This is a genomic window from Cryptosporangium phraense (genome assembly GCF_006912135.1).
GTDB classification, from domain to species: domain Bacteria; phylum Actinomycetota; class Actinomycetes; order Mycobacteriales; family Cryptosporangiaceae; genus Cryptosporangium; species Cryptosporangium phraense.
In genome coordinates this window covers 57672-111157 of record NZ_VIRS01000023.1, presented here as the reverse complement: position 1 = coordinate 111157, position 53486 = coordinate 57672, and the positions used below count along the sequence as shown (strand labels likewise).

The 53486-nt window shown below is 71.1% G+C and carries 43 protein-coding genes and 3 pseudogenes (1 of these 46 only partly in view); 32 read left to right on the top strand and 14 right to left on the bottom strand.

Features of this window, described 5'->3' with window-relative positions; all coding sequences use genetic code 11:
* Positions 1-396 precede the first annotated feature (396 nt).
* Both FL583_RS42550 and FL583_RS28395 read left to right on the top strand, forming a co-directional pair.
* The gene (locus FL583_RS42550) at positions 397-1533 is read left to right on the top strand and encodes a tyrosine-type recombinase/integrase (RefSeq protein WP_142707902.1); all 1137 of its coding nucleotides are present in this window, start codon (positions 397-399) and stop codon (positions 1531-1533) included.
* Positions 1534-1912: 379 nt separating this feature from the next.
* Positions 1913-2581, top strand: coding sequence for a M15 family metallopeptidase (locus tag FL583_RS28395; protein WP_205752531.1), 669 nt, complete (start codon positions 1913-1915; stop codon positions 2579-2581).
* Here FL583_RS28395 and FL583_RS28390 read toward each other — a convergent pair.
* Both FL583_RS28390 and FL583_RS28385 read right to left on the bottom strand, forming a co-directional pair.
* Positions 2563-3159 carry a peptidoglycan DD-metalloendopeptidase family protein gene (locus FL583_RS28390; RefSeq protein ID WP_142707901.1) on the bottom strand — a complete coding sequence of 199 codons (597 nt, stop codon included), beginning with the start codon at positions 3157-3159 and terminating at the stop codon, positions 2563-2565. The two genes, FL583_RS28395 and FL583_RS28390, sit on opposite strands and share 19 nt — an antisense overlap.
* A 66-nt stretch (positions 3160-3225) precedes the next feature.
* Positions 3226-4497 carry a pyridoxal phosphate-dependent aminotransferase gene (locus FL583_RS28385; RefSeq protein WP_142707900.1) on the bottom strand — a complete coding sequence of 424 codons (1272 nt, stop codon included), beginning with the start codon at positions 4495-4497 and terminating at the stop codon, positions 3226-3228.
* Between the two features lie 264 nt (positions 4498-4761).
* On the opposite strand from FL583_RS28385, the gene FL583_RS28380 reads away from it, so the two are divergent.
* The 8 genes from FL583_RS28380 to FL583_RS28345 all read left to right on the top strand — a co-directional run bounded on the left by FL583_RS28380 (position 4762) and on the right by FL583_RS28345 (position 13786).
* Positions 4762-6447 (top strand): hypothetical protein, encoded by a 1686-nt coding sequence (locus FL583_RS28380; RefSeq protein WP_142707899.1) that lies wholly within the window; start codon positions 4762-4764, stop codon positions 6445-6447.
* Between the two features lie 274 nt (positions 6448-6721).
* Complete coding sequence (rpsB, locus tag FL583_RS28375) at positions 6722-7627, top strand: 30S ribosomal protein S2 (RefSeq protein WP_142707898.1); 906 nt, start codon at positions 6722-6724, stop codon at positions 7625-7627.
* A gap of 65 nt (positions 7628-7692) precedes the next feature.
* Positions 7693-8514: a translation elongation factor Ts gene (tsf, locus tag FL583_RS28370; RefSeq protein WP_142707897.1), complete on the top strand. Its 822-nt coding sequence runs from the start codon at positions 7693-7695 to the stop codon at positions 8512-8514.
* 101 nt (positions 8515-8615) lie between these two features.
* Positions 8616-9398: a UMP kinase gene (gene pyrH, locus FL583_RS28365; protein WP_142707896.1), complete on the top strand. Its 783-nt coding sequence runs from the start codon at positions 8616-8618 to the stop codon at positions 9396-9398.
* Between the two features lie 47 nt (positions 9399-9445).
* Positions 9446-10003 carry a ribosome recycling factor gene (gene frr / locus FL583_RS28360; RefSeq protein WP_142707895.1) on the top strand — a complete coding sequence of 186 codons (558 nt, stop codon included), beginning with the start codon at positions 9446-9448 and terminating at the stop codon, positions 10001-10003.
* A gap of 30 nt (positions 10004-10033) precedes the next feature.
* Complete coding sequence (locus FL583_RS28355; RefSeq protein ID WP_205752530.1) at positions 10034-10882, top strand: phosphatidate cytidylyltransferase; 849 nt, start codon at positions 10034-10036, stop codon at positions 10880-10882.
* A gap of 172 nt (positions 10883-11054) precedes the next feature.
* Positions 11055-12143, top strand: a complete 1089-nt coding sequence (gene rlmN, locus FL583_RS28350) for a dual-specificity RNA methyltransferase RlmN (RefSeq protein WP_142707894.1) — start codon at positions 11055-11057, stop codon at positions 12141-12143.
* 5 nt (positions 12144-12148) lie between these two features.
* Positions 12149-13786, top strand: a complete 1638-nt coding sequence (locus FL583_RS28345; RefSeq protein WP_142707893.1) for a DivIVA domain-containing protein — start codon at positions 12149-12151, stop codon at positions 13784-13786.
* Between the two features lie 53 nt (positions 13787-13839).
* On the opposite strand, the gene FL583_RS28340 is transcribed toward FL583_RS28345, so the two are convergent.
* Entirely contained in the window at positions 13840-14061 is a 222-nt protein-coding gene (locus FL583_RS28340) for a DUF2631 domain-containing protein (RefSeq protein ID WP_142707892.1), read from the bottom strand.
* A gap of 208 nt (positions 14062-14269) precedes the next feature.
* On the opposite strand from FL583_RS28340, the pseudogene FL583_RS28335 reads away from it, so the two are divergent.
* Together FL583_RS28335 and FL583_RS43125 are read left to right on the top strand one after the other, a co-directional pair.
* Positions 14270-14635, top strand: a pseudogene (locus FL583_RS28335) (IS110 family transposase); the annotation flags it as partial.
* Positions 14618-14853: pseudogene (locus tag FL583_RS43125) on the top strand (hypothetical protein); the annotation flags it as partial. The pseudogenes FL583_RS28335 and FL583_RS43125, both read left to right, overlap by 18 nt.
* Before the next feature lie 876 nt (positions 14854-15729).
* Here FL583_RS43125 and FL583_RS28330 read toward each other — a convergent pair.
* Both FL583_RS28330 and FL583_RS28325 read right to left on the bottom strand, forming a co-directional pair.
* Complete coding sequence (locus FL583_RS28330; protein ID WP_142707891.1) at positions 15730-17127, bottom strand: aspartate aminotransferase family protein; 1398 nt, start codon at positions 17125-17127, stop codon at positions 15730-15732.
* Positions 17124-17660 carry an Lrp/AsnC family transcriptional regulator gene (locus tag FL583_RS28325; RefSeq protein WP_142707890.1) on the bottom strand — a complete coding sequence of 179 codons (537 nt, stop codon included), beginning with the start codon at positions 17658-17660 and terminating at the stop codon, positions 17124-17126. The genes FL583_RS28330 and FL583_RS28325 overlap by 4 nt, the downstream gene beginning before the upstream one ends.
* Before the next feature lie 124 nt (positions 17661-17784).
* Here FL583_RS28325 and FL583_RS28320 point away from each other — a divergent pair, with 124 nt between their 5' ends.
* The gene (locus tag FL583_RS28320; protein WP_142707889.1) at positions 17785-19209 is read left to right on the top strand and encodes a gamma-aminobutyraldehyde dehydrogenase; all 1425 of its coding nucleotides are present in this window, start codon (positions 17785-17787) and stop codon (positions 19207-19209) included.
* Here the strand turns inward: FL583_RS28320 and FL583_RS28315 are convergent.
* Positions 19206-20585 (bottom strand): NAD(P)/FAD-dependent oxidoreductase, encoded by a 1380-nt coding sequence (locus FL583_RS28315; protein WP_142707888.1) that lies wholly within the window; start codon positions 20583-20585, stop codon positions 19206-19208. The genes FL583_RS28320 and FL583_RS28315 overlap by 4 nt on opposite strands.
* 332 nt (positions 20586-20917) lie before the next feature.
* On the opposite strand from FL583_RS28315, the gene FL583_RS28310 reads away from it, so the two are divergent.
* The 5 genes from FL583_RS28310 (at position 20918) to FL583_RS28290 (ending at position 26627) form a co-directional block, all read left to right on the top strand.
* A complete protein-coding gene (locus tag FL583_RS28310) occupies positions 20918-22432 on the top strand; it encodes a gamma-aminobutyraldehyde dehydrogenase (RefSeq protein ID WP_142707887.1) in 1515 nt (504 codons plus the stop codon).
* 112 nt (positions 22433-22544) lie between these two features.
* Positions 22545-23762: a polyamine ABC transporter substrate-binding protein gene (locus FL583_RS28305; protein WP_205752529.1), complete on the top strand. Its 1218-nt coding sequence runs from the start codon at positions 22545-22547 to the stop codon at positions 23760-23762.
* On the top strand, positions 23759-24910 hold the full coding sequence (locus FL583_RS28300; RefSeq protein ID WP_205752528.1) for an ABC transporter ATP-binding protein: 1152 nt from the start codon (positions 23759-23761) through the stop codon (positions 24908-24910). The genes FL583_RS28305 and FL583_RS28300 overlap by 4 nt, the downstream gene beginning before the upstream one ends.
* Complete coding sequence (locus FL583_RS28295; protein ID WP_142707886.1) at positions 24907-25752, top strand: ABC transporter permease; 846 nt, start codon at positions 24907-24909, stop codon at positions 25750-25752. The genes FL583_RS28300 and FL583_RS28295 overlap by 4 nt, the downstream gene beginning before the upstream one ends.
* Positions 25752-26627: an ABC transporter permease gene (locus FL583_RS28290; protein ID WP_142707885.1), complete on the top strand. Its 876-nt coding sequence runs from the start codon at positions 25752-25754 to the stop codon at positions 26625-26627. The genes FL583_RS28295 and FL583_RS28290 overlap by 1 nt, the downstream gene beginning before the upstream one ends.
* A 1438-nt stretch (positions 26628-28065) precedes the next feature.
* Here FL583_RS28290 and FL583_RS28285 read toward each other — a convergent pair.
* Entirely contained in the window at positions 28066-28275 is a 210-nt protein-coding gene (locus FL583_RS28285; protein ID WP_142707884.1) for a hypothetical protein, read from the bottom strand.
* A gap of 104 nt (positions 28276-28379) precedes the next feature.
* On the opposite strand from FL583_RS28285, the gene FL583_RS28280 reads away from it, so the two are divergent.
* From FL583_RS28280 to FL583_RS28260, 5 genes are all read left to right on the top strand, one after another.
* On the top strand, positions 28380-29132 hold the full coding sequence (locus FL583_RS28280) for a GntR family transcriptional regulator (protein ID WP_170323908.1): 753 nt from the start codon (positions 28380-28382) through the stop codon (positions 29130-29132).
* 35 nt (positions 29133-29167) lie between these two features.
* The gene (locus tag FL583_RS28275) at positions 29168-29698 is read left to right on the top strand and encodes a DUF6328 family protein (protein WP_205752527.1); all 531 of its coding nucleotides are present in this window, start codon (positions 29168-29170) and stop codon (positions 29696-29698) included.
* Positions 29699-29890: 192 nt separating this feature from the next.
* Positions 29891-32305, top strand: coding sequence for an endopeptidase La (gene lon, locus FL583_RS28270; protein WP_142707882.1), 2415 nt, complete (start codon positions 29891-29893; stop codon positions 32303-32305).
* 89 nt (positions 32306-32394) lie between these two features.
* Positions 32395-34689, top strand: coding sequence for a putative bifunctional diguanylate cyclase/phosphodiesterase (locus FL583_RS28265; protein ID WP_142707881.1), 2295 nt, complete (start codon positions 32395-32397; stop codon positions 34687-34689).
* Positions 34690-34731: 42 nt separating this feature from the next.
* Positions 34732-37188: a putative bifunctional diguanylate cyclase/phosphodiesterase gene (locus tag FL583_RS28260; RefSeq protein WP_142707880.1), complete on the top strand. Its 2457-nt coding sequence runs from the start codon at positions 34732-34734 to the stop codon at positions 37186-37188.
* Positions 37189-37237: 49 nt separating this feature from the next.
* Here the strand turns inward: FL583_RS28260 and FL583_RS28255 are convergent.
* From FL583_RS28255 to FL583_RS28240, 4 genes and pseudogenes are all read right to left on the bottom strand, one after another.
* A pseudogene (locus FL583_RS28255) lies at positions 37238-38854 on the bottom strand (glycoside hydrolase family 9 protein); the annotation flags it as partial.
* The gene (locus tag FL583_RS28250; RefSeq protein WP_205752526.1) at positions 38851-39417 is read right to left on the bottom strand and encodes a TrmH family RNA methyltransferase; all 567 of its coding nucleotides are present in this window, start codon (positions 39415-39417) and stop codon (positions 38851-38853) included. The pseudogene FL583_RS28255 and the gene FL583_RS28250, both read right to left, overlap by 4 nt.
* Positions 39414-40013 (bottom strand): class I SAM-dependent methyltransferase, encoded by a 600-nt coding sequence (locus FL583_RS28245; protein WP_142707878.1) that lies wholly within the window; start codon positions 40011-40013, stop codon positions 39414-39416. The genes FL583_RS28250 and FL583_RS28245 overlap by 4 nt, the downstream gene beginning before the upstream one ends.
* A 12-nt stretch (positions 40014-40025) precedes the next feature.
* Entirely contained in the window at positions 40026-40988 is a 963-nt protein-coding gene (locus FL583_RS28240) for a cation diffusion facilitator family transporter (RefSeq protein WP_205752525.1), read from the bottom strand.
* A gap of 144 nt (positions 40989-41132) precedes the next feature.
* On the opposite strand from FL583_RS28240, the gene FL583_RS28235 reads away from it, so the two are divergent.
* From FL583_RS28235 to FL583_RS28225, 3 genes are read left to right on the top strand one after another with little or no spacing between them, the layout of a single operon-like run.
* Entirely contained in the window at positions 41133-42710 is a 1578-nt protein-coding gene (locus tag FL583_RS28235) for a Rieske 2Fe-2S domain-containing protein (protein WP_142707877.1), read from the top strand.
* A gap of 9 nt (positions 42711-42719) precedes the next feature.
* Positions 42720-43046 (top strand): hypothetical protein, encoded by a 327-nt coding sequence (locus FL583_RS28230; protein WP_142707876.1) that lies wholly within the window; start codon positions 42720-42722, stop codon positions 43044-43046.
* 18 nt (positions 43047-43064) lie between these two features.
* Positions 43065-44279: a saccharopine dehydrogenase family protein gene (locus FL583_RS28225; protein ID WP_142707875.1), complete on the top strand. Its 1215-nt coding sequence runs from the start codon at positions 43065-43067 to the stop codon at positions 44277-44279.
* Here the strand turns inward: FL583_RS28225 and FL583_RS42545 are convergent.
* A complete protein-coding gene (locus FL583_RS42545; protein WP_170323907.1) occupies positions 44236-45612 on the bottom strand; it encodes an EAL domain-containing protein in 1377 nt (458 codons plus the stop codon). The two genes, FL583_RS28225 and FL583_RS42545, sit on opposite strands and share 44 nt — an antisense overlap.
* A gap of 8 nt (positions 45613-45620) precedes the next feature.
* A complete protein-coding gene (locus tag FL583_RS28215) occupies positions 45621-46430 on the bottom strand; it encodes a TetR/AcrR family transcriptional regulator (protein WP_142707910.1) in 810 nt (269 codons plus the stop codon).
* A 297-nt stretch (positions 46431-46727) separates the two neighbouring features.
* Here FL583_RS28215 and dxr point away from each other — a divergent pair, with 297 nt between their 5' ends.
* The 4 genes from dxr to FL583_RS28195 are packed head-to-tail and all read left to right on the top strand — an operon-like array spanning position 46728 to position 51296.
* Positions 46728-47966 carry a 1-deoxy-D-xylulose-5-phosphate reductoisomerase gene (gene dxr, locus FL583_RS28210; RefSeq protein WP_420843205.1) on the top strand — a complete coding sequence of 413 codons (1239 nt, stop codon included), beginning with the start codon at positions 46728-46730 and terminating at the stop codon, positions 47964-47966.
* A gap of 6 nt (positions 47967-47972) precedes the next feature.
* Positions 47973-49220, top strand: coding sequence for a M50 family metallopeptidase (locus FL583_RS28205; RefSeq protein ID WP_142707872.1), 1248 nt, complete (start codon positions 47973-47975; stop codon positions 49218-49220).
* Between the two features lie 10 nt (positions 49221-49230).
* The gene (ispG, locus tag FL583_RS28200; RefSeq protein ID WP_142707871.1) at positions 49231-50397 is read left to right on the top strand and encodes a flavodoxin-dependent (E)-4-hydroxy-3-methylbut-2-enyl-diphosphate synthase; all 1167 of its coding nucleotides are present in this window, start codon (positions 49231-49233) and stop codon (positions 50395-50397) included.
* Between the two features lie 56 nt (positions 50398-50453).
* Complete coding sequence (locus FL583_RS28195; RefSeq protein ID WP_205752523.1) at positions 50454-51296, top strand: GNAT family N-acetyltransferase; 843 nt, start codon at positions 50454-50456, stop codon at positions 51294-51296.
* Here FL583_RS28195 and FL583_RS28190 read toward each other — a convergent pair.
* Positions 51279-52625 carry a transaminase gene (locus tag FL583_RS28190; protein ID WP_205752522.1) on the bottom strand — a complete coding sequence of 449 codons (1347 nt, stop codon included), beginning with the start codon at positions 52623-52625 and terminating at the stop codon, positions 51279-51281. The genes FL583_RS28195 and FL583_RS28190 overlap by 18 nt on opposite strands.
* 288 nt (positions 52626-52913) lie before the next feature.
* Between FL583_RS28190 and FL583_RS28185 the strand changes: the two genes are divergently transcribed.
* Together FL583_RS28185 and FL583_RS28180 are read left to right on the top strand one after the other, a co-directional pair.
* On the top strand, positions 52914-53315 hold the full coding sequence (locus tag FL583_RS28185; RefSeq protein WP_142707870.1) for a DUF6504 family protein: 402 nt from the start codon (positions 52914-52916) through the stop codon (positions 53313-53315).
* A gap of 20 nt (positions 53316-53335) precedes the next feature.
* Positions 53336-53486 carry the start of an SAV_6107 family HEPN domain-containing protein gene (locus FL583_RS28180; RefSeq protein ID WP_420843204.1) on the top strand. The gene runs 335 nt beyond the window's last position, so 151 of the gene's 486 nt are visible here — the first part of the coding sequence; its start codon is at positions 53336-53338; its stop codon lies beyond the right edge, outside the window.

Here is a 53486-nt window from a genome sequence, read left to right as displayed (position 1 = left end):
CGCCGCGCTCTGCTGCGCCGCGCTCTGCTGCGCTGCGCTGCGCCGCGCCGCGCCGCGCCGCGCTGCGCCGCAGCAGGGCGCAGCGCGGCACGGGCGGCTCAGCGGGCCAGCGGGCTGACGGGTCGGCCCGGCCCTCGGGCCATAGCTGACCTCCGCGCTCATGCCCGGTGTGTAGGGGGCGCCGCAGCAGTCGGAGGTCAAGCCTGGCGCTGGCGGGGTTGAATCGGCAGGTCGGAGGGCTGGCAGGCCGGGCCACCCGGGCCTCGTTCGATTTCCGTGCCCTGCCCGCTCTGCGGCTAGGGGCGGCACAGCAGTCGGCGGCCGAGCTGGGCGCCGGCGGGATGGAGTCGGCGGGTCGGCTTGCTGGCAGGCGGGTCGGACGGGCACGGTCGGGGAATGGCTCGGCATCGACCGCGCGTGGCGGACCTGCGCGCCGCCCTCCCGCCCGCGCTCGCGGAAACCGTGGACGCATTCGAGGCGTACCTCGAACACGAGCGGAGCCACCCGCCGACAACCCTCCGGGCCTACGTAGCGGACGCCGTCCTCCTGCTCGACCACCTGTCCCGCACCGGCGCCGACCAGCTCGAAGCACTCGACCTCGCGTTACTCCGAAGCTGGCTGGCCCGCCAACGCAGCACCGGCGCCGCGCCCCGCACCCTCGCCCGCCGGGCCGCCGCCGCCCGGGCCCTGACCGCCTGGGCCCAACGCACCGGCCGCCGCACCGACGACCCAGGCCGGAACCTCGCCAGCCCCAAACTCCCGGCCCACCTCCCCAGAGTCCTCGACGAAGCCCAAGCCGCCGCCGTCCTAGACGGCCCACGCCCCACCAGGCGCCTCCCACGAGGTGACACCGCCCCGCCCGGCGAGACCGACCCGCGCGGCGAGGGCGCCTCTGGCAGGACCGGCCAGCGTGACAAGGGTGCCCAGCGCGGTGAGGGCGGCCAGTCCGCCGATCGCGGACAGCGGGGCCCGACCAACCCGCGCGCTGAAACCGGTGCCTCCGCCGAGGACGATCCGCACGCCGAAGCGGCGTCCCTCCGGAACTCGCTCGTGCTGGAGCTGCTCTACGCAACCGGCGTACGGGTCAGCGAACTCTGCGGACTCGACATCGACGACGTCGATCGGGAGCGCCGACTGCTCCGAGTCCTCGGCAAGGGCGCCCGCGAGCGGAGCGTCCCGTACGGAGTGCCGGCCGAGCGCGTGCTAGCTGCCTGGCTCGACCGCGGACGCCCGCTCCTCGCGACCCCCCGCAGCGGCCCCGCGCTGCTGCTCGGCGTCCGCGGCGGGCGCCTCGACCCCCGGACGGCCCGTCAGATCGTCCACGACCGACTGCGCGAGGTTCCGGGCGCGCCCGACCTTGGTCCCCACGGCCTGCGGCACACCGCTGCGACCCATCTGTTGGCTGGTGGCGCCGACCTTCGAACGGTCCAGGAATTGCTAGGCCACGCCACGCTGGCCACCACGCAGATCTACACCCACGTCACCGTCGACCGCCTCCGCCAGGCCTACCGTCAGGCCCACCCCCGAGCCTGAAGACAAGCAGAATCCGCCCACCCTGACTGCGGCGCCCCGCTCTGCCTGCCCCGCCTGCGCCTGCCTGCCCTGCGCCGCTTTGCGGCTTGCGCCTGCGCCGCTCCGCGGGGCTTGCGCCTGCGCCGCTTCGCGCGGCTTGCGTCCGTGCCGCTCCGCGCGGCCTTCGTCCCGCCGCGCGCCGCTCGGCGCGGGCTGTCACCGCTCCGCTTGTGCAGAGCCCCGCCACCCCCGCACCCCGCAACGGCCCTCCCGCCGCAACCGCCGTCGTGCCGCCCTTGTGCGCCGCGGCGCCGGGTGCCTCGTGCCTGCGTCCGACGGCGCGCTTCCGCCTCGGGTGGGCGCGGTCAGGACAACGGACCGGCGCGGTTACCGTCCAAGGGTGGCGGACGACATGGTGCTTCTCAGCGATCCGGTGATCGCAGCGATCTCGACCCACGACAACCGCGAACCCGCCGTCGACGCCTCGGCTGGCACCGGGCTGCGGCTCGATCGGCGCGAAGCCCGGTACAACGCGCTGCTGCACTACGTTCGTCTCGGGCTTCGGGATCGGCTGGTCCTCGCTCAGCGGGCGCTGCCACCGCACACCCATCTGTTGCTCGTCGAGGGGTATCGGCCGCCTGGCGTCCAGCACCAGCAGTACACGGCCTACGCAGACCTGCTCGCCGCCCGTAACCCCGGCTGGGACCCCGACCTCGTCCGGCGGGAGGCGTCCCGGTTCATCTCGCCGCCCGAGGTGGCTCCGCACTGCACGGGCGGCGCGATCGACCTGACGCTCTGCGCCGACGACGGCACCGAACTCGACATGGGCACCGAGGTCAACGCCAGCCCGGTCGCTACCGGCAACCGCTGCTACACGTCCTCGCCCGACATCAGCGCCGAGGCGGCCGCGAATCGGGCCACTCTGAGCACCGCTCTGACCGAAGCCGGGCTGGTCAACTACCCCACCGAGTGGTGGCACTGGTCGTACGGCGACCGGTACTGGGCCTACACCAACTCCACGACCGCGCTGTACGCACCGCTCGCCACCGATCAGGTCGTCACCGGGTAGAGCCTGACCCGTCCCGGGCTCAGCAGGGTCAACGGGTCGAGATAACCACTGGGGCCGATCAGGCCCCAGTGCAGGCACGCCGGGACCGGGCATCCGGGGTGGCCCGGCTCCAGCCGGCCCACCGGTTCCCCGACGGCCACGTGCTGGCCGGCCCGCACCGTCGGGCGCACCGGCCCGTACGTAGTGCGACGGCCGTCCGGGTGGGTCACGCTGACCACTCCTCGGCCGCCGACCGGTCCGGCGAACAGCACGACCCCGCTTCCGGCTGCGACTACGGCCGCGCCCGGCGCGGCCACTAGGTCGACGCCGCGATGGCCCGCTCCGTACGGCAGGTCCGGCGCGTCGAACGGTCGGACGACCCGCAACGGTCCGCCGACCGGCGCCCGCCACCCACCAGACGGCACCGGCCCCGCGCCGACCCCCACCGGCACCCGCCCGGAGGCAACCGCCACCCCCGCCGGCACCCGCCCCGAGGCAACCGCCACCCCCACCGGCCCCGCACTGAACCCCACCAACGCCGGCCACACCAGCACCGCCCAGACGCACAATCCCGCTCGCCGAACGTCCCCAAAAAGCATGAACGCGAGCGTGCCCGCCTACCGCCCGCCGCACCACCGGCCTGTGGACAACTACAACCCCAACCCTCAGCGCGCCCAAGCCTGATCGATCGTCCCCGGCATCCGCCGGGGCGCGGGCTCCACCACCGGCCCACCGTCACGCAAGCCCGACAGCCGCTCGACCGCCTGTTGCAGCACCGAATCCTTCTTGCAGAACGCGAACCGCACCAGCGACGCCCCCGGCACCACGTCGTGCGCCTCCTGGTCGTAGAACACCCCGACCGGCACCGCCACCACGCCCGCGCGCTCGGGGAGCGCCCGGCAGAACGCGACCCCGTCCACGCCGCCGAGCGGCGCCGCGTCCGCGGTCACGAAGTACGTTCCGGACGGGATGTGGACGTCGAAGCCCGCGGCCACCAACCCCTGACACAGCAGGTCACGCTTGGCCCGAAGCTCGGTGGCGAGCCCGCTGAAGTACTCCCGGGGCAGCCCGAGGGCGGCCGCGACCGCGGGTTGGAACGGCGCCGCGTTGGTGAACGTCAGGAACTGCTTGACCCGCGCCACCGACGCGACCAGGTCCGGCGAGGCGCAGACCCAGCCGACCTTCCAGCCGGTCGCGCTGAACGTCTTGCCGGCCGACGAGATCGTGACGGTCCGGTCGCGCATGCCCGGCAGCGTCGCCAGCGGAACGTGTTCCCCGTGAAACACGAGGTGTTCGTAGACCTCGTCGGTCACCGCGATCAGGTCGTGCTGCACGCAGATCCGGGCGATCTCGCTGAGTTCCTGCCGGTCGAACACCGCTCCGGTCGGGTTGTGCGGGGAGTTGATCAGCACGACCCGCGTCCGCGGGGTGATCAGCGCCTCCATCGCCGCGGTGTCGAGCCGGTAGTCCGGCGCCCGCAGCGTCACCGGTCTGCGCACCGCGCCGGCCAGCGCGATCACCGCCGCGTAGGAGTCGTAGTACGGCTCGACGCACAGCACCTCGGAGCCCGGCTCGCACAGCGCCATCAGCGTGGCCGCGATGGCCTCGGTCGCGCCCGCGGTGACCAGCACCTCGGTGTCCGGGTCGTAGTCCAGGCCGTACCAGTCGCCCTGGTGGCGGGCGATCGCGGTCCGCAGGTCCGGGGTGCCGGGGCCGGGCGCGTACTGGTTCTGACCCGACTGGATCGCCTGCACCGCGGTCCGCAGCATCAGGTCGGGGCCGTCGGTGTCGGGGAAACCCTGCCCCAGGTTGATCGCCCCGGTGCGGGTCGCCAGCGCGGTCATCTCGGTGAAGATCGTCGTGGCGAAGCCGCGCATCCTGGTGACGCCACGTCGTGTTTCCGAGGACTGGCCGAACGTATTACTGCCTGGGGTCATGACCCCAGACGATAAGCGCTGTCTTTCCTGTTCAGCACGCGGGCCGGGGTTTTTGGCCCACCATATCTCGACTTAAGGTCCGCATAATCGGCGGATCCTGGTTCGCGTTATAGGGTAAAACGGGTAAACCGCTCTTGTTGCTGAGAGTGACGCACGCGCGTAGCGCCGGGTCGGTCAGTGAACACCGATGGATGAGTCGGTAACGTCTGCTTCCGGCGTTGGCTCCACGGGGCTCCAGGACGCGCCGTTGCGGGAGGAGAGCCGATGGTCGAGGATCCGCCGTCCCCGGGCACGCCCGAGGATGCTCCCCGTCCGGCCCGGGCGCCGCGCAAGCGCACCTCGGCCGCCGCGACCCGCGCCCCCCGCCGGGCGGTCGCCAAGGCTCCCCAATCGGCTGACTCGCCGTCGGCCGGTGCCCCGTCGGCTGACGCGCCGTCGTCCGTTACCCCGAAGGCCAAGCCCCGCAGCACCGGTTCCCGTTCTTCCCTGCGGACGCCTCCCGGCCGCGCGTCCGCGGCCGAGCCCAAGCCCAATTCGGACGTCGCCGAAGCCGGCGTCGAGGCCCAGCCGACCGCGGAGGAAGCTCCGGTGCCGGTGGTCGAGCACCAGGCCGCGCTCGATCTGATCCAGGCCTACCGCTCGCTGGCCGTCCCGAAGCCCCTGGCCGCCCCGCCCGAGCCGCCCCCCGCCACCGAGGCGCCCCGGCCGCCCGCCGCCCGAGCGCGCGAAACGGCCCGAGCCCGCGAAGCCGCCCGAGCGCCCGAACCCGCCCGAGCGCCCGAACCCGCCCGAGCGCCCGAACCCGCCCGAGCGCCCGAAGCGCATCGAGCAACCGGAGCGCCCGCGGCCCCGGCAACCCCAGCGCTCCCGCCAACCTCCCCGCTCCCGCCAACCTCCCCGCTCCCGCCAACCTCCGCGCTCCCGCCGCCGGCCGAGACGGCCTCCCACTGGTCGGACACCGAGTCCGTACTGCAACGGCTCGGCCTGGTCGAGGCGAGCGCGCCACCCCCGGCCGGTCCGCCGGCGGCCGCGCCGACCCCGCCCGCGGCCGCACCGGCCCCGCCCGCGGCCGCGCCGACCCCGCCTCCGGCCGTGCTGGCCCCAGGCGCGCCGCTGCCGGCCGCGCCATCGGTCCCGGCCGGACCGCCGCCGGTCGCGGAACGGCCGGTCGAGCACCCCGGCGTGTTCGCGCTGGACTCCACCACCCAACCCCTCCCCAACCCGATCACGATCGCCGAACCCGTCCCGGCCTTCGACGACCTCGTCGCCCGCACCCGGGCCCGCGCCCGCGCGGCCGAGGAGACCCCCCAGAAGCTGGGCCCGTTCGGCCCCGGCCCGGACGTCACCGAGCCCCCGGTCGAACACCCCCTCGCCCCGCGCCCCGGCGCGCTCACGCTCGAGCCGGACGCCCCGGCCCGGGAAGAAACCCGCAAAGACCGCGCGCTCCCCGTCCGTCGCCTGGTGCAACGTCTGCTCCCCGGACGTCCGCACGATGAGCAGGAAGCCGCACCGGTCGTCGTCGAGGCACCACCGGAGCCGTCCGCGTCGCCGGAGCGACCGGCGTCCCTCGAACGCGCGGTGCCGATGCCGGAGCCGCGGGTGCCGGAGCCGCGGGTCCGGCCGGCCCGGCGGCGGCCGACGCCGAAGCAGTGGCGGAGGGCCGCGCGGATCGTCGGGATCCTGGTCGTGCTGCTCGTCGCGGCGATCCCGTCCGCGGTCCTGAGCTGGCGGGCGGCCTGGGGCGCGGATGCGGATTCCGCAGGTGCGCTCGGCGGCGGGCTCGGGGTCGTCGGCATCGCGCTGCTCGGCGCGGGGGCGATCTCGCGCGTGTGGTCGGGGCCGGGGGACCGGCGGGCCGACTCGCTCCCGCAGCTGCTGGCCCGCCCGGGCGCGCTGGCGATCGTCGTCGGGCTGGCGATCCTGTTCTGCGCCGTGATCGCCGTCAATTGACCTGCAGACGGGCGGGTTCGTCGTTCTGGGCCCGGGCCGCGTAGACTCTTTCCCGGCGACCCGCTCCCGCGGGTCGACTTCGCGTGCCCACCGTGCGTAGCGCTTCGAGCGTCAGCGCGGCGGTCTCCTCGGTCCCCTGCTGGGGGCCATCCGACCGTGGGGCACCAGGGCGACGGGTCCCTCCTGACGGAGAACAGGCCCGGAGCGACAACCGAGGAAACCGCGGCGCGCCGAACCAGCGCGCCGCCCGATGAGGGAAGGACGCGCCACAGTCATGGCGGTCGTCTCCATGCGCCAGCTCCTCGAGAGCGGCGTGCACTTCGGGCACCAGACCCGACGCTGGAACCCGAAGATGAAGCGCTTCATCCTTACCGAGCGCAACGGCATCTACATCATCGACCTGCAGCAGACGCTCACGTACATCGACAACGCGTACGAGTTCGTGAAGCAGACGGTCGCGCACGGCGGCTCGATCCTGTTCGTCGGCACCAAGAAGCAGGCCCAGGAGGCCATTGCCGAGCAGGCCCGCCGGGTCGGTATGCCGTACGTCAACCAGCGCTGGCTGGGTGGCATGCTCACGAACTTCCAGACCGTCTACAAGCGGCTGCAGCGCCTCAAGGAGCTCGAGGTCATCGAGCAGACCGGTGGCGAGAACGTGCTGACGAAGAAGGAAGCACTCGTTCTCAAGCGCGAGAAGGACAAGCTCGAGCGCACGCTCGGCGGTCTGCGCGACATGCAGAAGGTGCCCTCCGCGGTGTGGATCGTCGACACCAAGAAGGAGCACATCGCGGTCGACGAGTCCCGCAAGCTGGGCATCCCGGTCGTCGCGATCCTCGACACGAACTGCGACCCGGACGAGGTCGACTACAAGATCCCGGGCAACGACGACGCGATCCGCAGCGCCGCGCTGCTGACCCGCGTGGTCGCGGACGCGGTCGCCGAGGGCCTCATCGCCCGCGCCGGTGGCAGCAAGGCCGACGCCAAGCCGGACGCTCCGGCCGAGAACGAGCCGCTGCCCGAGTGGGAGCGCGAGCTGCTCGAGTCGAACAGCGCGCCGACGACCGGTGAGGCCCCGGCCGCGCTGGCCGAGGCACCGATCTCCGCCGAGGCCCCCGCGGCCGAGGTCCAGGCCGTCGAGGCCGCCGTCGCCGAGCCGGCCCCGGCCACCACCGAGTCCTGATCCACACCGGTGTGCGGGCGGAGCCGCCCGCACACCGGTACACCTCCGATTTGAGAGAACGGACAATGGCGAACATTTCCGCCGCTGACGTGAAGAAGCTCCGCGACCAGACCGGCGCGGGCATGATGGACGCCAAGAAGGCCCTCACCGAGGCCGACGGCGACTTCGACAAGGCCGTCGAGGTGCTGCGCATCAAGGGCGCCGCGAAGGCCGCCAAGCGTGGCGGCGAGCGTACGGCCGCCAACGGCCTCATCGCGACCGCCGAGGGCGCGATCATCGAGCTCAACTCCGAGACCGACTTCGTGGCCAAGAACGACGAGTTCCAGTCGCTCGCGGCCGACATCGTGGCGCACGCTGCCGCGGCCAAGGTCGGCGACCTCGACGCGCTGCTCGCCGAGAAGCTCAAGGACGGCAAGACCGTCGCCGAGAACATCGAGGCCGCCTCGGTGAAGATCGGCGAGAAGCTCGAGCTGCGCCGCGTCGCGCTGCTCGACGGCCAGGTCGCCACCTACATGCACCGCAAGGACCCGTCGCTGCCGCCGCAGGTCGGCGTGCTCGTCGAGTTCTCCGGCGGCGACGTCGAGGCCGCTCGCGGCGCGGCCATGCAGGTCGCCGCGATGCGTCCGTCGTTCGTCACCCGCGACGAGGTCCCGGCCGAGACGGTCGAGAACGAGCGTCGCATCGCCGAGGCGACCGCCCGCGAAGAGGGCAAGCCGGAGCAGGCGCTGCCGAAGATCGTCGAGGGCCGGGTGAACGGGTTCTTCAAGGAGAACGTGCTGCTCGAGCAGTCCTCGGTGCAGGACAGCAAGAAGACCGTGAAGGCTCAGCTCGACGGAGCAGGCGTTTCGGTGAGCCGGTTCGTCCGGTTCGAGGTCGGACAGGCCTGACCGGCCGGCCCACCGGGCCGGCTCTCGAGTCCAGACGACTCACGAAGCCGCCGGTGGCGATCGCCACCGGCGGCTTTTCTCGCGCTCAGAGGAGACCAGTGATGACTCTCGAGACCCGTCCCGCGCCGGATTCGATACCGGTGGGCCACGACCGACCGTGGTCGCGGGTGATGCTCAAGCTCTCCGGCGAGGTCTTCGGCGGCGGCCAGTTCGGCGTCGACCCGGACGTCGTGCAGGCGATCGCCGTCCAGATCGCGGACGTCGTCCGGCAGGGCCTGCAGGTCGCGGTCGTCGTCGGCGGGGGCAACTACTTCCGCGGCGCCGAGCTGCAGCAGCGCGGGATGGACCGCGCGCGCTCGGACTACATGGGCATGCTCGGCACGGTCATGAACTGCCTCGCGCTCCAGGACTTCCTGGAGAAGCAGGGCATCGACACCCGCGTGCAGACCGCGATCAACATGGCCCAGGTGGCCGAGCCGTACATCCCGCGGCGCGCGATGCGGCACCTGGAGAAGGGCCGGGTCGTGATCTTCGGCGCCGGGGCCGGCATGCCGTACTTCACGACCGACACGGTCGCCGCCCAGCGCGCGCTGGAGATCGGCGCCGACGTGCTGCTGAAGGCCACCCAGGTCGACGGCGTGTACGACGACGACCCGAAGAAGAACCCGGCCGCCGTGCGGTTCGACCGGATCAGCTACAACGAGGTCCTCACCCGGGGCCTCGGGGTCGCCGACGCCGCCGCGATCAGCCTCTGCATGGAGAACGATCTGCCGCTGGTCGTTTTCGACCTGCTCGTCCCGGGGAACATCGCGCGAGCGGTCCGCGGAGACCGGATCGGAACATTGGTGACCACGGAGCTGGTCACCACCGCCTCCACCGACTGAAATAATCTGAACCGCCGGCAACAGACCGAGCCCAGGAGGCGACACCAGTGATCGACGAAACTCTCTTCGAAGCCGAAGAGAAGATGGAGAAAGCCGTCGAGGTCGCCAAGGAGGACTTCGGGTCGGTGCGCACCGGCCGGGCGGCTCCGGCGATGTTCGGCAAGATCTTCGTCGACTACTACGGCGCGATGACGCCGCTGCCGCAGCTGGCCTCCATCACGATCCCGGAGGCCCGGATGGCGGTGATCAAGCCCTACGACGGTTCTCAGCTGGGCGCGCTGGAGCGGGCGATCCGTGACTCCGACCTCGGCGTCAACCCGAGCAACGACGGCTCGATCATCCGGGTGATCTTCCCCCAGCTGACCGAGGAGCGGCGTCGTGACCTGGTGAAGGTCGCCCGCTCCAAGGGCGAGGACGCCAAGGTGTCGATCCGCAACATCCGCCGCCGGGCCAAGGAAGCGCTCGACAAGATCGGCAAGGACGGCGAGGCCGGCGAAGACGAGGTGCGCCGGGCCGAGAAGGAGCTCGAAGACTCCACCGGGCGCTACGTCCACCAGATCGACGAGCTGATGAAGCACAAGGAAGCCGAGCTCCTCGAGGTCTGAGGCGTTCGGTTCCGGAAAGACAGGAGTGTGGTGGACGCGGCACCCGTGGTGACGCCTCCGGCGTCCAGCCGGGCCGGGCGGAACCTTCCCGCCGCGATCGGCGTCGGCGTCGGGCTCGCCGCGCTCGTCCTGGTGACGCTGTTCACGTCGACGGTCGCGTTCGCGGTGGTGATCGCGGCGGCCGTCGGCGTCGGCACCTGGGAGCTGGTGCGGGCGATCCGGCCGGTCGAGGCCCGTCCGCCGATGGTGCCGCTGATCGTCGGCGGGGTCGCGACCACTGCGATGACGTACGTCGGCGGCACCGAGTCCCTGCTGCTCGGCCTGCTGCTGACCGTCGTCGCGGTGGTGATCTGGCGGATCCCCGACGGGCCGGTCGGCTTCCAGCGTGACGTCACGGCCGCGGTGCTGGTCGCCGCGTACGTGCCGTTCCTGGCCGGGTTCGCGGTGCTGCTCGACATCGAGTCCGACGGCGTCGTCCGGATCCTCGCGTTCATCGCCACGGTCGTCTGCAGCGACGTCGGAGGGTACGTGGCCGGCGTCCTGGCCGGACGGCACCCGATGGCCCCCACGGTCAGCCCCAAGAAGTCCTGGGAGGGCATGGCCGGGTCGCTGATCGCCTGCGCGATCGGCGGGGCGCTCTTCCTCGAACTGGGCTTCGACAACGGAGCCTGGTGGGAGGGCGTGATCTACGGTCTGGCGATCGCGGTCGCGGCGACGCTGGGTGATCTCACCGAATCGATGATCAAACGTGACCTCGGGGTCAAGGACATGAGCACGCTCCTGCCCGGTCACGGCGGCCTGATGGACCGGCTCGATTCGCTGTTGTTCGCCGCCCCGGTCGCCTATCTGCTGCTGACGGCGTTCGCCCCGGCGGGTTGAACCCACCTGCCGAATGGGTGACCGCACCCTGCGAAATCTTGCGAACTCGTAGCCCAGGGTATTTCTTCGGCTACGGAAAGAGACGAAAAGCGTCTGTGGCGCGCTTTCGTGGCCGACGCCTCTGCCCGAGACCGGTCGCGCGCCCCGTGCGGCGTGTGACAATGAGCAAGCGATGACGACGACACTCCCTCTGGTGCTTGACGCGCCCCGCCGGACCGCTCCGCCCCGCCACTTGGCGGATCTCGACCCGGCGGAGCGTCGCGCGGCCGTGTCCGACCTGGGCCGTCCGGCGTATCGAGCGAAGCAACTCTCCGTGCACTACTTCGGACGGCTGACGACCGATCCGGCCGGGATGACCGATCTCCCGGCCGCCGATCGCGGGCCGCTCGCCGAGGCGTTGCTGCCCGACCTGCTGACGCCGGTCCGCTCGGTCGCGTGCGACGACGGGTCCACCCGCAAATGGCTCTGGCGCACGTTCGACGGCTCTCTGGTCGAGAGCGTGCTGATGCGCTACCCCGACCGGGCGACGGTCTGCATCTCCAGCCAGGCCGGCTGCGGCATGGCCTGTCCGTTCTGTGCCACCGGCCAGGGCGGCCTCAAGCGGAACCTCTCGACCGGCGAGATCGTCGAGCAGGTGATGGTGGCAGCGCGAGAAATGGCGACGACGGGCGAGCGCCTGTCCAACGTGGTGTTCATGGGCATGGGCGAGCCGCTGGCGAATTACAAGCGGGTGCTCGCCGCCTTCCACCGCATCACCGATGCTGCGCCCGACGGACTAGGGCTCTCCCAGCGGTCGGTGACCATATCCACCGTTGGGCTCGTCCCTGCCATCAGGCGGTTGACAGCCGAGGGCATTAACGCCACTCTCGCGGTGTCCCTGCACGCCCCTGACGACGAACTACGAGACACGCTGGTGCCGGTGAACTCCCGATGGAAGGTCGCTGAGGTGCTCGGGGCAGCCTGGGAGTACGCCGAGCGAACCGGGCGTCGCGTTTCGATCGAGTACGCCATGATCAAGAACGTGAACGACCAGCCGTGGCGAGCCGACCTGCTGGGCCGGTTGCTGGCCGGGCGTCTTGCGCACGTGAACCTGATACCGCTCAACCCGACGCCGGGCAGTGACTGGGACGCCAGCCCGAAGTCGGTCGAGCGGGAATTCGTGAACCGGTTGCGGGCCGCTGGCGTCCCGACCACGGTCCGGGACACACGCGGTCGAGAGATCGACGGCGCTTGCGGCCAGCTCGCGGCAGCGGAGGTATGAGGACGATGGCTCAGGGCGACAGGTTTCGCCGGAAGGCACTGAAGCGGGGCTACAAGGTCGACGAGGTCGACGAGTTCCTCGACCGGGCCGAGGCGACGCTGGCGCGGCGACCCATTGGCGACCCGCTGACCGCGGCCGACATCCGGGACGTCGTGTTCCGCACCCGGTTCGGCGGCTACGACGAGTGGCAGGTCGACCTCCACCTCGACCGGCTCGAGAAGGAGCTGGACGAGTTGGCGTCGGGCCTCCCGCCGCGCGGCTCGAACGGCTTCCGGGCGCTCGAGGCCGGTCCGTCGGCGTATCGCGACGAGCGCGAGGAAGTGCCGGCCTACGGTGCGGCCGCGCCCCAGGAGGCCACGTACGGCGGCGGCTTCCGCGGCGAGCCCGCCGGCGCCTCCTACGGGCGTCCGGGCTTCCAGGAGCCGGAGTACCGCGAGGAGCCGTCCTACGGCGGCTACCGCGACGAACCCGCGTACGGCGGCTACCGCGAGGAGCCGTCCTACGGTGGCGGCGGCTACCGCGGTGAGCCCGGCTACGGCCGCGAGCCGATGCGCGAGGCGGCCACGATCCACCAGGCCGGTCCGCCGATGCGCGAGCCCGACGGCTACCGGGGCGTGCCGGTGAGCGGCGGCGGCTGGAACGAGCAGGGCGCCCCCTACCGCGACGACCGGTACCGCGACGACGCCCCGTTCCCGGAGCAGGCCCCGTACCGCGACGACCGCTACCGCGAGGAGCCCTCGTACGGCGGTGCCGGTGGCGGCTACCGCGGTGGCGACCGGTACGACAACGCGCCGCCTTACGTCGAGCAGCCGTCCTACCACGAGGGTTCGCCCTACGCCGAGCAGTACGGCAACGAGCGCTACCAGGAGGGCCCGTCGTACGGCGACCGGTCGCCGTACGCCGACCAGACCGCCTACGCCGAGGTGCCGCCCTACGGATCGGCCGGCGGCTACCGCGAGGGCCCCTCGTACGCCGAGGGTGCGCCCTACCGCGAGGGTCCGTCCTACGCCGAGGGTCAGCCGTACTCGGGCGCCGGCTACGGCGGGCGTCCGCGCAACACCGGCGGGTACCCCGAGCCGTACCAGGAGGCCCCGTCCTACGGTGGTTACCGCGAGGAGCCGTCGTACGGCGGCGGGTACCGCAACGGCGGTGGCCGCTACCCGGAGCCCGACGGCACCGGCCCGCAGCCGGTCGTGTCCGGCGTGCCGGTCTCGGGTTCGGTGCCGCCCCCGCGCGGTGGCCGCCAGTACGGAGAGGCGTCGCCGTTCGCCGGCCGCGAGCTCCCGGCCGGCCGCAGCGCGGTCGAGCCGGAGTACGCCGGCCGGTACGGCAAGGAGATGACGATGGAGATGGGGGCCGTCCCCGGCCTCGTCTCGCCGTTCACCAACGAAGACAAGGCCGTGGTGGCCGAGCTGCGCTCGAGCTTCCGCCCGCGCCGCTTCGGGTCGGGCTACGACCCGGGCCAGGTCGAGCGTCTGTTCGACGCCATCCAGGCGATGATGGAGGGCCGCAGCGGCGGCCAGGTCTCCGACTCCGACCTCATGCCGGGCCAGTTCGGCCTCGTGCAGGGCGGCTACTTCGAAGACGACGTCGACGAGGCGCTGCGCCAGGTCCGCGGCCTGTACAGCCGCCGCGTCGGCTGATTTCGGCACGAGAAAGGGCCCCGGGATTTTCCCGGGGCCCTTCGTGGTGCCGTCTAGCGCTTGACGCCGTAGCGGCGCTGGACCGCGTCCCAGGCGAGCAGGACCAGGATGATGACCGCGCCGCCGATCAGGAACAGGTCTTCGACGTGCCCCTGGTGGTTGCCGACGACCATGATCAGCAGCGCGACGGCCGATACGACGGCCAGCCCGCGCCACAGCTTCGGGTGGCCCTCCCTGAGCTGGTCAGGCGCGATTACCGGCTCTTCCTCAGCCACGGTTCCCTCCTCGGTACGTGATCGCCCGCATCATCCCACGCGGTGGTGACGCCCCGCCCACGGGGCGCCGACACGCCGTAGAACAGGCCTTTTTCTACGCCTGCCTGGCGGGCCCCGGTCTCTTCCGCGACTGGCGCGCGTCGGCCGCCGCCGTGCCGTCCCGCCCCGCCGTAGCCGCTTGCCCGCCCACCCTCGGGTTTCTGGGGGTATGCCAGTGCACGAGCTGCGGGATTACCGGGTGCTTCTCGGACTGGACGTCGGGAAGGACGGGCATCATGCGACCGCGTTGAACCCGGGCGGGAAACGGCTGCATGACGCGCCGCTGCCCAACGATCAGACCCGGCTGGTCGAGCTGTTCGAGCGCCTGAGCCGCCACGGCCGCGTCCTGGTGATCGCCGATCAACCGGCGTCGACCGGTGCGCGGTCGGTCGCGGTCGCCCGCGCCCAGGGCATGACGTGGCCTTTTTGCCCGGTCTGGCGATGCGCCGGATCGCCAGCGGCCCCCACCATGCCCCACACGCTGCGACGCGTCGACGTCGGCGACGAAGCTCTGGCAGAACTGGAGGTGCTGGTCTTCCTCGCCGCGTTCGCCAGCCTCGCCGACACCGCGTCCCGGGCCTACTACGACCGCAAACGCGCCGAAGGCAAGCGCCGCAACGCCGCCCTCATCTGCCTAGCCCGACGCCGCTGCGACGTCGCCACGCCATACTCCGCAACCGCGCCACCTACCAACCCGATCCGCAGCAGCTGCTTGACCAAATCCATAGGGCCCCCCGTTTGCCGAGTTGTGCACGTCAAACGAGTGCCGGTGACGTGCTTTTGCCGCCAAAAGCCCCTGGCGCCGCTGACAGCCGCACCGGCTCGCCGGTAGCGACGCGCCCAAGACCAGCGGGCGCCTTTGCGCGATGGGGGCAGCTCTGCTCGCGACAGATGGCCGCATTGCTCGTCAGTTCTGACTGTGAGGCGCCCGGCCGCTCCCGACCGCTCGTGAGCAGTGACCGCGTATGGCGTCGACCTCGGGGCGAGCCCCAGTGCCCGTGCCCTGCCGCTGGTCATGGCGAAGCCAGGTGGGAGCATCGGGGCCGGGCGGGCGCATCGAGGCGGGCAATGGCCTGGCTGATCGTGCCCAGCCGGCCTGAAGGCGCCCGGTTGGCCTCCGCGGTAGCGAGTGGTCGCAACGCGGCTCAGGTTGACGATGCGAATATGTCTTGTTGCCCGGAACCGGTCCGGTGGTCTCTGCGGGGGTGGGCGGCTCTGCGAGATGCCGGCATGTCGCTCAGCAGCGGCGGCAGCGGTGGACGTCCGCTGTGTTGAATTGCGGTCGGCGCCCGTGGACAGCGAGACCGTGTCGACGGGTCGCCGCGCGCGCGGTCGGCCCAGGATCCCCTCTTGGGCCGACTGGCTCGGCGGCGCGCCGGTGCACGAATGTGGACGTGCATTCGAGCTGTGAGTGCCGGAGGCCTCGTGGGCGCGCTCACGCGGCCGGTGGGCGCATCGAGGCGAGCGATGGCCTACGGGAAACGCGACCCCGCGGGGCGTTGCACACCCCCAGAAACCGGAGGGTGGGTGGGCAACCGGCTACGGCGGGGCGGGACGACCCGAGAGACGCGACGAAGGCCGGTCGCGGGAGCGACCGGCCTTCGCCAGGCAGGCGTCGAAAAAAGGGACCTAGATCTTGGTCCAGGCTTCAGTGAGGACGCTGCGGAGGATCTGTTCGATCTCGTCGAAGTGGGCCTGGTCCGCGATCAACGGCGGGGAGAGCTGAATGACCGGGTCACCGCGGTCGTCGGCCCGGCAGTACAGGCCGGCCTCGAACAACGCCTTGGAGAGGAAGCCTCGGAGCAGCCGCTCGCTCTCGTCGGCGTCGAACGTCTCCTTGGTCGTCTTGTCCTTGACCATCTCGATGCCGTAGAAGTACCCGTTGCCGCGGACGTCGCCGACGATCGGCAGGTCGTAGAGCTTCTCCAGCGTGGCCCGGAACGCGTCCTCGTTGGCGAGCACGTGGTCGTTGAGGCCCTCGCGCTCGAAGAGGTCGAGGTTGGCCAGCGCGACCCGCGCGGACACCGGGTGACCGCCGAACGTGTAGCCGTGCGGGAAGTACTGGCTGCCCTGGAGGAACGGCTCCATGATGCGGTCGGAGAAGATCGCCGCGCCGATCGGGGAGTAGCCCGAGGTCATGCCCTTGGCGCAGGTGATGATGTCGGGGACGTAGTCGAACTTGTCGCAGGCGAACATCGTGCCGAGCCGGCCGAACGCGCAGATCACCTCGTCGGACACGAGCAGGACGTCGTGGCGGTCGCAGATCTCGCGCAGGCGCTGGAAGTAGCCGGGCGGCGGCGGGAAGCAACCGCCGGAGTTCTGCACGGGCTCGACGAACACGGCGGCGACCGTGTCGGGCCCCTCGAACAGGATGGCCTGCTCGATCTGGTCGGCGGCCCAGCGGCCGAACGCCTCGAGGTCGTCGCCGTGCTCGGGAGCGCGGTAGAAGTTGGTGTTCGGCGCCCGGAAAGCGCCCGGCACCAGCGGCTCGAAGTACTTCTTGGCGTCCGGGATGCCGGTGATCGACAGCGCACCGTGGGGCGTGCCGTGGTAGGCGATCGAGCGACTGATCACCTTGTGCTTCATCGGCTTGCCGGTGAGCTTGAAGTACTGCTTGGCGGCCTTCCAGGCGGTCTCCACCGCCTCGCCGCCGCCGGTCGTGAAGAAGATCCGGTTCAGGTCACCGGGCGCGTAGTGCGCCAGACGCTCGGCCAGCTCGATCGCGGCCGGGTGGGCGTGCGCCCAGAGCGGGAAGAAGGCCAGCTCCTGGGCCTGCTTGTAGGCGGCCTCGGCGAGTTCGACGCGGCCGTGCCCGGCCTGGACGACGAACAGCCCGGCCAGGCCGTCGAGGTACTTGCGGCCGTTGGTGTCGTAGATGTACATGCCGTCGCCGCGCGCGATGGTCGGAACCGGCTCGGTCTCGAACGTCGACATGCGGGTGAAGTGCATCCACAGGTGGTCGTACGCGGATCGGGAGAGCTGGTCGTCCTCGCCTGCCCCGGCGGTCTCGATCGGGGTGGTGGTCATCTGGTCCCCCAGGAATAGGTCTGCTTCACCAGGCGCAGGTACATGAAGATCTCGGTGCTCCGCACACCCGGGACCTGCCGGATCAGCTCGTTGACGACGCGCAGCAAGTGGTCGTCGTCTTCGGCTACCACCTCGAGCAGCACGTCGTACGAGCCCGCCGTCAACACGACGTAGTCGATCTCGTCCAACTTGCCGAGCCGCTCGGCCACCTCCCGGAGGTCACCCTCCGCCCGGACCCCGACCATCGCCTGACGTCGGAAGCCGAGCATCAACGGATCCGTCACCGCCACGATCTGCATGACGCCGGCCTCGAGAAGCCGCTGGATCCGTTGCCGTACCGCCGCCTCGGAGAGGCCAACGTCCTTCGCGATGGCCGCGTAGGACCGGCGACCGTCCCTCTGGAGCTGCTCGATGATCCGTTTCGCGATGTCGTCGAGGACGACCGGCGGGCCAGCGGAGCGACCTGAGGAGGTGGGCTGCACCCGCCCATGGTTGCGGAGACCCACTGGTTCTGGCAAGTGATTCCGTTGCATAAGCTCCTCGATCTTGCGGATTCCGTTTCAGATGCACTGAGATGGGGGGTGCTCCGCGCATCCGGCGGTCAGTGCACGAGACTGGTCCGGCTCTGTGCAGGTCAGGCGAGGTTACGGAGAGACGATGACACTGCAGAACTTCGTCGGAGGCGTTTCGGCCGACGCTGCTGACGGGCGGACGACGGACGTCGTGGATCCGAGTACGGGAGAGGTGTACACCAGCGCGCCGCTCTCCGGCGCCGGGGATGTGGACAAGGCGGTGAAGACCGCGCGGGCCGCGTTCGAGTCCTGGCGCGACTCGACGCCGTCGGAGCGGCAGAAGGCGCTGCTCAAGATCGCCGACGCGATCGAGTCGCGCGCCGACGAGATCGTGAAGGTGGAGTCCGAGAACACCGGCAAGCCGATCCAGCTGACGCACGAGGAAGAGATTCCTCCGATGGTCGACCAGATCCGGTTCTTCGCCGGCGCGGCCCGGGTGCTCGAGGGCAAGTCGGCCGGCGAGTACATGGCCGGGCACACGTCGTTCATCCGGCGTGAGCCGGTCGGGGTCTGCGGGCAGGTCGCGCCGTGGAACTACCCGATGATGATGGCGGTCTGGAAGTTCGCCCCGGCGATCGCGGCCGGCAACACCGTCGTGCTCAAGCCGTCCGACACGACGCCGGCGAGCACGCTCCTGCTGGCCGAGATCGCGGCCGAGTTCCTGCCCGAGGGCGTCTTCAACGTGATCACCGGTGACCGCGACACCGGCCGGGCGCTGGTCGAGCACCCGGACGTCGACATGGTGTCGATCACGGGAAGCGTTCGCGCGGGCATGGAGGTCGCCGGATCGGCCGCGCACGACCTGAAGCGGGTCCACCTGGAGCTGGGTGGCAAGGCCCCGGTCATCGTGTTCGACGACGCCGACCTCGAGGCCGCGGCCGAGGCGATCGCGGTCGCCGGGTACTTCAACGCCGGTCAGGACTGCACCGCGGCGACCCGGGTGCTGGTGGCTCCGCATCTGCACGGCGACTTCGTGGCCGCGCTGGCCGAGCAGGCCCGGGGCACGCGTACCGGGGCTCCGTCGGACGAGGACGTGCTGTACGGGCCGGTGAACTCGGCCGCGCAGCTCGAGAAGGTGACCGGGTTCATCGACCGGCTGCCCGACCACGCGTCGGTCGACGCGGGCGGCGCCCGGGTGGGGGAGAAGGGCTTCTTCTACGCGCCGACCGTGGTCTCGGGGCTGACCCAGGACGACGAGATCGTGCAGAACGAGGTGTTCGGCCCGGTCATCACCGTGCAGAAGTTCACCGACGAGGCCGAGGCGCTGCGCTGGGCCAACGGCGTGAAGTACGGCCTGGCCTCGAGCGTGTGGACGAAGGACCACGGCCGGGCGATGCGGATGGCCCGGGCGCTGGACTTCGGGTGCGTGTGGATCAACACGCACATCCCACTCGTGGCCGAGATGCCGCACGGTGGCTTCAAGCACAGCGGCTACGGCAAGGACCTGAGCATGTACGGCCTCGAGGACTACACCCGCATCAAGCACGTCATGAGCAACATCGAGGCTTAACCGCCGAGCAGTCGTTGCATGGCGCTGGCGCGACGGGCGCGGTGGCCGGTGCGGGCTTCGATCTTGTCCGCACTGGTCATGGCCCAGAGGCCGCCGCTCATGCCGAGCCAGCGGAACGGCTCCGGCTCCCAGAGCGGTGAGCGGTGGCCCACCCAGGGCAGCTTCGTCAGCTCGGTGTCCCGCTTCAGCACCAGGTCGGCCAGCGTGCGGCCGGCGAGGTTCGTCGTCGACACCCCGTCGCCGACGTACCCGCCGGCCCAGCCGAGGCCGGTGCTCTCGTCGAGGCCGACCGAGGCGTGCCAGTCGCGGGGCACCCCGAGCGGGCCGCCCCACGTGTGGGTGACCGCGGCGCCGGTCGCGCCCGGGAACATGCTCAGCAGCGTCCGGTGCAGCGCGGCGAACACGCTCTGGTCGCGCTCGGCCTCCGGCCGCAGCTTCGACCCGAACGGGTACGGCGCGCCCCGGCCGCCGAGCGCGATCCGGTCGTCGGCGGTGCGCTGGGCGTAGATGATCAGGTGTCGTCCGTCGGTGAGCGTCTCCCGGGCCCGCCAGCCGACGCTGTCGAAGAACCAGGCCGGCAACGGCTCGGTGGCGATCATCAGCGAGTACAGCGGCGCGACGGTCCGCCGGTACCCGGGCAGCGATGACGTGTACCCCTCGGTCGCCCGGATCACGACCCCGGCGGTGACGGTCCCGTGTTCGGTGACGGCCCGGCCCTGCTCCAGCTTCAGGACCCGCGTCCCCTCGAACAGCCGGACCCCCCGCGCCTCGATTTTCGACGCCAACCCGCGCGCGAGTTTGGCCGGGTGGATCGCCGCGCAGTGCGGGGTGTACAGCGCCCCGCGCACCCCGGTCGCGACCCCGACGCGGGTCCGGGCCTCCTCGGCCGACAGCCAGCGGTAGTCGTCCTCGCCGAAGCCCCACTCGCGTTCCTCGGCCAGCTCGGCGCGCAGCCGCTCCTCCTGGGCCGCTCCGGCGGCGAGCGTCAGCGTGCCGCCCTTGGCCCAGTCGATGTCGAGGCCCTCGGTGTGCGCGACCCGCCCCACCTCGTCGACCGTGGCGAACAGCGCGCGCCGGAGCGCGACGGCCGCGTCCCGGCCGTGCTCCCTGGCGATCCGCGCGGTGGACGCCGGGAACAGCGCCGAGCACCAGCCGCCGTTGCGGCCCGAGGCGCCGAACCCCGCGAACTCGGCCTCCAGCACCGCGATCCGTAACTCCGGGTCGGCCTCGGCCAGGTAGTAGGCCGTCCACAGCCCGGTGAACCCGGCGCCGACGATCACCACGTCGACGTCCAGATCGCCGGTCAGACCGGCGCGCCGATCGGTCGGTGCAGGCGCCAGACCGTCGAGCCAGAGGCTGAGAACTGAGTCGGCCATGCAGTCACTCCTAGAAACACAGGCACTACGAGTTGTTCAGACGGACGCGCATTCTGTTGCGTCATCAATGGGCGAAATGCCACCGATGAGGGCCATAGGTAACGGCGTCCCGTGATTGGAGTTACCAGAACGTTTCCTATCCTCCACAACGGATTCATCATCCGAGACCGGATTGTTTCACGGATTCCTTGCCCGGAAGCACGTCAGCCTGCCATTCTCGGCTCATCCGGCCGGATCCTGGGCCCGGATCGGTCGTCCCCCAGCCGGATACCGTTCCCGCACCGAAACCGGCATGACGTAATCTCGCGGCGCGAGAAGGGGACGGGCAACGGGTGCACCAATACATCGCCGGGCAACGGGCACGCGGTACCAGCGGAACGCCGTACGACGTCATCGATCCCTCCACCGGGGAGACGCTCGAGTCGGTCGAGCTCGCCGGCCCCGCTGACGTCGACAGAGCGGTGGCCGCGGCTACCGCCGCGTTCGACGAGTGGTCCCGCGCCACGCCCGCCGAGCGGTCCGGTGTGCTCACCAAGCTCGCCTCCCTGCTGGAGGCCGACGCCGAGGCGATCGCGGAGACCGAGAGCCGCCAGGCCGGCAAGCCGATCCGCCTGTCCACCGAGTTCGACGTCCCGGGGACGATCGACAACACCGCGTTCTTCGCCGGAGCGGCCCGGGAGCTGGCCGGCAAGGCGGCGGCGGAGTACTCGGCCGACCACACGTCGATGGTGCGGCGCGAGCCGATCGGCGTCGTCGGGTCGGTGGCGCCCTGGAACTACCCGCTCCAGATGGCGGCCTGGAAGATCCTCCCGGCGATCGCGGCCGGCAACACGATCGTCCTCAAGCCGGCCGAGAACACCCCGTTGACGTCGCTGCGCCTGGCCGAGCTGGCCACCGAGGCCGGAGCGCCGGCCGGCGTCGTCAACGTCGTCACGGGCAGTGGACCGGTCGCGGGAGAGGCGCTGATCTCGCACCCGGACGTCAGCATGGTGTCGTTCACCGGATCGTCGCCGGTCGGCCGTCGGGTGATGGAGCTGGCCAGCGGCGGACCGAAACGGATCCACCTGGAGCTGGGCGGGAAGGCGCCGTTCGTCGTCCTCGACGACGCCGACCTGGAGGCGGCCGCGCACGGCGCGGTCGCCGGAGCGCTGATCAACACCGGTCAGGACTGCACCGCGGCCACCCGCGCGTACGTGCACCGGTCCCGCTTCGCCGAGTTCGTCGACCGGGTCGCGGAGCTGATGGCCGACGTCCGCCTGGGCGCGCCGCTCGACCCGGCGACGGATCAGGGACCGCTGATCCACCGGCCTGCGCAGGAGCGCGTCGCCGGCTTCGTCGACCGGGCGCGCGGGTATGGAGCGCGGGTCGTGGTCGGGGGTGAGATCCCGAAGACCGACGAACTAATCAGGGGTTCGTACTATGCGCCGACGCTGATAGTCGATGTTGCACAGGACGCAGAGATCGTCCAGAAGGAGGTCTTCGGACCCGTCCTGGTGGCGCTACCGTTCGGCGGTGGGAACGCCCGCCGTGGGAGCGAAGACCCGGATCTGGACGAAGCGATCGCCTTGGCCAACGACACACCGTTCGGCCTGGCCGCTTCGGTCTGGACCCGTGACGTCCATCGCGCGATGCACGCGACCAGGAGAATCCGGTCCGGCTGCGTGTGGGTCAACGACCACATCCCGATCATCAGCGAGATGCCGCACGGCGGCGTCAAGGCGTCGGGCTTCGGCAAGGACATGTCGAGCTACTCCTTCGAGGAGTACACGGCGGTGAAGCACGTGATGCTCGACCTGACCGCGACCGCCGCGAAGCCGTGGCACCGGACGATCTTCGCGGGCGCCTAATTTCCCGACCCGCTGGCACCATCCGCATCGTGGCGGCAGAGTAACCCCGACACACTCGAATAATCACGGTCCGCAATTGCGGCCCATACTCAGTTCTGAAGGAGCAGCTCCGATGACGGATGTCGACCCGGACGTAATGCGGTCGCTGCGCCAGCTGCTGTCGCGTCGGTCGGTGCTCCGTAGCGCCGGTGCCGCCGGCTTACTGGCGGCCGGCGGTCCATTGCTCGCAGCGTGTGGCACGAAGGGCGCCTCGAAGACCGAGGCCGACCAGGCGGCGTCCGCCGACCTTTCCGACAAGGACAAGGTGGTCAACTTCTCGAACTGGCCGCTCTACATCGACGTGGCCGAGAACGACGAGAAGGTGCACCCCACCCTCGACAAGTTCAAGGCGAAGACCGGCATCTCGGTCAACTACGTCGAGGACATCAACGACAACGACCAGTTCTTCGGCAAGGTCCGGGCCGACCTGGCCGCAGGCAACGACATCAAGCGCGACCTGATGGTGCTCACCGACTGGATGGCCGCCCGGCTGATCCGGCTCAAGTGGGTCCAGAAGATGGACGAGGCGAACGTCCCGAACAAGAAGAACATCCAGCGGTCGCTGACCGAGGTGGAGTTCGACCCGGAGCGCCAGTACTCGCTCCCGTGGGCCGGCGTCATGGCCGGCATCGCCTACAACACCGACGCGCTCGGCGGGACCGGCCCGGTCAACTCGATCACCGACCTGCTGACCCGGAAGGATCTGAAGGGCAAGGTCACCGCGCTGACCGAGATGCGCGACACGATGGGCCTGATCCTGCTCGACAACGGCGCCGACCCGGCGACGGTCACCGAGGCCCAGTTCGACGAGGCCCTGGCGACGCTCGAGGCCGCGGTCAAGAGCGGCCAGATCCGCCGCTTCACCGGGAACGACTACACGCAGGACCTCGCGGCCGGGAACGTCGCCGCGTGCGTCGCCTGGTCGGGCGACATCGTCCAGCTGCAGGCCGACAACCCGAAGATCAAGTTCGTGACGCCCGAGGCCGGCGCGACCCGGGCGAGCGACAACATGATGATCCCGAACAAGGCGGCTCACAAGAAGAACGCCGAGCTGCTGATGAACTACTACTACGACCCCAAGGTCGCCGCGGAGCTCGCCGCCTACGTCAACTACATCTGCCCGGTCGAGGGCGCCCAGGACGAGGTCGCGAAGACCGACCCCGACCTCGCGAAGAACGAGCTGATCTTCCCGAGCGAGGCGACGCTCGAGAAGCTGCACACGTTCAAGCCGCTGGACGACGCCACCGAGCGCTCGTTCTCGGACAAGTTCTCGAAGGTCATCGGCGCGTGACCGCGGCGGGGACGGGGCGGGACCTCCGGCTGATCGAGGTCTCCAAGCGGTTCGGCACGATGACGGCAGTCGACAACCTGTCGCTCACGATCCCGGAAGGCTCGTTCTTCGCGCTGCTCGGCCCGTCCGGGTGCGGCAAGACGACGACACTGCGCATGGTCGGTGGGCTCGAGGAGCCCACCGAGGGCCGCGTCCTGCTCGGCTCCGACGACATCACGACGAAGAAGCCGTACCAGCGGCCGGTCAACACGGTGTTCCAGAGCTACGCGCTCTTCCCGCACCTGTCGATCTTCGAGAACGTCGCCTTCGGTCTTCGTCGTCGTCGGCAGTCCGAGGTCAAGCAGAAGGTCGGCGAGGCGCTGGAGATGGTGGAGCTGGCCGACCTGGCCCAGCGCAAGCCGATGCAGCTCTCCGGCGGCCAGCAGCAGCGCGTCGCGCTGGCCCGCGCGCTGGTGAACCGGCCGCAGGTCCTGCTGTTGGACGAGCCGCTGGGCGCGCTCGACCTCAAGCTGCGCCGTCAGATGCAGCTCGAGCTCAAGCAGATCCAGACCAGCGTCCGGTCGACGTTCGTGCACGTGACGCACGACCAGGAAGAGGCCATGTCGATGGCCGACACGATCGCGGTGATGAACCAGGGCCGGGTCGAGCAGCTCGGCGGCCCGGTCGAGCTGTACGAGAAGCCGGCCACGGTGTTCGTCGCGAACTTCCTCGGCCAGTCGAACCTGCTGGCCGGCACCGTGACCGGCCGGTCCGGCGGTGACCTGCTGCTCGACGTGTCGGGGTACCGGGTCGCGATGCCGGCCTCGCGGTCGGCGTCGTCGGGGAACCGGCTGTACGTGGGCGTCCGTCCGGAGAAGCTGCACCTGAGCCCGATCGGCGCGCCGGTGCCCGACCGGCACAACCGGCTCGACGTGCAGGTGATCGACTCCAGCTTCATCGGGGTCAGCACCCAGTACCAGGTGCGGACGCGCTGGGGCCAGGTGCTCTCGGTCTTCACCCAGAACCTGACGTCGGACCTCGGGCCGCGGCCCGGGCACGAGGTGCAGGTCCACTGGGACCCGGCGTCCGCGTTCGGGCTCGACGGCAGTCAGGACGCGCACGCGGGCGAGATCCTCGACCCGGAGCTCGGCGGGGTGCCCGTTCCATGACAGCTCGCAAGTCGACCGCGTACCTGCTGATCCTGCCCGGCCTGCTCTGGCTGGCGGTGTTCTTCGTCGTCCCGACCATCACGCTGATCAGCCAGTCGCTCCAGGAGGGCACGCTCGATCTCGGGTACTCGCTGACCTGGAACTTCGGCATCTACGCCGAGGTCATCGGCGACTACGGCCCGCAGTTCCTGCGGTCGCTGGTGTACGCCGGTCTGGCGACGATCGCCGCGCTGGTGATCGCCTACCCGCTGGCCTACACGATCGCGTTCAAGGCCGGCCGCTGGCGGAACGTGCTGCTGATCCTCGTCGTCGCCCCGTTCTTCACGTCGTTCCTGGTGCGGACGCTGGCCTGGAAGATCATCCTGGCCGACCAGGGTGTGGTGGCCGACGTGCTGCGCTCGATCGGTCTGCTGTCGTTCACCGACGACCGCCTGCTGGCGACGCCGATCGCGGTGGTCTGCGGTCTGACGTACAACTTTCTGCCGTTCATGACGCTGCCGCTCTACACCAGCCTCGAGCGGCTGGACGGCCGGTTGCTCGAGGCGGCCGGCGACCTGTACGCGAGCGCGTTCACGACGTTCCGCAAGGTGACGTTCCCGCTGTCGCTGCCCGGCGTGGTGGGCGGCACGCTGCTGACGTTCATCCCGGCGGCCGGCGACTACGTCAACGTCGAGTTCCTCGGTACGCCGCAGACCTCGATGATCGGCAACGTCGTCCAGAGCAAGTTCCTGGTGTCGCTGGATTACCCGGGGGCGGCCGCGCTGTCGGTGATCCTGATGGTCGTCATCATCTCGATGGTGCTCGTCTACGTCCGCCGAGCCGGGACGGAGGATCTGGTCTGATGGCTGCTCCTACTGGAACGCTGTGGGCCGGCGGTGAACACCGGGCTGCTCCGCCTCGGTCCGGGGCTTCGGCCGCGCTGGCTTGGGTTCGCGAGCACCTGGTGACGTTCGCGGGGTTGGCCGCTTTGGGCTACCTCCTGCTGCCGATCGTCATCGTGTTCGTGTTCTCGTTCAACAAGCCGGCCGGTCGGTTCAACTTCGCCTGGCACGAGTTCTCGCTGGACGCGTGGACGAACGTGTGCGGGATCGGCGGGATGTGCGACAGCCTGTGGCTGTCGATCCGGCTCGGCCTGGCCGCGACGCTCGGCGCCACCGTGCTCGGGACGCTGCTGGCGTTCGCGCTGGTGCGGCACCGGTTCCGGGGGCGGGGGCCGGCCAACCTGCTGGTGTTCCTGCCGATGGCGACGCCCGAGGTCGTGATGGGATCGTCGCTGCTTGCGCTGTTCGTGCAGGGCGGGATCGACCGCGGGTTCGTGACGCTGTTCATCGCCCACGTGCTGTTCTGCATGAGCTTCGTGGTGGTGACCGTCAAGGCGCGGTTGCAGGGGATGGACCCTCGCCTGGAACAGGCCGCGGCCGACCTGTACGCGACGCCGTACCAGACGTTCCGGCGGGTGACGTTGCCGCTGGTGTTGCCGGGCATCGTCGCGGCGGCGCTGTTGTCGTTCTCGCTGTCGTTCGACGACTTCATCGTGACGAACTTCAATTCGGGGAACCTGGTGACGTTCCCGATGTTCGTGTTCGGGGCGAATCAGCGTGGGGTGCCGCCGCAGATCAACGTGATCGGGTCGATCATGTTCTTCTTGGCGCTGTTCTTGGTGTTGGCGGCGCAGTACCGGACGCGGTTCCGGTTTCGGCGGGGGTTGGGGAAGTAGGTCGTGGGTTGACGCCCGTCGCTCTGGATTTCGGGGCGGCGGGCGTTCGCTTTGGGGGTTGGTGCAGTGCGTTGGTCGGTGGGTGGTGGCTCTGTGGGCGCGCAAGTGGGAGCGCGTTAGCGCGGAATGCGCGGTTTCGCGAGCGTGCGTCGGCGCGGAACGCAGGGGAGTAGTGGGCGCCAGGCGCCAGGATGGGGCGCCTGGGATGGGGCGCTGATAGGCGGCGCGGAAGCTGGGGCTCGGAAGCTGGGGCGTGGGGAGGCGCGCTCGGACTGTGGCGGTTGCGTCGGGCGAGTCGCGCGGAGCGCGGACAGGTCGGCGCCACGTGCGTGGTGCCGGGTTGGTGCGCTCATGGGGCGGTGTCGCCGGGGGCATCAGCGCGGGGTCGCGTGGCGGCGGGCTGATTACGTCGAGGGTGCTCATCGGCGCGGACCATGAGGGGCGGACCTCGAGTACGCGGCGGACACAGGCGCTGAGTGCGGAGGGCCGGGCCCCGCTGTCCAGGCCTGCGTAGTCGCGAGTGAGCGAGCGCGGAGGCGCGCGGGTGCGAGGGCGCGGGGGTGCAGGGGCGCGGTCGAGCGATAGCGCTGGGCGCGGGCCGGCGGAGGGCGGCGGCATGCGCTCCCCGCTGGCGCGGCGCGCGGGGTACTGGTGGTCGGGTGCGATGCCACGGGCGCGAGTGCGCCCAGCGTGGCTAAGGCCCGGGCTTCGCGTAGCTCGGCTGACCGCGACGGCGCGGCGGCAGAGCCGGGCGGTCATTGCGTTGCGATGGGGCTCGGCCTGGTACCGAGCCGCCCCGGGGTTCGAGGTGCGGGCCGTTCGGTTCGAGGCGCGGCCGTCGGTTCGAAGCGTGGCTGCCTGAGAGGGGCGCCGGGTGCGCTCACGCGGATCAAGGTGGCGCCTGGAGGTGAGAGTCCGGAGGCGCCAGAGCATGGTCGCGCGGTCTCGGCCGGACGGGGATGTGCAGCTTCCGGCTATCAGGAAGTCGCAGCCAAGGGGTGCGGGCACAGGCAAAGAGCTAGGTCCAGGCCATGGCAGAGGTCCAGACCGTGGCGCAGGTCCAGGCGCGGGCGCGGGCAGCGGCACAGGCCGTAGACACGGCCACGGGCCTAGGCACGGCCAAGGCGCGGCGCGCGGCCATGGGAAGCCGTGCGGCAGGAGCTCCGTATTACTGGCTGTGCGGAAGCGTCGGGCGCGACCCGTCGCGGGCAGGAGCGCGGTAGCGCTCGGTGCGGGCTCCGACGAAGCGTGGGCGGGAAAGGCAACCGGCGCAGGGGCTGCGCAGACCTGCGGCGTGAGGCGCACACCGGCTCGCCGCCCTCGTTCACGGCGCGCTGCCAGCGAAACGGCCCCAGAAACGCAAAAAGCCCCGCGGCAGCGGGGTTCGAACTGTGAGCACACCAGACGGGATGGCCGCCGGCCCGGGCGGCGGAACCAGCTACGCGCTCTTCACCTCGATCAAGTCATCAACCGGAAACCCAGCCTCGCCCAGGATCTCGGCGGCCCATCTCCAGCGATTGCACGGCCACTGCGGCGCATAGGCGCCCACCGCACACGTCAGCGTCGGGCACCGGCCCTTGTAGTCCGGCCGGTGCTGCTCCAGGAACAGCCTTGCGGTCTCGATCTGCTCGTCGGTCGGTCGCTTCATTCGATCACTTCCTTCGGTTCGGAACGGCCACCCACAGTATGGTCCCTCCCATACCAACGTGTCAACGAGTAATCGTGAGAACGACCATCGGTAGCGTCCGCCGCATGATCGATCCGCACGGTGACCGGGCTGTTTACCGCCAGCTGGCCGACCAACTGCGCGCGGAGATCGCCGGCGGCGAGTACGGCCCCGGCTCGGCGATCCCGTCCGAGACGACGCTGATGCAGCGCTACGGAGTCGCCCGCAACACCGTCCGGCTCGCGATGACGATGCTCCGCGAAGAGGGCCTGGTCGTGACCTACCACGGCCGCGGCACCTTCGTCCGGGACGCACTGCCGATCAGGAAGATCTCGTCGACCCGCTACAAATCAGCCGCCACCGCGGCTGCCGACGGCAGCCCGCAGGAACCTAGCGAGTACCGGGTCGAGGCCACCCACCAGGAGGTCCCGGCCGACGAGACCGTCGCCGACCTGCTCGGGCTCGATACCGGCACGCTCGTGCTAGAGCGCCGCATCCTGTTCTTCGACGGCTCGATGCCGCAGCAGCTGAGCTGCTCCTACGTCCCGCTCGACCTGGTCGCGGGCACCCCGGTCGCCGACGCGTCCAACGAACCCTGGGACGGCGGCACGGTCGCGGCGCTGGCCGGGATCGGCGTCACCGTGACCTCGATCCGCGAGCGGGTCCGGGCCCGGATGCCGCAACCGGAGGAGACCCGTTCGCTCAGCGTCGCGGTCGGCACCCCGATGCTCACCGTCACCCGGACGATGTTCGCCGGCGAGCGTCCGGTCGAGGCGGCCGTCGACATCGTCGTTCCCGGCGACCGGGGCGAGCTCGACTACCTGATCGACCTGACCTGAGGTTAACTCCTCGGGGACCGGGGACACGCCCTGTCATGGTCACCAAGGAGGACGCGATCATGACCGGCCGTGAGCTCGGGAGACCCGAGCGGAACGAGACCGAGGCGCAACGGCTCGACCGCAACATGGGTGAGCTCCTCCAGGAGCTGCGGGTCGCGCAGACCGGCGTCCAGATCCTGTTCGCGTTCTTACTCACGCTGGCCTTCCAGCAGCGCTTCGCCGACGTCGATGCGTTCGGGCGCTGGGTGTACATCTGCGCGTTGATCTGCGCGCTGCTCTCCAGCGGCTTTCTGATCGCGCCGGTCGGGTACCACCGGCTCGTGTTCCGGCGCGCGATGAAGGAAGAGGTCGTGCGCACGTCGAACAAGTTCGCGCTGGCCGGGCTCGCGTTCCTGTCGGTCGCGCTGGGTGGGGCGCTGACCGTCATCCTCGACGTGATGTTCAGCCAGGAGGTCGCGATGGCCGGCGGGATCGTCTCGCTCGGCTTCCTCGTCGTGCTCTGGTTCCTGATCCCCTGGGTCCGCGTCCGCGCCAAGCGCGGCGACTCCGGCGCCGAAGGCCACTGATCCTCGGTCGCGATCTCGCCCCGCTCGTCCGCGGCCAGCACCGCCACCGCCTACCAATTCACCCCGATATCGCCGTACCCAAATCTGCCCACAGCGAACGCCCCCGGTCGCGCCGGCACCCCGGGAATGATCGCAACGCTGTAAGCATTGAGCCGGGTGCACTCAACTTTCCGACTGCTAAGAGGTACGGCGATGGATCGATCCCCCGGCGGGCCGCGCGGGCCCGTCACCACCTTCACCCTGCCGGTGCTCCCGCTGGCCGACGCAGTCGTGCTGCCCGGAATGGTGATCCCGGTCGAGCTCGACGGCGAGGCCCGGGCGGCCGTGGACTCGGCCAAGGCAAAGAACCCCCAAGAGGACGCTCAACTCCTCATCGTCCCCCGCATCGACGGCAAGTACCACGAGGTCGGCGTCCTGGCGACGATCGACCAGGTCGGCCGCCTCCCCAACGGACGCCCGGCCGCCGTGCTGCGCGCCCAGACCCGGGCCCGCGTCGGCCAGGGGGTCAACGGCCCCGGAGCCGCGCTCTGGGTCGAGGCCACCACGATGCCCGACCGCATCCCGGCCACCGACCAGGAGAAGGTCGACACGCTCGCGGCCGAGTACCGCGAGGTCGTCCAGGAGATCCTGAGCCACCGCGACGAAGACACCCAGGGTGGCGGCTGGCAGATCGTCGAGATGATCCGACGGATCACCGAGCCCGGCGAGCTGGCCGACGTGGCCGGTTGGGCTCCCTACCTGGAGATCGACCAGAAGCTCCGCCTGCTCGACACGCCCGAGGTCGCGATCCGGCTGCAGAGCGTCCTCGACTGGGGAAAGAACCAGCTGGCCGAGCTGCAGGTCACCCAGACGATCCGCAACGACGTCCGGGAGTCGATGGAGAAGACCCAGCGGGAGTTCCTGCTGCGTCAGCAGCTGGCCGCGATCCGCAAGGAGCTCGGTGAGATCTCCGGCGACGACGACAACCCCGAGGCCGACCCACGGGCCCGCGTCGAGGCCGCCGACCTGCCGGAGAAGGTGAAGAAGGCCGCTCTCCGCGAGGTCGACAAGCTGGAGCGCACCGGCGACCAGTCGCCGGAGGCGTCCTGGATCCGCACCTGGCTCGACACGGTTCTCGAGCTCCCGTGGAACGTCCGTACCGACGACACGACCGACGTCACCGGCGCCCGCACCGTCCTCGACGAGGACCACGCCGGCCTGGACGACGTCAAGGACCGGATCGTCGAGTACCTGGCGGTGCGCAACCGCCGGGCCTCCCGCGGTCTGGAGATCGTCGGCGGACGGGGCAGCGGCGCGGTGCTCGCGCTCGTCGGGCCGCCCGGCGTCGGCAAGACGTCGCTGGGTGAGTCGGTCGCCCGGGCGCTCGGACGCAAGTTCGTCCGGGTCGCGCTGGGTGGCGTCCGGGACGAGGCCGAGATCCGTGGCCACCGGCGCACCTACGTCGGCGCGCAGGCGGGCCGCATCGTCCGGGCGATCAAGGAGGCCGGCGCGATGAACCCGGTCGTCCTGCTCGACGAGGTCGACAAGATCGGTGCCGACTACCGCGGTGACCCCGCGGCGGCCCTGCTCGAGGTGCTCGACCCGGCGCAGAACCACACGTTCCGCGACCACTACCTCGAGGTCGAGCTCGACCTGTCCGACGTGCTGTTCCTGGCCACCGCGAACGTCGCCGAGGCGATCCCGGAGGCACTGATCGACCGCATGGAGGTCGTCCGCCTGGACGGCTACACCGAGGTCGAGAAGGTCGCGATCGCTCGCGACCACCTCTGGAAGCGCCAGATCGAGCGCGCGGGTCTCGAGGACACCGACGTCACGATCGACGAGGACGCCCTCAAGCAGATCGCCGGCGAGTACACCCACGAGGCCGGCGTCCGGCAGCTGGAGCGCGCGCTCGCGAAGGTGCTCCGGAAGGTCGCGACGAAGCTGGCCAGCGACAATCCGCCCCAGACTCCGATAAGCATCGACACACTGACCGACTACCTCGGACGACCCCGGTTCCAGCCCGAGTCCGCGCAGCGCACCGCCGTCCCCGGCGTGGCGACCGGCCTGGCCGTCACCGGCGCCGGCGGCGACGTCCTCTTCATCGAGGCCAACGCCTCGCCCGGCACCGAGGCCAAGTCGGAGCCCGAGCTCGTCCTCACCGGCCAGCTGGGCGACGTCATGAAGGAGTCCGCGCACATCGCGCTCTCCTACCTGCGCAGCCAGGGCGACCGCTTCGGCGCCGACCCGGAGGACCTGCGCGGCCGGCGGCTGCACGTGCACGTGCCGGCCGGAGCGGTCCCGAAGGACGGCCCGTCCGCGGGCGTCACGATGGTCACCGCGCTCGCCTCGCTGCTGACCGGACGGATGGTCCGCGCCGAGGTCGGGATGACCGGTGAGGTGTCGCTGACCGGACGGGTGCTGCCGATCGGTGGCGTCAAGCAGAAGCTGCTCGCCGCTCACCGGGCCGGTCTGACGACGGTGCTGCTGCCGGCGCGCAACGCCCCTGACCTGGACGACGTCCCGGCCAGCGTCCGGGACGCGCTGACGATCCACCTGATGGAGGACGTGGCCGACGTGGTCGCGCTCGCGCTCGAGCCGGCCGAGACCGCGGCGAAGGCCGCCTGAATTACCCGCAAAGGGCGCCGAGAAACATCTCGGCGCCCTTTGCGGTGTCCGAGATGGCTAAGTATGTCCACTCAAGGTATAGAGAGAGCGTGTCCAACCCGCTGCAGGGGATGGGGCGTCCACTCGTGGGCGTCCTGCCGCTGTGCGTGCTGCCGATCGTTCCCGAGCACCTCGCGGTCGCGGTCTACTTCGCGACCACGTTCTGGCTGATCTGGCACACCCTGCAGGACCAGGTCGCCGAGATCGGCTACGCCACCCGTGGGGCTCCGGTCGTGCTGCTCGGGATCGCGATCATGCTGATGGGCGACGGCGTCCTCGGCGCCCGGCTCGCGGTCGGGGGCCGTCCCGACCCGATGCTCCTGCTCGCGGTCCCGCTGATCGGGCTGGCGATCGTCGTCGTCGGGCTGCTCCAGGTCGTCCGGGCGGTCCGGGTGGTCACCGGCCGGGGTGGGCTGATCGACGTCACGGTGGTCGTGTTCGGCGTCGGGACCAGCATCGCGACGCTGGTCGGCTCGCACCGCGTCGATCTGCCCGACGACCTCTCCGGCCGGCTCGCGGTAATCGTTCTCACCGTCGTGTCGGTCGTCGGCTGGGGCCTGATCATCCGGCTGCTGCTCGCGGCCGAGGGCCGCACCGAGACCGGGCTGCTGGTCACCGCGGTCGCGCTGCTGCTCGTCTCCAGCCTGGTCTGGTGGAAGCCCCTGTTCGAGGGCGGCGACCCGCGCTGGGGCCTGACGATCGCCCTCGCCGCCGGCACCACCGCGGCCTGCGCGTCCCGCTGGTGGACGCTGCACTCGGCCGGGCAGCCGGCCGGACTCGGAGTGGACCCCCGGATGCCGTTGTTCCTGCTCGCGGTCGTCGCGCCGCCGATCGCGCTGACCGTCGCGGCGCTGAACGCGACCCAGCTCGACCCGGTCCGCAACGTCGTGCTGCCGGCCACCGGTACCGCGGTGCTCTCGATCGCGCTGCTGCTCCGCGTCCACCGGCAGGCGCGCGAGTCGCAGCGCCGGGCGCTGCGCGACGCGCTGACCGGCCTGGCCAACCGGGCCGCGCTCACCGACGCGCTGGACGCGCTCCCGCCCGGCCGGCCGGCCCTCCTCCTGCTCGACCTCGACGGCTTCAAGGCCGTCAACGACGGCTTCGGCCATCCGGCCGGCGACGCGCTGCTCCGGTCCGTCGCGTCCCGGCTCGCCGCCGTCCTTCAGGCGGACGCTACGCCGGACGGCGCCGAGTACCTGTGCGCACGGCTGGGCGGGGACGAGTTCGCGGTGCTGCTCAGCCGGGCCGATCGGGAGAGCGCGGTCGCCCTGGGCCGGCGGATCGTCGACGTGATCGCCAGGCCCTACCCGATCGACGGCCGGGAGCTGTGCGTCACGGCCAGCGTCGGGATCCGCGCCCTCACCGGCGAGGCCGACGGAGCGCTGGCGTTCGTCCTGCTCCGGGACGCCGACCTGGCGCTCTACGCGGCCAAGCAGGGCGGCAAGAACCAGGTCGTCGAGTTCTCGGCCGACCTCGGCGCGGCCCACGTCGAGCGGGCGGCGCTGGCCGCCGGTCTGCACGAGGCCGTCGTGCGGGACGAGTTCGTCCTGCACTACCAGCCGGTCATGGACGTCGTGACCGGCCACGTGCACGGGGTCGAGGCGCTGCTGCGCTGGGTCTCGCCGAGCGGCGACCTGCTGCCGTCGACCGACTTCCTGGCCGTGGCCGAGAGCGCCGGGCTCAGCATCCCGATCGGCAACTGGGCGCTGCGCACGGCCTGCGCCGAGGTGCGCGGCTGGCACGAGCGGTACGGGGTCGTCGTCGCGGTGAACCTGGCCGCCCGGCAGCTGCGCGACCCCGAGCTGGCGGCCACGATCGCGAACGTCCTGGCGGCCAGCGGCCTGCCGCCGCACGCGCTGATTCTGGAGGTGACCGAGTCCACGGTCAGCGACGGCACCGGCTACACCGCGGAGGTCGCGGCCCGCCTGGCCGAGCTGCGCGGGCACGGCATCCGGATCGCGGTGGACGACTTCGGCACCGGGCAGTCGTCGCTGGCGCTGCTGCGTCAGCTCCCGGTCGACACGCTCAAGCTCGATCCCGCGCTGGGCCGGGCCGGCGACCAGGACGCGCGGATCTCGGCCCGCCCCGAGACCGAGGCCACGGTCGTGGACGCCGCGCTCACCCGGGCCATCCTCCAGATCTGCGAGACGCTCGGGCTGCGTGCGGTGGCCGAACGGGTCGAGACCGCGGAGCGGGTCGAGTGGCTCCGGGCGCTCGGCTGCCGGTACATGCAGGGCGATTTCTTCAGCCCGCCGCTCCCGGCCGACCGGGTCGAGGCCTTTCTGGCGGCCGCGCCCAGGCGCCGGCCCGCGGAAGACATCCGGACCGTCCCCAGTACGACCTGACCGGGTCCTCAGGTTCGCCCCACTCTGACCGTAGAAACAGGCATGCAGGGCGCAGAGGTGCACACCTCGCCCACCACCGATGGCCTGGTCGTACGGACCAGGGCCGGCCGGGCGACGCCGATCGAGGGCCCGTCCGCCGCCAGCGCGCTCGCGACCGCCGCGGACGCGAGCGCGTCGCGGACCCGCCGGACCTGGGTGGCCGGCTCCATCCTGGCCATGACCGCACCGTGGGTGCTCTGGGCCGTCCCCCCGGCCGGTCACGCGGCCTACTACCTGACGGTGGTCGCGGCCGCGGTCGTCGCGTTCCACCTCGGGGTCCTCCGGCACCGGCCGGTGCCCAGCTGGCCGTGGCACCTGATCGGGGCCGGACTCACGCTCCGGTTCAGCGGCCTGCTGGCCGCCACGCTGTGGCCCGGAGCCGCGCTCGTGCCCGGGTTCCCGCTCACCGTGCCGCTGGCCCTGCGGGCCGTCTCGTTCGCGGTCCTGGTGGCCGGGCTGGTCGCGGTGGTCAAGCGGTCCGGGCCCTACCGCACCCACCGGGTCGTCGACGCGCTCGCCGTCAGCTACGGCCTGGGGACGTTCGCCTGGCTGCTGTTCGTCGCCCCCTATCTCCGTGGGCTCCATTCGACCGACCGGACGATGGCGTTCGTGCTGGTGATGGGCGACTACGCGTTGCTGTCGGCGGCCGTGCTGACGGTCGCGGTCGCGGTCCGGCACGTCGCGCACCTCGTCGTCGGGCTGGCCGGGCTGCTGCTCGTGGTCAGCGACTTCCTGTGGTGGCTGGACGGCATCCGCCCGATCGGCAACGTGCCGACCACCGGACCCGGCGTGCTCGCGCTGAGCGGATACTGCCTGATGGCGGTGGCCGCCGCCCACCACACCGCGGCCGCCCGCCGGCTCGAGCGCGACCAGGACGTACCGACCGGCCGGCTCAGGATGGCGCTGTTCGGCGCCACCACGTTCGCCTACCCGGCGTTCGTCCTGATCTCGAACGTCGACGGGCGACCGATCGCGCCGCTGATCGACATCGCCTACCCGGCCGCGATCACCACCGCGTTCTGTCTCTACCTGGCGGTGCGCAGCGCCGGCCTGGCCCGGGACGCCTACCGGCGGGAGCAGGAGCAGGCGGCGCAAGCCGCCGCGCTCGGCGCGGCGCTGGCCGAGCAGCAGGCGCTGCAGAGCCAGCTCACGTTCCGCGCGCTGCACGACCCGCTGACCGGCCTGGCCAACCGCTCGCGGCTCACCGAGGCCCTGGAACGGACGCTGACCGGGGCGAGCGCCACCCACCCGTACGCGATGCTGCTGCTCGACCTGGACGGGTTCAAGGACGTCAACGACACCCACGGGCACCCGGTCGGCGACGAGCTGCTCGTCCAGGCCGCGGCCCGGTTCGGCGCGGTGCTCCCGCCCGGGGCACTGCTCGCCCGGCTGGGCGGCGACGAGTTCGCGGTGCTGCTGGAGGACGTCGACGAACACGAGTGCCTGGCGCTGGGCGAGCGCCTGACCGCCGCGCTGCGGGAGCCGTTCCGGCTGGCCGGGCACGACCTGTACCTGACGACGAGCGTCGGGCTGTACGTCGGAGCCGGTCCGGACGCCCCGAGCGACGTGCTGCGCAACGCCGACCTCGCCCTGTACGCGGCCAAGAACGCAGGGAAGAACCAGGTCGTCCGCTACCGGCCGGAGCTGCAGACCGCGCATCTCGAGCAGGTCGAGGTGCTGGCCGGGCTGCGCCGAGCCGTCGCCGAGGGCGAGTTCGTGCTCGAGTACCAGCCGGTCGTGGACCTGGTGACCAGCCGGATCACCTCGGTGGAGGCACTGCTGCGCTGGGACGCCCCGGGCCGGGGACGGATCTCGCCGGCCGACTTCGTGCCGGTGGCCGAGGAGAGCGGCCTGATCATCCCGATCGGGGCGTGGGTGCTCGGCCAGGCCTGCGCCGACGCCAAGGTCTGGCACGAGCGGTTCGGCATCACGGTGGCGGTGAACGTCGCGACGGCCCAGTTGCGCCACGCGGACTTCCTCACGACCGTGCTGGGCGCGCTGCGGCACGCCGGCCTGCCCCCGCAGGCGCTGGTGCTGGAGATCACCGAGTCGACGATGATCGCGGCCACCGCGTCGGAGATGCAGCTCGTGGTGAGCCGGTTGGAGGACCTCCGGTCGCGCGGGATCCGGGTCGCGATCGACGACTTCGGCACCGGGTACTCGTCGCTGTCTTACCTGCGCAAGCTGCCGGTGGACATCCTGAAGATCGACCGCGCGTTCAGCATGGACGACCCGGACGGCGCCGAAGGCCAGGACGCGGCGCTCACCAGGGCGATCGTGCAGTTGTCGCGGTCGCTCGGGCTGTCGACGGTCGCCGAGGGCGTCGAGAGCAGCGAGCGCGCGCAGGTGCTGCGTGACCTGCAGTGCGACCGCGCCCAGGGGTTCCTCTACTCCCAGCCGATCGCCGCACCGGCCCTCGACGAACTGCTGGCCGAGCAGACCGCGCGCACCCCACGGTGAGAACCGGTAACGAGAGCCGCGCGGCGACGTGCCCGCTCACCACGGCCAGGGCCGCGTTCCAGCCGATCGTCACCTCGTTGGTCGCCCACGAGCCGGGATCGTCGATCCAGCACTTCTGCGGCGGCGCGGTGGCCAGCTCGGCCGCCGCGACCGGATCTTCCAGCCCGCTGTTCGGGCCGCCGACGACGACGCCGGGCGGTGCCGGCGGGTACGACGGGTCCACCGCCTGGGCGTAGAACCGGTGGTGGGGCCGGGACGCCGCCCGCGTCCCGTACCCGGTCACCTGGCTCACTCCGGACGCGTTCCGGCCGAGCAGATGGTCGAGGCAGGCGAGCTCGCCGGCGAAGTAGCGGTGGTCACCAGTATGGTCGGCGGCCGCGCCGAGCGTCAGCGCGTGCGCGAGCACCCGCGCGTTCGAGCCCCACCCGTAGTGCCCGTCGTCCGGGGCGTACGGCGTCCCGTGGCCCTGCGCGTCGATCGTCGCCAGCAGCTCCGAGCCGACGGTGGCCAGCGCGGCCCGGGCGGTCGTCGCGGCCGAGGCGGCCGTCCAGCCCGAGCTGAGCGCCTGCGTCAGGAGGCCGAGCGGAACCACCGACCGCCAGTCGAACCCGGTCCGCAGCGCCTCGATCGGGTCGAGCCCGGCCTGCAGCATCGCGTACCGGTACTCCTCGGCGCCGGTCAGCGCGGCCAGTTCGGCCGCGGCCCAGTAGCGCTCGTCGCGGACGTCGTCGTCGTCGTACGGACCGCCGCCGGTACCGTTCGCCTCCGCGACCGTCGCGTACACCACCGGGTGGTGGGTCGCGGCCCGCCAGGCGATGTCCGACACGGTCCGGCACCGGCCCGCGAACGCCGGGTCGTGCACCTCCCACACCCGCGCGGCCTGGGCCGCCACCGCGGCCAGCCCGTACGTCGCCGCGGTGCTCGGGGCGCGCGCCATCCGGGGCTCCGGGTCCTGGTCCGGACGCATCGGCAGCCCGGTCCAGCGGACGTCGTGCACCGCGTGGAACACCAGGCCGGCCTGCGGGTCGGTGAGCGGCAACTGGGCGTCGAGCAGGAACTCCAGCCCCCACCGGGCCTCGTCGAGCAGCTGGGTGTCGCCGGATCGCTCGGCCGCGTGCTGCAGCAGCCAGACCGTGACCGCGGTCGTCACCGCATACTTGCCGTGGTCACCGGCGTCGTACCAGCCGCCGCGCAGGTCATGGCCCCGGCAGCCGAGCAGGAACCGGCGGCGCGGGCAGTCGGGGCGCTTGCACGGCACCGATCCGTCGCCCCGGTTCGGCGGGACGTCGACGTGACCGGCGGGACGTCCGGCGACCAGCGTGCCGCTGCGCTGCAGCCCGATGAACCGGGCCGCATCCGCGGCCAGCGTCCGGTAGGCGTCCGCGGCCGCCCGGCCGAGCGCGAACGGCGGGCTCTCGACGTCGTCGACGACCAGTTTCCAGCCGGTGCCCTCGCCGCTGACCGGCGGAGACGTGAGCGTGTGGACCACCTCGCCCGCGGCCCGGTCGAGACCGTGCGGGCGGGTCGTGCCGGCCGCGGTGGTGCGTCCGGCCGGATCGCGCAGCGCCCAGGCCCGGGGCCGGTCGACGTCGGTGACGACGGTGGCGCGCAGAGGCCACCCGGCCGGATAGCCGAGCTGGTTCACCCGCACCGCCCGCGTCGTCATTCGTCCGCGAGATCTTCCTCGTCGGCCGAGCCGGACGCACCGGCCCAGTCCTGACGACGGACCTCGTAGCAGGCGATCGCCGCCGCCGTCGCCACGTTGAGCGACCCGACCCGGCCGATCAGCGGCACGTACCCGATCGCGTCGCAGCCGGCCAGCCCGGCGGTCGAGATCCCGCGCTCCTCGTGGCCGAGGACCAGGCAGACGTCGGTCGCCAGGTCGAGGTCGGCCAGCGGCGACGCCGGATCGGCGAGCTCGATCCCCACGACGCGATAGCCGTCGTCCTTCGCGGCCTGGATCGCCGACTCGATCGTCGGATGCTCCGACCACTGCAGGTACCGGTCGGTGCCGAGCGCGGTCTTGGCCGCCTTCGGCGCCCGCGGCGAGACCGACGAGCCGGAGAGGTACAGGTGGTCGACGCCGAACGCGGCCGCCGACCGGGTGATCGAGCCGACGTTGTACGGGTTGCCGACGTCGTCCAGCAGCAACGCCAACCGGCTGCCGCTGCGCCGCCGCCAGGTGCGGTGCAGACGCTTGAGCTCCGTGCCTCGAAGCTGATGGATCACGCTTGCTCTCTCGTTCGAACCGCCAGAATTCGATACCCCTTGCGGGAGGCTAGCCGGTCGGTCGGGAAACCCTCGCCCTCCAGCCACTTGTGCAGCGAGTCGGCCCCCAGGTGCCGCTGCACGACCAGGTATGCGACCCCGTCCGCGGTCAGCCGGGGCAACCACCGGCGCAGCATCCCGTGCAGGACCGGCTTTCCCACCTTGATCGGTGGGTTCGACCAGATCGTGGCGAAGCGTACGTCGTCCGGTATCCCGTCCGGTCCTTCGATGCGGACGTTGGGGGAGCTCGCGGTGTTGAGCCGGGCCAGTTCCCTGGCGCGCTCGTTGACGTCGACGCCCCAGACGCGCGCGTCCGGAGCCCGGCGGGCGAGGGTCACCGTGATCGGGCCGTAGCCGCAGCCGAGGTCGAGCAGGTCGCCGGTGGGCGGCGGAGCCGGCACGGACTCCAGCAGCACGAGCGTGCCCGCGTCGACCGCGGTGGGGGAGAAGACGCCGGTGTCGGTCGTCAGGCCGACCTGCACGTCACGCAGGGCCAGCCGCACGTGCCGGGGCGCGCTCTCGGCTTTCGGCTGCGCGGAGAAGTAGTGGTCGGACACAGTCCGCTCAGATTACTGGGTCCGGCGGGGCGTCGGGTCGAGGAAGACCTCGCGCAGCGCCGGGATCGCCTCCTTCAGGCGCTGCTCGGCGTTCTCGGCGGTGCGCTCGATGTCGTCCGAGCCGGTGTCGGTGAAATCGACCTTGGCCGCGACCAGCAGCTCGTGCGGCCCGAGGTGCTGGGTGTAGAGCATGACGACGTCGTCGACGCCGGGCGTCTCGTTCAGCGTCCGCCGGATCAGGTCCTGGACGGCCGGCGCGGCCGAGCGTCCGACCAGGTAGGAGGCGTTGTCGCGGCCGAGGGTCACCGCGACGAAGGCGAGCAGGACGCCGATGACGATCGACGCGATGCCGTCGAACAGGCCGCTGCCGGTGACCTCGGTGACCACCAGGCCGAGGGCCGCCACCACCAGGCCGACCAGGGCCGCGGAATCCTCGAACGCGACCGCCTTGAGCGCGGTGTCCGGAGTGCGGCGCAGGTAGCGGGCCGGATGCATGCGGGAGCGCTTCGCGCCGCCGCGGACCTGGCGGATCGCCTGCCCGAGCGAGATCGACTCGATGACGAACGCGACCGCCAGGACGATGTAGGAGACCAGGTAGTCGCCGGCCTCCTCGCCCTCGATGATCGTGTGGACGCCCTGGTAGATCGAGAACACCGAGCCGGCCGTGAACGTGGCCAGCGCGGCGATGAACGCCCAGAAGTAGTGGGCCTGGCCGTAACCGAACTGGTGCTGGTCGTCGGCCGGCCGCTCGCCCCGCTTCACCGCGGTGAGCAGCAACACTTCGGTGATCGTGTCGGCCATCGAGTGCGCGGCCTCCGACAGCATCGCCGACGAACCGGCCAGGATGCCGCCGACCGCCTTGGCGACCGCGATGGCCAGGTTCGCCGCACCGGCGACGACCACAGTCAGCGTGCTTTCACCACCCTCGTTCGCGGTGGTGACGTCGGGGGCGTCGATCGTGGGGGTCTCGCTCACGGGCGGTGTATTGCCGATCGATGGGGGGTGCAACCGTGAGTAGGGCCTCGGGAGCCCGGATTTCTGTCCGGCCGCTACGGTAGGAAGCCGTAGTCGGTGTCGAACGGTGGCGGTGCGTAGGCGCCGCGGAAGGGTCGGAACGCTGTGCGAGTCACGGGCTTGGGCCACGCGAGTGCCTTGATCGAGACCGCTCACGGCAGCGTGCTCTGCGATCCGTGGGTGAACCCGAGCTACTTCGGCTCGTGGTTCCCGTTCCCCGACAACTCCGAGCTCGACTGGGACGAGATCGGCCAGGTCGACTACCTCTACGTCTCCCACCTGCACCGCGACCACTACGACCCGCAGAACCTGAAGCGGATCTCGAAGTCGGCCACCGTGCTGCTGCCCGAGTACCCCACCGACGAGCTGCACGACGCGCTGCGCGACCTCGGGTTCACGAAGATCTTCCGGACGACGAACGGCGAGGTGCACGACCTCGACGGCCTGAAGGTCATGATCCAGGCGCTGATCTCGCCGACCGACGGCCCGATCGGTGACTCGTCGCTCTACCTCGACGACGGCCACCAGAAGCTGCTCAACCAGAACGACGCCCGCCCCACCGAGCTGTCGGCCTTCGCCGAGCTCGGGCACGTCGACATCCACATGCTCCAGTACTCCGGGGCGATCTGGTACCCGATGGTGTACGAGCTGACCGACCACGCCAAGCAGGTGTTCGGCGAGCAGAAGCGGGCCCGGCAGTTCGACCGCACGATCCGCTACATCGACGACCTCAAGGCCAGCTGGATCGTCCCGATCGCCGGCCCGCCGTGCTTCCTCGACGAGGAGCTCTGGCAGTTCAACGACTTCGGCACCGACCCCGGCAACATCTTCCCCGACCAGCAGGTCTTCCTCGACCACATGGAGGAGAAGGGGTACGACAACGGGGTCCTGCTGCTGCCCGGGTCGGTCTGCGACTTCGGTGCCGACGGCGCCCCGGTGGAGCACCCGTACGACCCGTCCAGTGTGTTCGGTGAGAACAAAGAGCCGTACCTGCGGGAGTACCAGCAGCGCAAGAAGGGCGTGCTGGAGGCCGAGAAGGCGTCCTGGTCGCACCCCGAGATCGACCTGTTCCCGGCCCTGAAAGAGTGGATCGAGCCGCTGCTGCCGCAGGCCGAGGCCATCTCCGCGGGCATCAACGGCCCGCTGCGCTTCATCGCCCAGGACGCCGAGCGCGGCGACGTCGACCTCGTGATCGATTTCGTCGAGCACGAGGTCCGGCTGTTCGACGGCGAGCGGGCGCGGTACCGGTTCACCGCGCCGCGGAACCTGGTCGAGCACCTGGTGGCGATCCACGAGATCGACTGGGTGAACAGCCTGTTCCTGTCGTGCCGGTTCAGCGCGGCCCGGGTCGGCCCGTACAACGAGTTCGTCTACGCGTTCTTCAAGTGCCTGGGCGAGGAGCGGCTCACCTACGTCGAGGGCTGGTACGCCGAGCAGAGCACCGACGACGAAGACTGCGAGCTCGACGGCTGGACCGTGCAGCGCCGCTGCCCGCATCTGAAGGCCGACCTGACCCGGTTCGGCAAGATCGAAGACGGCGTTCTCACCTGCCAGATGCACGGCTGGAAGTGGCGGCTGAAGGACGGGTCGTGCCTCACGTCGGTGGGCCACCCGCTGCGGAGCCACCCGGCCGGGGAGCCCGCGCCGGCCGTGCCAGCAGTGGCGCCGGGCGCCGAGTCGTAGGTGGCCGTCGTGGCCACGGTCCGGCGGGCGCGCCGGACCGGGCTGGCCGCGCTGTTCCGGCGCGCGCCCGCCGAGGCCGACGGCCCGTCGGTGGAGTTGGGGCCGGGCTTCTTCGCGGTGCTCGCGCGCGCGCCCGAGGGATGGACCCGGACCCTCGACGCCCTGCCGCCGTCCGGTGAAGTGGTCTGGGGACCCCTGGAGATCCGGATGGCCGTGACCGAATTGAGCAGGATCTCGCCGTACGCCGAGTCCGCGGCCGAACAAGCGGAATTCAACGCTTTCCGCGAGCTGGTTGGCTCAGTGCCTTCGGATTCAGAGCTAGTGCTGCGTAATTAACGCCGTTATCGTGGCCGCATGCGCGTGCTTGTCATCGGTGCCGGTGGGGTCGGAAGTGCGGTCGCGGCCATCGCCGCCCGCCGAGAGTTCTTCGAGACGATGGTGGTGGCGGACTACTCCTTGGCCCGAGCTTCGAATGCGGTACCGGCTGACGCCCGGTTCACCGCGGCCGAGGTGGACGCATCCGACCAGAGCGCCGTCGAGGCGCTGATCGCCGAGCACCGGATCACGCACGTGCTGAACGCGGTCGACCCGCGGTTCGTGCTGCCGATCTTCGCCGCGGCCCAGGCCGCGGGCGTCGACTACCTCGACATGGCGATGTCGCTGTCGCGGCCGCACCCCACCGCACCGTATTCCGAGACCGGCGTCCTGCTCGGCGAGGAGCAGTTCGCGGCTTCCGACGCCTGGCGCGACGCCGGGCGGCTCGCGCTGGTGGGCATCGGGGTGGAGCCCGGGCTGTCGGACATCTTCGCCCGCTACGCGGCCGACCACCTGTTCTCGGAGATCGACGAGATCGGGATCCGCGACGGCGCGAACCTGGTGGTGACCGACGATTCCGGAAACGAGATCTTCGCGCCGTCGTTCTCGATCTGGACGACGATCGAGGAGTGCCTGAACCCGCCGGTGGTGTGGGAGGCCGACCGGGGCTGGTTCACGACCGAGCCGTTCAGCGAGCCGGAGATCTTCGACTTCCCCGAGGGAATCGGGCCGGTCGAGTGCGTGAACGTCGAGCACGAAGAGGTGCTGCTCGTCCCGCGCTGGGTGAAGGCCAAGCGGGTGACGTTCAAGTACGGGCTCGGCGCCGAGTTCATCGGGGTTCTTCGCACGCTGCATGCTTTGGGGCTCGACAAGACGGAACCGGTCTCCGTGAAGGGCGTCGAGGTGTCGCCGCGGGACGTCGTCGCGGCCTGCCTGCCCGACCCGGCGACGCTCGGCGACCGGATGAGCGGCAAGACCTGCGCCGGCACCTGGGTGACCGGTACCGGCGTCGACGGACGCCCGCGCGAGGTGTACCTGTACCACGTCGTCGACAACGCCTGGACGATGGCCGAGTACGGCGCGCAGGCCGTGGTCTGGCAGACCGCGATCAACCCGGTCGTGGCGCTGGAGCTGCTGGCCGCCGGCACCTGGTCGGGGAACGGCGTGCTCGGCCCGGAGGCGTTCGACGCGGTCCCGTTCCTGGACCTGCTCACCGCGTACGGATCGCCGTGGGGGCTCCGAGAGCAGCGATGACCGCGCCGGCGGCGGCCGCGACGGTCCGGGCCGGACGCAGCTCGGCCCGGCTCCAGCAGTGCTCGTGCCGCCGCCCACAGGCCAGCAGCCCGACGACGTTACCGGCCGAGACCAGCGGGAACAGTACCATCGAGCGGGTTCCGGTGGCGGTGAGCCAGGCCTGCTCAGCGGTGTCCGGCGCGACCGGGCCGGCCAGCACCTGACCGACGGCCCGCTCGTCCACGACCTGGCGGGCGACCGGGGCCCGGGACAATGGCCACGAGCCCTCGTACTCCAGCCGGCGTCCGTCGAGCACGGCGAGCCCGACCGTCGAGCAGCCCAGCAGCGTCGCCGCCCCGGCCAGCACCGCGGCGGCCTCGCGATGCGTCCGGACCTCGGCCAGGGTCTCGAGCACCTCGGCGAGGTCCAGCAGCTGTCCCGGCGCCGGGCCGGAATGCCCGAGGGCCGAGCCGGAGTGCCCGGGGGTCGGGCCGGAGAGCCCGCGGGCCGGGCCGGAGAGCCCGCGGGCCGGGCCGGAGAGCCCGGCGTGGCAGGCCTGCCGGGCGATCGGGTCGACGGCCGCGAAGTCCGCGGTCGGCTTCCCGATCACCCACCCCTGCCCGAGCCCGACGGCCAGGTCGGTGACGACCGTGAGGTCCTCGACCGTCTCCAGGCCCTCGGCGCAGACCCGGGAGCCGGTCCGCGCCCCGAACTGCACGATCGCCTCGACCATCGCGGCCTTCCGGGGCTCCCGGCTCACCCCGGTGACGAGCGCCCGGTCGAGCTTGAGGACGTCCGGCGCGACCTCGACGAGCCGGCGGAACCCGGCGTACCCGGCGCCGACGTCGTCCACCGCGATCCGGGCGCCCCGCTGCCGGAGCCGGTCGAGCGCCGTGTGCAGGGCGGCGCTGTCGTCGGCCAGTTCGTGCTCGGTGACCTCGACCTGCAAACCGGTGAGGTCGTCGGGCAGCACGGCCTCCAGCTCGGCCGAGCCGAGGACGCTCGGGCTGACGTTGACCGACAGCACCGTGCCGGGTGGCCGGGTGGCGCCCAGCCGCAGCGCCTCGGCGACCGCGCAGGCCTCGAGCGCGGCCCCGACGCCGCCGCGGTGGGCGGCGGCGAACCAGTCGTCGGGGGTCGCGGCCGGGAACTGGCGGAACCGCGCCAGCGCTTCGTACCCGGACAGCGTTCCGGAGACCAGGTCGAGGATCGGCTGGGCGAAGACGACGGGGCTCCGGTCGTCACCGCCCGGTCCGATCCCCGGCCGGTTCCGGTCGGCGAGCAGTCGCCGGACGTCCGCGGGACCCGGGCGGCGGCCGCTCGCTCGCCGGGGTTCCGGGGTTCGGCATCCCACCGCGGGCATTAGTGCAACGCGGGCTCGACGTCGGTGATGGACAGACGCGCCGCGATCTCGGCCAGCTCGCCCTCGAAGAACGGCTCGGGGTCGGGCAGCGCGAAGCTCATGTGATTGAAGACTTCGAGGCTGACCAGCCCGTACAGCCGCATCCAGCAGCCGAAGACCACGGCCAGCGCGCCCAGCGGCAGGCTGCTGCCGAGCCGCTGACGGTAGGCCGCGAGCTGCTCGGTGAGCCGCGGCGGCAGCGAGTCGGACTCCGGCGTCGGGAAGCGACGCTCCCGCCAGACGTCCGCGAACGCCGACAGGAACAGCCGGCCGAACCGGGCCCCGCCGTTGTCCAGCCGCTCGGTGGCCGGCGTGCTCTCGTCGGTGTCCGACCCGGCCGAGTCGCTGGCCGCCGTCCGGCTGGTCTGCGTCGGCGTCAGGCCGCTGGGCCCGGCGTTGTACGCCGGCGTCCCGTACCCCGGCGTGGGTGCGCCGAAGATCAGCCCGAACTCGGCCGGGTGCCCCACCGACCAGGCCCGGAAGGCCCGGCACACCGCGAGCAGCCGGGCTCCGGCGTCGTCCGGCGACGCCAGATCGCGGGCGTGCTCGACGGCCGCGCACAGCTCCGTCGACAGATCAGTCACGAGCGACTGAACCAAGTGGTCGAAACTCGGGAAGTACCGGTACAAAGCCGGTGCCGTCATCCCCATCTCGCGGGCGATGGCCCGCAGCGAGACCGCTGATGGCCCGTCGCCGACCAGCTGCCTCCGCGCCACGTCCTTGATTTCCTGGACCGTCGCCGCCCGGACGCGCTCCCGACGGTTCACCATCACAGTCACGACTCCAAGACCCCCTCGCGAACTACCGCTCCGGCCGCTCCGCCGTCGGTGTCGATGAGTCGCCCGGTGCACTCCCGACTCGGCGTCACTGCCCTAACACTCTCCACAACGACGCCGACGGCTTTCGGTAACCGCCCGAGTTCGAACTGTTCATCTTCCGTGTCATCGGGTGGCGTTCCGGTGACTGTTCAGATGATTTGTTATTCGGCGTCCTGTCTGTCCCAACTGGCCTGATGAGCGGGGCGTTCGGCGGTGCGAGAAGATAGGCGCATGAGTTCGCGCGAGGTCATCCTCCTCGGCAGCACCGGATCGATCGGCACCCAGGCCCTCGACGTGATCCGCCGCAACCGGGACCGGTTCCGGGTGGTCGGGCTGGCCGGCGGGGGTGGGCAGGTCGAGCTGCTGGCCGCCCAGGCGCTGGAGTTCGAGGTCGAGGCCGTCGCGGTCGCCCGGGCCAGCACGGCCCAGGACCTCCAGCTCGCGTTCTACACCGAGGCCCAGCGTCGCGGGTGGAGCGAGGGACGGTTCGCGCTGCCGAAGATCCTGGCCGGCCCGGACGCGGCGACCGAGCTGGCGTCCTGGCGGCTGGGGGAGAACGGCCTGGTGCTCAACGGCATCACCGGGTCGATCGGCCTGGCCCCGACGCTGGCCGCGCTGACCGCCGGCCGGACGCTGGCCCTGGCCAACAAGGAGTCGCTGGTCGCCGGCGGCCCGCTGGTCCGGGCGGTGGCCAAGCCCGGGCAGATCGTCCCGGTCGACAGCGAGCACTCGGCGCTGGCCCAGTGCCTGCGGGGCGGGGCCCCTTCGGAGGTGCGTCGCCTGGTGCTGACCGCGAGCGGTGGCCCGTTCCGGGGGCGCAAGCGCTCCGAACTGGCCGGCGTCACCGTAGACGACGCGCTGGCCCACCCGACCTGGCAGATGGGCCCGGTCGTCACGATCAACTCGGCGACGATGGTGAACAAGTCGCTCGAGGTCATCGAGGCCCACGAGCTGTTCGGCCTGCCCTACGACCGGCTGGACGTCGTCGTGCACCCGCAGTCGCTCGTCCACTCGATGGTCGAGTTCGTCGACGGGTCGACGCTGGCCCAGGTCAGCCCGCCGGACATGCGTCTGCCGATCGCGCTCGGCCTGGCCTGGCCCGACCGGGTGCCGGAGGCAGCCGCGGCGGTCGACTGGACCCGGGCCGCCACCTGGACGTTCGAACCCCTGGACGACGACGCGTTCCCGGCCGTGAACCTGGCCCGCGAGGTCGGGCAGGCGGGTGGGTGCCTGCCGGCGATCTACAACGCCGCCAATGAAGAATGTGTCGCAGCGTTCCTCGCCGGAGCCCTGCCGTTCACTGGGATCGTTGACACTGTACGTTCTGTAGTTGAATCAGCGGAAAAGGCTGATTCGCGAGTAGGCGGACTACTGGACGAGCCAGGTAGCGTCGAGGACGTTCTCTCCGCCGAGCGCTGGGCGCGAGCGGAAGCGAACTCCCGGGCGTTCGGGTCGGACGCCGGGCAGGCTGCAGAAGGGTCGAGGTAAGCGCCGATGGCGTATACGGGTGGAATTATTCTCTTCGCCCTGGGCATCTTGATCTCGGTAGCACTGCACGAAGCCGGCCACATGTGGAGTGCCCGAGCCTTCGGCATGAAGGTCACGCGGTTCTTCATCGGCTTCGGCCCGACGCTGTTCTCGTTCCGCCGCAAGGAGATCGAGTACGGCTTCAAGGCCATCCCGGCCGGCGCGTTCGTCAGCATCGTCGGCATGACGCCGCTCGACGACGTGGCGCCGGAAGACCAGGACAAGGTCTTTTGGAAGCGCCCGCTGTGGAAGCGGACGATCGTCCTCGCGGCCGGCTCGATCACCCACTTCATCCTGGGTGTGCTGATCCTCTTCCTCACCGCGATGTTCGTCGGCCTCCCCAACCCGGCGCGGGCCGACTACGACGCCAACGCCCACGCGCCGGTGCTCGGCGCGGTCAACGAGTGCGTTCCGGCGACGCCCGACTCGTACGAGTGCTCGGTGGCCAAGGGAGACCCGAAGTCGCCGGCGTTCGCGGCCGGGTTGCGCCCCGGCGACCGCATCACGTCGTTCAACGGGGTCAGCACCCCGACCTACGGCGAGCTGGTCGCGAAGGTCCGGGCGACCCCGGCCGGCTCGGTGCCGCTCACCTACGAGCGGGACGGCAAGACCGTGTCCACGACGATCACGGTCATCCGTCGCAACCTCGACATCAGCACGACCGAGACGCCGAACGTCCAGAACGTCGGGTTCCTCGGCGTCTCGCCGAAGGGGTCGGACGCCCCGCTGACCGTGACCTACGGTCCGGTCGAGGCCGTCGGTCAGACGTTCGACTACACCGGGCAGATCTTCGCCGGCACGTTCCGGGCGATCGGTAACTTCCCCGAGAAGATTCCGAAGCTGTGGGACGCGCTGCTGGGTCAGGAGCGTGACCCGGAGACGCCGGTCAGCGTCGTCGGCGCCAGCCGCATCGGCGGCGAGGTCGTCGAACGCGGGGTCTGGCCGATCTTCTTCCTGCTGTTGGCCAACCTGAACTTCTTCATCGGCGTGTTCAACCTGTTCCCGCTGCTCCCGCTCGACGGCGGGCACATCGCGATCGCCTGGTTCGAGAAGATCCGGACGTGGTGGGCGCTCAAGCGCGGGAAGCCCGACCCGGGCCGGGTCGATTACACCAAGCTGCTGCCGGTCACCTACGCCGTGGTGCTGATCTTCGGTGGCATCACGCTGCTCACGGTCGCGACCGACATCATCAACCCGATCACGCTCACGCGATAGAAGGACTGCTGTGACCGCCGTCTCGCTCGGCCTGCCCCGTCCCCCCGCCCCCAAGCTGACCGACCGTCGGGTGTCCCGCCAGATCATGGTCGGGAACGTCCCGGTGGGCGGTGACGCGCCGGTCAGCGTCCAGTCGATGACCACCACGCCGACGTCCGACGTCAACCGCACTCTGCAGCAGATCGCCGAGCTGACCGCGTCCGGCTGCCAGATCGTCCGGGTGGCCGTCCCCAGCCAGGACGACGCCGACGCGCTGCCGGCCATCGCTCGCAAGAGCCCGATCCCGGTCATCGCCGACATCCACTTCCAGCCCAAGTACGTGTTCGCGGCGATCGACGCGGGCTGCGCGGCGGTCCGGGTGAACCCGGGCAACATCAAGCAGTTCGACGACAAGGTCAAGGAGATCGCGCGGGCCGCGTCCGACGCCGGCGTGCCGATCCGGATCGGCGTCAACGCGGGCTCGCTCGACAAGCGGCTGCTCCAGAAGTACGGCCGGGCGACGCCGGAGGCTCTGGTCGAGAGCGCGCTCTGGGAGTGCTCGCTGTTCGAGGAGCACGGCTTCCGCGACATCAAGATCTCGGTCAAGCACAACGACCCGGTCGTGATGATCAACGCGTACCGCCAGCTGGCCCGGGCCTGCGACTACCCGCTGCACCTCGGCGTCACCGAGGCCGGCCCGGCGTTCCAGGGCACGATCAAGTCGGCGGTCGCGTTCGGCGCGCTGCTGGCCGAGGGCATCGGCGACACGATCCGGGTGTCGCTGTCGGCCCCGCCGGTCGAGGAGGTCAAGGTCGGCAACCAGATCTTGGAGTCGCTGGGCCTGCGCGAGCGCGGTCTGGAGATCGTCTCGTGCCCGTCCTGCGGCCGCGCCCAGGTCGACGTCTACACGCTGGCCGAGGAGGTCACGGCCGGCCTCGAGGGGCTGCCGGTGCCGCTCCGCGTCGCCGTGATGGGATGCGTCGTCAACGGGCCCGGCGAGGCGCGGGAGGCCGACCTCGGCGTCGCGTCCGGCAACGGGAAGGGTCAGATCTTCGTCAAGGGCCAGGTCATCAAGACCGTCCCGGAGTCGCAGATCGTCGAGACGCTGATCGAGGAGGCTCTCCGCCTGGCGGAGGAGATGGGAGCGGAGCTCCCGGAGGAACTCCGTGGGCTCGCACCCACGGTCGAGGTGCACTGATCTGGTCGTCCGTGGCAGTGTGGTGACGTGAGTTCCGAACGCGGGCAGAAAACCCCGTGCTGACGACCCGGCCGGTCCGGGTCCTCCGGGACGCCGACCGTGTCGACGTCGAGGCGCTGCTGGACGCCGACCCGGTGTCCAGCGTGTTCGTCGCCGCCCGGGTCGGCTCGCACGGCATCTCGCGCTGGCGCCTGGGCGCCCAGTTGTGGGGCTACACGCTCGACGGGGAGATCTGCGGGCTCTGCTACTCCGGCGCCAACCTGGTGCCGCTCTCGACCGAGCCGAGCGCCGTCCGGGCGTTCGCCGACGTGGCCCGGGAGCAGGGGCGCGTCTGCTCGTCGATCGTCGGGCCCGACAAGGCCGTGCTCCCGCTCTGGGACGACCTGTCGGGTGACTGGGGGCCGCCCCGCGAGGTGCGGGCCGCGCAACCGCTGCTGGCCACCTCGGTGCTGCCCGACGTGGCTCCCGACCCGTGGGTGCGCCGGGCCGACATGCGCGATTTCGACGCGTTGCTGCCGGCCTGCGTCGCGATGTACACCGAGGAGATCGGGGTCTCGCCGGTCGAGTGGGACGGCGGGGTGGCCTACCGGGCCCGGGTGGCCGAGCTCGTCCGCGCCGGCCGGTCCTACGTCCGCATGGAGAACGGTCAGGTCGTCTTCAAGGCCGAGTTGGGGGCGGTGAGCGCGCGGGTCGCACAGGTGCAGGGCGTGTGGGTGCACCCCGAACGGCGGGGAACCGGCGTGGCCACCGCGGCCATGGCCGCGGTGGTCGCCGACACGCTGCGGACCGTCGCCCCGATCGTCAGCCTGTACGTGAACGACTTCAACTACGCCGCCCGCAAGGTCTACGACCGCTGCGGCTTCGCCCAGGTCGGCACCTTCTCAACCGTCCTGTTCTAGCTCTTTGACGGCTGCTTCGAGGACTTCGAGGTGGGCGTCGATGTCTTCCTGGGTCGTTTCCGGGCAGACCAGGGCCATGTTGTGGAACGGGGTGAGCAGGATGCCCCGGTTGGCCGCGTAGACGTGCAGGTAGTCGTCGAGAGCTGGGTTCTCGGCGGCGTGGGACTCGCCGCCGGTGCGCGGGGCCGGGTTCGCGAACCGATACTCGGCCCGGGCGCCGACCTGGGCCACTGACCAGGGCATCGTGGCGATCGCCTGGCGCGTGCCCTCGGCCAGGTACGTACCGAGCGCGGTCATCCCGGCCATCGCCTCGTCGGTGAGGACGTGTTCGAGGGTGGCTCTCGTGGCGGCGACGCTCAGCGCGTTGCCGGCCAGCGTGCCGCCGACGCCGCCCATGTCGATGAGGTCGAGGTCGGTTCGTGCTTCGATCCGTTCGCTGACCTCTTGGGACAGGCCATAGGCGCCCACCGGCACACCCCCGCCGATCGCCTTGCCGATCGTCACGATGTCGGGGTCGAGGCTCCAGGCGCGGGTGCAGCCGCCGGGGCCGGCCGAGAACGTGTGGGTCTCGTCGTTGATCAGCAGGGTTCCGTGGGCCCGGGTCAGCTCGCGGACCTTCTCCAGGTAGCCGGGCTCGGGCAGCACGATGCCGATGTTGGTGAGCGCGGGTTCCATCAGCACCGCGGCGACGTCACCGTGTTCGAGTTCTTGGGCCAGGCGGTGGGGGTCGTTGTACTCGGCGACCCGGCTGGTGACCCGGGTGTCGACCGGGGCGCCGACGTTGCCCTCGCGGATCTGTGGTGTTCCGTCCGGCCCGACGACGATCAGCGACTCGTCGACGCTGCCGTGGTAGCAGTAGCTGTTGACCAGGATCTTTGGTCTGCCGGTGATGGCTCGGGCCAGCCGGATGGCCCAGCGGTTGGCGTCGGTGGCGGTGAGGGCCAGGCTCCACTGCGGGAGGCCGAACCGGCGGGTGAGTTCTTCACCGACCCAGGCGGCGTCCTCGGTGGGGAGCATGGCGGTGGCGCCGCCTAGGTCTTTGAACCTTTTCTGGACGGCCTCCACGACCGGGGCGGGGGAGTGGCCGGCCATCGCGCCGGTGTCGCCCAGGCAGAGGTCGATGTAGGTGTGCCCGTCGAGGTCGGTCACCCGCGCTCCGCGTGCGGACGCCAGGTAGAGCGGGAACCCGCCGGCCTGCTTGGCCATCCAGGTCATCGGCGTGCGGCCGAAGAGATTCTTCGCGTTCGCGTAGGCCGAGGCCGAGCGGGGATGCAGTTCGGCGTAGCGGGCGCGCTCGCGGTCGAGGAGTCGTTCCAGACGGGTGTTCACCCGAACAGTCTGCACGGGTGAGTCGGCGTTGCACCTGGGGCGGGGCGGGGTTACTGTAGAACTCGTTCGAACACTCGTTCGAACACTCCGGAGCGGGTGTCGCGACCCGCACCGGGAACCTTCGCCGCCGGTGGTCCGACCCTACCTACCGGCGGTGGAGGCTGCTGCCGGCTCGGGTAAGGCGAGGGGAAGCGCCTTGTCCGAGCCGGTGGCGCCGCTCTGCCTTCCCCCTCGAGCGGCGCCGGGAGTCCGTCCGGGCTCTCGGCGGAACGGCGTGGAGGGGAAACGGTGGCCGAGGAGACCGAAGTCCGGCGCGGTGGTGGCGCGGACGCTCCGGTGGAGTTCCGCTGGAACGGTCAGATCCACCGGGTGCGTGAGGTTCTCACCCATCACCGCATCCGGCACTCTCCGCGGCCCGGTTCCTCGACCCGCCCCGATCTCCCTCCTTCCCCGGCTGTGGTGGACGAGCTGGAAGCTCGCCGGGCGGCTCGCTCGGCCGAGCCGACCGAGCTGCCCACGGATCTCACGGCCTCGATGCGCCCGCCCGACGAAGAGGTCTGGCGGGTCCGGGCGAGCCCGTCGGCATTGCTGCCTGCGCCCGCGCTCGCCGGCGTTTTCGACCTGAGTTTCGACTGGGCGGTCGGTCACTGGACCGTCACCAGGATCGACATCCTCGAGGAGGAGTTGTGACCTACCCCGTTCCCGTCTCGATCCGGCCGTCCACGGCCGTCGGCGACACGTCCCGGGGGACGCCGGTCGGCATCCCCGCGTCGGCGTTGCCGCACCGCACCCCGCGGGAGCTGCTGGCGCTGGCCCGGCACGGGCTGGGGGAGGCCGCGGTCACCAGGGCGGCCGGTCCCC

Excerpts from the sequence above, each read along its gene's own strand:
- FL583_RS42550 (WP_142707902.1), top strand. The coding sequence starts at position 397 with ATGGCTCGGCATCGACCGCGCGTGGCGGACCTGCGCGCCGCCCTCCCG.
- FL583_RS28390 (WP_142707901.1), bottom strand. The coding sequence starts at position 3,159 with ATGCTTTTTGGGGACGTTCGGCGAGCGGGATTGTGCGTCTGGGCGGTG.
- FL583_RS28385 (WP_142707900.1), bottom strand. The coding sequence starts at position 4,497 with ATGACCCCAGGCAGTAATACGTTCGGCCAGTCCTCGGAAACACGACGT.
- FL583_RS28380 (WP_142707899.1), top strand. The coding sequence starts at position 4,762 with ATGGTCGAGGATCCGCCGTCCCCGGGCACGCCCGAGGATGCTCCCCGT.
- rpsB (WP_142707898.1), top strand. The coding sequence starts at position 6,722 with ATGGCGGTCGTCTCCATGCGCCAGCTCCTCGAGAGCGGCGTGCACTTC.
- tsf (WP_142707897.1), top strand. The coding sequence starts at position 7,693 with ATGGCGAACATTTCCGCCGCTGACGTGAAGAAGCTCCGCGACCAGACC.
- pyrH (WP_142707896.1), top strand. The coding sequence starts at position 8,616 with ATGACTCTCGAGACCCGTCCCGCGCCGGATTCGATACCGGTGGGCCAC.
- rlmN (WP_142707894.1), top strand. The coding sequence starts at position 11,055 with ATGACGACGACACTCCCTCTGGTGCTTGACGCGCCCCGCCGGACCGCT.
- FL583_RS28345 (WP_142707893.1), top strand. The coding sequence starts at position 12,149 with ATGGCTCAGGGCGACAGGTTTCGCCGGAAGGCACTGAAGCGGGGCTAC.
- FL583_RS28330 (WP_142707891.1), bottom strand. The coding sequence starts at position 17,127 with ATGACCACCACCCCGATCGAGACCGCCGGGGCAGGCGAGGACGACCAG.
- FL583_RS28325 (WP_142707890.1), bottom strand. The coding sequence starts at position 17,660 with ATGCAACGGAATCACTTGCCAGAACCAGTGGGTCTCCGCAACCATGGG.
- FL583_RS28320 (WP_142707889.1), top strand. The coding sequence starts at position 17,785 with ATGACACTGCAGAACTTCGTCGGAGGCGTTTCGGCCGACGCTGCTGAC.
- FL583_RS28315 (WP_142707888.1), bottom strand. The coding sequence starts at position 20,585 with ATGGCCGACTCAGTTCTCAGCCTCTGGCTCGACGGTCTGGCGCCTGCA.
- FL583_RS28305 (WP_205752529.1), top strand. The coding sequence starts at position 22,545 with ATGACGGATGTCGACCCGGACGTAATGCGGTCGCTGCGCCAGCTGCTG.
- FL583_RS28295 (WP_142707886.1), top strand. The coding sequence starts at position 24,907 with ATGACAGCTCGCAAGTCGACCGCGTACCTGCTGATCCTGCCCGGCCTG.
- FL583_RS28290 (WP_142707885.1), top strand. The coding sequence starts at position 25,752 with ATGGCTGCTCCTACTGGAACGCTGTGGGCCGGCGGTGAACACCGGGCT.
- FL583_RS28285 (WP_142707884.1), bottom strand. The coding sequence starts at position 28,275 with ATGAAGCGACCGACCGACGAGCAGATCGAGACCGCAAGGCTGTTCCTG.
- FL583_RS28280 (WP_170323908.1), top strand. The coding sequence starts at position 28,380 with ATGATCGATCCGCACGGTGACCGGGCTGTTTACCGCCAGCTGGCCGAC.
- FL583_RS28275 (WP_205752527.1), top strand. The coding sequence starts at position 29,168 with ATGGTCACCAAGGAGGACGCGATCATGACCGGCCGTGAGCTCGGGAGA.
- lon (WP_142707882.1), top strand. The coding sequence starts at position 29,891 with ATGGATCGATCCCCCGGCGGGCCGCGCGGGCCCGTCACCACCTTCACC.
- FL583_RS28260 (WP_142707880.1), top strand. The coding sequence starts at position 34,732 with ATGCAGGGCGCAGAGGTGCACACCTCGCCCACCACCGATGGCCTGGTC.
- FL583_RS28225 (WP_142707875.1), top strand. The coding sequence starts at position 43,065 with ATGCGCGTGCTTGTCATCGGTGCCGGTGGGGTCGGAAGTGCGGTCGCG.
- FL583_RS28215 (WP_142707910.1), bottom strand. The coding sequence starts at position 46,430 with ATGGTGAACCGTCGGGAGCGCGTCCGGGCGGCGACGGTCCAGGAAATC.
- FL583_RS28205 (WP_142707872.1), top strand. The coding sequence starts at position 47,973 with ATGGCGTATACGGGTGGAATTATTCTCTTCGCCCTGGGCATCTTGATC.